The sequence below is a fragment of the Phaeodactylibacter sp. genome, assembly GCF_022763345.1.
GTDB lineage: Bacteria > Bacteroidota > Bacteroidia > Chitinophagales > Saprospiraceae > Phaeodactylibacter.
The window spans coordinates 1-57319 of sequence record NZ_JALEGS010000058.1 but is presented as its reverse complement, the minus strand read 5'-3'; the positions used below and the strand labels follow the sequence as shown (position 1 = coordinate 57319).

Here is a 57319-nt window from a genome sequence, read left to right as displayed (position 1 = left end):
TACCGGTATTTTTCTGGTGTATGCGCTGTCCGGGCTTTATTCTGAAAACACGGCTTACTTGTTCCGCAGGCTACGCACTTCCCTGCCCTTGCTGTTGCTGCCCTTTGCTATTTTGTCCATCCCACGGCTGGGGCGCAGGTCTTACTATGGTTTGTTGTATCTGTTTTTCCTGCTCACCCTGGTGACCTGTTTGGCAGTCGTGTATAATTACCTGGCCGACTATGCCGCGATTACAGCTTTATACAAGAAAGGGCAGGTGATGCCAACGCCTATGCGGCATATCCGGTTTAGCCTCACTGTGGCACTGGCTGTAGCGGGGGGCTTTTACCTATCTGCCCGTCGTTTCTGGTGGTGGCACCCGGCCGAGCGCTACCTGTTGCTTGGCGGCAGTCTGTTCATGATTGCCTTTTTGCATCTGCTTGCTGTACGAAGCGGCCTGCTGGCGCTCTACCTGCTGGCCGGGTTGGCCCTCTTCCGGCTTATCGTAATACGGAGGCAGTTTTGGCTCGGAGCGGGTGTAATAGTAGCAGCAGCAGGATTAGCCTACGCCGCTTTTCAATCTGTCCCGACGCTGCAAAACAAAGTGAATTATACCCGTTACACCATTCATCTGCTAATTCACGGCGGAGAAGTCAAAGAATTGTCTGACTCTCAGCGCCTGGGCTCGATAAATGCCGGGCTGTCCATGGCCAGGGCGCATCCGTGGATTGGAGTGGGTATCGGCGATATACGGGAAACGGCAGAAGCGTACTATGAAAAGAACGCCCCAGGGCTGGCTGGCCGGCAGTTGTTGCCTCATAATCAATATATTTTTGTACTTGGCGCAACCGGAGTTTTAGGCCTGGTTTATTTCTTGCTGGCCACCTTTTATCCGTTGCTGTACCGGCGTGGTTACCGGGACGCTTTCTGGGCGGCCTTTCATCTTGTTGTACTGTCCTCCTTTATGGTGGAGCATACACTGGAGACGCAGTTTGGACTGACGCTTTACCTGCTGTTTGCCCTTATGGGCATCCGGCACATTGATACCCAAAGCCCGTGCTGATTATTTGTATTCTTAGCCCGGCAAAGTATATTGCATCCTGCAAACAAAAAACAAAAGATATGATCCGCCTCGAGCACCTCGGAATTGCGGTTAAAAACCTGGAAGAGAGCAATGAGCTCTTTGAGAAAATCCTGGGCCGCCCACTCTATAAAGTAGAAGAAGTTGAATCAGAGCACGTCAAAACGGCCTTCTTCAAAATTGGAGAATCCAAGATAGAGCTACTGGAAGCTACGGCTCCGGAGAGTGCCATTGCCAAATACGTAGAGAAGCGGGGCGAAGGCATCCACCACGTCGCCTTTGAAGTGGAAGACATCTATGCCGAAATGGAGCGCCTGAAAGCAGAAGGGTTTCGCCTGCTCAATGAAGAGCCCAAGCGGGGCGCAGACAATAAGCTCGTCTGCTTTGTCCACCCCAAAAGTGCGAATGGTGTCCTGCTGGAACTTTGCCAGGAAATTAAGGAGTAGCACCGTTAATCTGGTGCAATAATTTCCATAGCGACATGGGCGGGAGTGGTCCCTATGTTCCCACCTATATCGTGAGTGCGGTTGAGCCGGTGCACCCCTTTGATGTAGCGTATGGAGCCGGTCAGAGAGCGCAGGACAATACTCTCAGTAGTGACGCCGCCGCGACGGTCGAAGTGCACGCCGTCCAGAAAAGAAGACGCGGTGATGCCGGTGGCTGCAAAGAAGGTATTATTGGACCGGATGAGGGTGTCGAGGGTGAGGACTTCCTTTAACTGCACCCCATCCTGCTTAAGCTGCCGCTTCTCCTCCACCCGTTGTGGTGCCCGCATGCACTGCATTCCACCACCCAGCGCTTTTACCGCTGCAGCGGCGATCACGCCTTCGGGAGTGCCTCCCACGCCCATGAGTACGTCAACACCGGTGCCAGGTACTGCTGCCATCAACGCACCGATAACATCGCCTTCTGCGTGAAGCGTAATGCGCGCGCCGGTCTGCCGGATTTCCTCGATGAGGGACATGTGCCGGGGTTTGTCGAGCACGAAAACGGTAAGGTCTTCCACGTTACGGCCCAGAGCTTCAGCTATATTATAGAGGTTTGAAGAGGGCGACTTGGTAATGTCGATGGCGCTTTTGGCTTCTGCCTCCACCACAATTTTGTTCATGTAAAAACTATTGCCCGGGTCCCACATGCTGCCTTTATCCGCTACGGCTATGGAGGTAATGGAATTTGGCCGCCCTTCTGCCAGCAAAGTCGTGCCTTCCACCGGATCAACGGCGACATCGACTTCCGGCCCTTCGCCATTCCCCACTTGCTCTCCATTAAACAACATGGGGGCTTGATCTTTTTCGCCTTCACCTATGATGACCGTCCCCCTCATCTCTACGGTTTTCAGGAAAGTGCGCATAGCATCTACGGCCGCCTGATCGCCTGCCTCTTTCTTGCCCATGCCCATGTATCTGGCGGCAGCAATGGCGGCGGCTTCAGTGGCACGGACCAGCTCCATAGCCAGGTTGCGGTCGGCACGTGGTATCATTTGTTCAGACATAGGTTATGCTTTTATTGAGGATAAAGATAGGGAAGTCAGGCGAACACCACTGTGCGGAATATCACTACAGCGCCAGTAATTCCGGAAATCGGTCTACAAAATAATCCGGGGCCTCCGCTTCCAGCTCTTTTCGGGAACGGTAGCCGTAAGTGACAGCGCAGGTAGGCATATCGGCGGCCTTTGCGGCTTCTATGTCATGGGTGGAGTCGCCCACCATAAGTGCCCGGCCGGCAGGCACCCCAAGCTTTTCCAGGATGCGTTGCAGCCCGGCCGGATGGGGTTTGAGTGGATAGGCATCCGGATTAGCGCCCTGCACGATGTCCATGAGCGGAGCCATATCCAGGGCTTCCGCAATTCGCCCGGTGAAGTGTTGTAGTTTGTTGCTGTAAATGGCGGTCTTTTTGGGCTTCAGTGCCCGCAGGGTATCCATGACGCCGGGATAAGGCTGGGTCTTGGTGACGAAGTGCTCAGCGTAGTACGCATCGAAGTGCGCTTTTGCGGTGCGCAGGGTGTCGGGATCGTCTGTGCCTGCCGCTTCTTTCAGCAAATAGGACAAGCCGCTGCCCAATAAAGGCGGCAAGTCTTCATAGGACAGAGTTGGGCACCCCAATTGCTGCATAGCGTGGTTCACGGCATCCGCCAAATCGAAGCGGGAGTCCACGAGCGTGCCATCCAGGTCAAAAACGATGAGGTCGATGGTGTCTAAAAAAGCCATACGATGGTTGTTTTGAGGCGCTAAAATACAGGAATTATTGGTGTGCCCCGTTGGCTGCTTTTCAATATTCCGGCCCGTCTGTCATCTTTTCGCGCTAATCAACGTTACAACACCGTAATTGCTTTCATTTTAAATCTAAATTATGCTTAAATCTAACTTTTTACTTGCATTGCTGCTTAGCCTGAGTACTTTCGTATCGGCTCAGACCTTCACCCTAATGAGCGGGGATGTAGGCGGGCAGGCGACCAAGGTACAGGAAGCCAATACTTTTGGCTGTGATGGCGAGAATGTATCGCCACAGTTGTCCTGGGAAAATGCGCCCGCAGGCACCAAGAGCTACGCCATTACGATGTATGATCCGGATGCGCCCACGGGCAGTGGTTTCTGGCACTGGGTCGCTTTCGACCTTCCGGCTGATGTCACTGAGCTGGCTGCAGGTGCCGGCAGTAAAGGTGGTAAGATGCCCAAAGGCAGTATTCAGAGTGTGACAAGCTACGGTGCGCCTGGCTATGGCGGCCCCTGCCCACCCGAGGGACACGGTATCCATCAGTATGTCATCACCGTGCACGCCCTGAAAACCGACAAGCTGGGGCTGGATGCCAATACCAACCCGGCTATTGTTGGATTTTACCTCTGGCAGAATACGATTGAGAAAGCTTCGGTTGTGATGTACTATAGCCGGTAACTTATACGCAATACGAAGTGGTTTGCGACATCAGAGCGAGCCATTTCCCAGCGTAAATGCTGAATTGAGTAGGTTTGCTGTGGCAAACCACTTAATCGTCAGTATACAATCTGATCGGGTGATCACATGACGAGGAGCAAACCGCATCCAAAAGCGAACTCCTCGTCATACAGCCCAATTCTATTTTAAGTTTAGGATGCTCATTCAAAGCCGTGGCGACAATATCTAATTTATGGCATCAGTAAAACAGGAAAAAATGACCTTTGATGTATTCAATTTTGATCAGTTTGTCACTCAACACATGAGTGGTCAGGAGCCCCCTTTTTTTTATCAGTCTAATGCCCTGCAGATTTATCCCCTTTCTATTGCATCCACCTTTATTAAGCCTCCTATCCCGCTTTTTCGGGCATCCTACAATTTCTTACTGCTGTTTTCTAATGGAGGTGGTCAGCAACAAGTTGACAACAAAATTTTGACCTTAAATGCAAATGATGCCTTATTCATTCGGGAGGGGCATCTCAATGGGATCAAATCTATTGACCCCACAACTGATGGTTACTTTATTTATATTGATAATTCCAGCATTCCTCATATTTTTTCGGACCGTTCCCTTCTTAACCGGTTTACATTTAATCCAAAGCACTCGATATCAAAGAATGATATGAATTGGATATGCGAATGCTGCAAACTCTTGAGTCCCCATGGTAACAATACCATACTAGCACAAGAAACTTACACTGCTCTAATCAGAGTAATTGTACTAAAGCTGGCAGAGAACTGGCCTGCCAATTGGAATAAGCCGGACAGGCCATCTGAAATAACGATGCAGTTCAAGGAACTACTTTATGCAAATTTCATGTCCAATAAGGATGTCAGGTTCTATGCTGAGACCCTCACTGTTAGCGAAAATTACCTAAACCGATGCGTCAAGCGCGTCACAAGTAAGCCCCCCAAACAGCATATCCATGAGCAAATCATCAACCATAGCAAGATTCTACTGAAAGACCAGAGCAAAGACATTGCGCAGATCGCTTTTGATCTCAATTTTTCTGACCCCTCTTATTTCAGTCGGCTGTTCAAGCAAATGACCCGGTGTACGCCTTCCCAGTATCGGAGCCGCATTTTGCAAGATTTGTCCGGATAACCGCATGTTTTCTCTTAACACATGCATGTTCATTCGCTGCAGTTTTGTACCAACAAAACTTAAAAAAGAATGAATACTCTTAACTCCACACTACAATCTATTTTCCTCCTTTTCTGCCTTTTTGCCACCTCACTGTCAGCCAGTGCTCAGGGTAATGGCAACCTTTCCGGTTATGTCAAAGACGCTAAATCCGGAGATCCCCTTATTGGCGCTACTGTACAATTAGAGGGTACAGCAACAGGCACAACCACAGACATAGAGGGCTACTTTGAGTTAGAAGGCATCGAACCCAAGGCCTACAACGTTACGGCAAGTTACTTAGGCTATCAGTCTGCCACTTTGTACAATATAATCGTCCGGTCTGCAGGGACCCCTCCTGTCAACTTTGAACTTACTGAGGCTACCGAGACCCTGGATGAAGTGGTTGTACAGGCCAGTTCACTGGATGATATTGTAAGTCCTCTATCATCGCAAACCCTATCAGCAGTTGAAATTTCAACCTATCCGGGCGGAAATAACGATATTGCCAAAGTCGTCCAATCACTGCCAGGCGTTTCCGGTTCTATCGGGGGGTTCAGGAATGACGTGATCATTCGAGGGGGCGCACCTAACGAAAACGTGTACTACCTAGATGGCGTAGAAATCCCCAACATCAATCACTTTGCCACACAAGGCAGCGCCGGTGGCCCCATTGGTCTTTTGAATGTTTCTTTTATTGAAGACGTAGATCTTTCTACTTCTGCCTTTAATGCCCGCTATGACAACCCTCTTTCCGGCGTATTGCAATTCAACCAACGAACAGGCAGTGCCCGGGAATTCAAAGGCAACGTCCGGGTCAGTTCCTCTGAAACAGCTCTGACGCTGGAAGGCCCGCTTTTCAAAGGTGACAATGAAGCTTCTAATACCACCTACCTCATCTCCGGCCGGCGCTCCTACCTGCAATTGTTATTTGATTTGATTGGCTTGCCCATACTTCCGGATTACTGGGATTACCAGTATAAAATTAACCATGAGTTTGATGAGTACAATGAAATCAGCTTGATTGGGGTAGGATCTATTGATGACCTTGCCGTTAATGCCATTGAGGAATTTGACCCCGAGCAACAGGCCGCTCAGGAACAGGTGCCGGTCATCCGGCAATGGACAACTACAGTAGGTTTGTCCTACAAACGACGCTTCAAGTCTGGCAATGGCAACTTCCGTTCAACCCTCAGCACTAATGTTTTGAATAATGAGTTCACTCGATTTCAGGACAACGTAGCGGAAACCGGAGTGCTCTTTCAAAACGACAGCCGAGAGTCCGAAATCAAATGGCGGAATCAAGTGACCAACTACCTGGAAGAGTGGATACTCAGTAGTGGATTCAGCATCCAACGAGCTAACTACACCAATGCGACTTTAAATTTTATTAACCCGGTAAATTTCGATACAGAGATTGATTTTTATCGCTATGGCCTTTTTGTACAGGCGGCTCGTACACTCTTGAACAACCGCCTGGACCTTTCCTTTGGTATTCGAGCAGATGCCAATACCTTCACCAACCAAAAGAATCAGTTATTAGAAACGCTCTCTCCACGTATTGGAATGTCCTATGCCCTGGATCAGGCAAAGCAATGGAGGTTAAATGGATCAGTAGGTATTTATTACAAGATCCCTCCCTTTACTATTCTTGGCTTTCAAAGCAACGAGGGTGTCTTTGTCAATCAGGACGCCCAGTACATCCGCAGCACTCATTTCGTAGCCGGTATCAAGTATAAACCCCGACCATCAACCACGATTTCCATGGAAGGCTTCTGGAAAATATATGATGACTATCCGGTCTCTATCGTTGACAGCACCTCATTGGCAAATAAAGGGGCGGGATTTGAAGTACTGGGCAATGAAGCTATTGAATCAATTGGTGAAGGGCGGACTTACGGGCTGGAGCTGCTTCTACAGCAACAGTTCACCGGTAACTTCTACGGTATCCTGGCTTATACCCTTTTCAAAAGCGAATTCACAGGTTTTCAAGATAACTACCGCCCCTCAGCCTGGGATAGCCGTCATCTGCTGACGTTCACCGGAGGGTATCAACTGGGCAAGAACTGGGAAATAAGCCTGAGATACCGATTCGTAGGGGCTACTCCCTATGCCCCAGTCGATCAGGAGCAGACACTTGCTTCCTATCCTGCTCTTATTCTGGATTACAACCGACTGGGCACCGTGGAGCTGAATACCTTTAATCAAGCCGATATCCGCATCGACAAAAAATGGAATTTCAAGAAAGCTTCCCTTAATATCTTTCTGGAAATCCAAAATGCTTTTGCCCAGGAGATACCCGAGCCCCCTACTTTTGGCCTGGACCGCAATGATAATGGGGACATCATTATGCCCAGGACACTTGTTGCTGTTCCGATTAACAATGGGGAAGCCCTTCCAACAGTTGGGGTTGTCTTCGATTTTTAGCCTTTCGTATTGCATTGAGAGTCGTTAGCCCGTTTGTAAAATTATTTGTTTCTTAAAACAAAATGATTTACTTTTGAGGCACCCTCCAGCATACTATGAAACGCTATGCTGACTACGCTTGTCAGCTACCCGGCTGGCAAGCGTGCCCCAGCGTAGCCTGAAAACCAAACAGCATGTTTGAACGAGCCATCCTGCACCTGGACCTCGATGCCTTTTTTGTGTCCGTAGAGCAGCTGCACAACAGCGAACTGCAGGGCAAACCCCTAATCATTGGCGGCAGCAGCGGCCGGGGCGTGGTCGCAAGCTGTAGTTATGAAGCGCGGCGCTTTGGTATCCGCTCCGGCATGCCTATACGCCATGCACTGCTGCGCTGTCCGGACGCGACGGTGCTGCGGGGCGATATGGAAAACTACCTGAAGCATTCCAGGCTGGTTACAGAGATACTGGCAGAGGATGCTCCTGTGCTGGAGAAGGCTTCCATTGATGAGTTCTACCTGGATATTAGCGGTATGGACCGCTACTTTGGCTGTTGGAAATGGTCGCAGGAGCTGCGGCAGAAGGTCATTCGCGAAAGCGGCCTGCCTTTGTCCATTGGCTTGTCGATTAACAAGCTGGTTTCGAAGGTCGGTGCAGGGGAAAGCAAGCCTAACGGCGCACAGCTGGTGGAATCAGGCCGGGAGCAACAGTTTTTGGCCCCACTGCCTGTGCGCCGCTTGCCGGCGGTGGGGCAGGTGACCTGCCACCGGCTGAGCCAAATGGGCATACGCACAGTGCAGGCGCTTAGTCAGGTGCCGCCGTTGTTACTGCAGCGCGAATTTGGCAAGCCCGGCAGGCAATTGTGGGAAAAAGCGCACGGCATTGACCACCGGCCCGTCGTGCCTTATACTGAACGGCAGTCTATCTCCACAGAGCGTACCTTTCAGACCGATACGACGAATGTTGAATTCCTCCGCACCACCCTCAATCAGATGGTAGCTCAGCTGGCTTTCGAGCTCCGGCAGTCCGGGCGGCTGACCGCCTGCATCACCGTGAAGCTGCGGTATACCGATTTCAATACCTTCACCCGGCAGCACCGCCTGCCTTATACAGCTTCCGACAGCACGCTGCTGCATCATGCGCAGGAGTTGCTGGAACAATTGTATGAGCGTCGTCAACTGGTACGCCTGTTGGGCGTGCGCTTCAGCAAGCTCGTGCCCGGACACCCACAACTAAGCCTTTTTGACGCCTCAGCGGAGGAGCAGCGCCTGCAGGCGGCGATGGATGGAATACGGCAGCGGTTTGGGAAGAGGGCGGTGGGAAGAGGGGCCGGATAGATACGATTTCCTTGTTGCCGCGCTTGATTGAATTTGCCTATCTTTACGAGTATGAAAAAACTGCCCATCGGCATACAGAGCTTTAGCGAAATACGCAACGGCGGATACGTCTATGTGGACAAGACGGAGCTGGTGCACCGTATGGTGACGATGGGGAAGCCTTACTTTCTCTCCCGGCCCCGCCGCTTTGGCAAATCGCTGCTGGTATCTACGCTTAAGGAGCTGTTTGAGGGCAACAAGGCCCTGTTCGAAGGATTATGGATTGAAGCGCATTGGGACTGGGAGCAGCGCCATCCGGTGCTTCACTTTTCCTTTGACGCCATGGATTACGAACAGTCAGGGCTGGAGAGCGCTTTGTCAAGAGCTCTGGATGGACAAGCGAAAAGATTGGGGCTGGAGCTTAGCCTCTCGAACTACAAAGCCCGGTTCAATGAGCTGATCACCGCCGCTCATGAAAAGTACGGGCAGGTCGTACTACTGATAGACGAATACGACAAACCCATCATCGACTACCTGAGCGCCGAAAGCATAGCGCAGGCGAAAGCCAACCGCGATATTTTGCGGGAGTTTTACGGCATCATCAAGAGTGCGGATACGCAGCTGCGGCTGGTGTTTATTACGGGCATCACCAAGTTTTCAAAAGTGTCTATCTTCTCTCACCTCAACAACCTGAATGACCTGACGCTCGACCGGAATTACGCCACCCTGACCGGCTACACCCAGCAAGAGCTTGAACACTACTTTGAAGATCACCTGGAGGCTACCCGGGAAACGCTGGGCATTACCATGAAGGCCCTCCTTGAGAATATGAGGATTTGGTACAATGGCTATTCCTGGGATGGCAAAGCCCGGCTTTACAACCCGTTTGGCATACTCAATTTTCTGTCTAAGCAGCAGTTTACCAACTTTTGGTTTGCTACAGGCAGCCCTAATTTCCTGATTGAGCAGATGCGGGAACGGCAGCTTTTTGACGTGGAAAACATGGAGGTCAGCAGTATCGTGTTTGAGCAGTTTGACCTGGATTATGTAGCGCCGGTTTCCCTGCTCTTTCACGCTGGCTACCTTACGGTCAAATCAGTTGATGTCATGACGGGCGAGTACGTGCTTGACTACCCCAACAAAGAAGTGCGGGAAAGTATGTACCAATTTCTGATCGATGAACTGGCACCGGAGCAAGGCCACCGGCATACCGGCCGTACGATACGGGATATGCGGCAGGCTTTTAATACCGGCGATCTTGAGCAAGTCCGTCAAATCCTTGATAGCATGCTCGCGGGCTTGCCTTACGAGACGTTTGACAAAAAATCAGAAGGGCTCTACCACGGCTTAGTACATATCATTTTCAACTACCTGGGCATCTATGCGGATAGCGAAACGCACTCCTCCCGCGGCCGTGCCGATGCCATTGTGCAGACTCCGGATACCGTCTATATTTTCGAGTTCAAGTTTGGGGAGTCTGCTGAGGCGGCTGTAGCTCAAATCCGGGAGCGTGCGTACGCGGATCGTTTTCGCAGCAGCGGGAAGCACATGCTTGGCATTGGCGTTAGCTTCGATGCAGCGCAGCGGGCAATCGGAGGCTGGGTGGTGGAGGAACTATAAAGGCCCTCTCCGCGCCTGCACCTCTTCTCAGGCATGGATTAATTTACTACTTTTAAAGCCTAATCAACCGCTTCGGGCGGGGACACATTAGCTGCCATAAATCCGTGCCATGAAAAAAGTACTCATCCTATTTGCTCACCCCAGGTTTGAGCAGTCAAGGACGAATAAAGCCCTCATCCAAAACATAAAAGGTATGGAGGGCGTAACTTTCCATGACCTGTATGAGCGCTACCCCGACTTCCATATTGATATTCCATATGAAAAGGATTTGCTTGCCCAACACGATGTTGTGGTTTGGCACCATCCGTTCTATTGGTACAGCTGCCCGCCCCTCATGAAACAATGGATTGACCTGGTGCTTGAATATGGCTGGGCGTACGGGCCACAGGGCAATGCCCTTGCTGGCAAGCAATGCCTGCAAATCATCACGACAGGAGGCTCAGCCAAAGTGTACTGTTCAGAGGGGCGCAACCTCTATTCTATCAATGAATTTCTGCGGCCCTTTGAGCAGACAGCAAGGCTCTGTCAGATGAAATACCTTTCACCATTTGCAGTGATGGGCACGCACCGGTTATCCCAAGAAGACCTGGAAAAGTTTGCCTGGCAGTACCGGCAGGTCATCGACTATCTGCAGGAAGGCAAATCCCTGCAAAGCCTGGAAAACTGCGTCTTCCAAACCGATATTCCTGAACTCAGCAACCTCAGCCAGTCATGACCGGAAGTATTCTTCTTCAAGCAATCGTTTTTCTCGCCGGGGCAGTCGTTTGTGTTCCCATTGCCAAACGGTTTGGCCTGAGCGCCGTGCTGGGCTATTTGCTCGCCGGTATTCTAATCGGCCCTTTCCTGCTGGGTTTTGTAGGAGAAGAAGGGGAAGATATTCTCCACTTTGCCGAGTTTGGCGTCGTGATGATGCTCTTCCTGATCGGGCTGGAGATTGAGCCCCGGAACTTCTGGAATATGCGGAAGACCATTGTGGGCATGGGCGGACTACAGGTAGTGGTTACCATGGGACTTTCCTTCCTGATGTTTATCCTGATGGGTTATGAATGGAAAGTCGCTTTAGCCATCTCCATGGCAGTGGCACTGTCTTCCACGGCTATTGTCCTGCAAACCCTAAAGGAGAAAGGGCTGATGAATACCACTGCCGGGGCTGCTTCTTTTTCTATACTGCTGTTTCAGGATATTATCGTGATCTTCATGTTGGGTGCCCTGCCCTTGCTCTCGGTGGCCAGTCATGGTGCAGAGTCAGATGATCACCACGGGAGCATCAACTTGCTGGAGAATCTACCCCTGGGGCTACAGACGCTTGTCATTATTTCCTCGGTAGCGCTGGTGGTGCTTGCGGGGCGTTATCTGTTCGTACCTATGTTGAGACTAGTGGCTAAAACCGGGGTAAGGGAGCTGCTGATCGCTTCTGCTCTGCTCATCGTCCTGGCGATTTCCTTTTTAATGGAGCTGGCAGGGCTCAGCCCGGCACTGGGCGCTTTTTTGGGCGGCGTGGTGTTGGCAACTAGCGAGTTCAAGCATGAGTTGGAAAGCACGCTGGAGCCTTTCAAAGACCTACTGCTAGGCTTGTTCTTCATGGCGGTTGGGGCGTCAATTAACTTCGTGGTGGTGAGTGAAAACCCGTTGATGATCAGCGGGCTGGTCATTGGAATCATCCTTTTGAAAGCCCTGGTCCTGTTCATCGTGGGCGCGGCCTTCAAAATGAAACTGGACCAGCGGCTGCTCATGACCGTCAGCCTGGCACAAATTGGAGAATTTGCCTTTGTGCTCTTCTCTTTCGCCTTCCAACTGGAAATTCTGGGCAGAGCGGTAACCGATATGATGCTAGTGGTTACGGCCATATCCATGACCCTTACGCCCATACTCGCTATGCTGAATGAACGCCTTGTTCTGCCGCGTTTTGGCACCAAAGAGTCGGTGGAACGCCCCATGGACGAGGTGGAAAAGCACAGCAAAGTCATTATCGTGGGCTTTGGGCACTTCGGAAATACGGTTGGCCGGTTTCTCCGGGCGTTTGGCGTAGAGCCTACCGTACTGGACTTTGACTCCAACCGGGTCGACTTTTTGCGAAAAATGGGCTTCAAGGTGTTCTACGGAGATGCCAGCCGGATGGATTTGCTGGAATCGGCCGGGATCGCAGAGGCGGATATCCTGATCACCACTATCGGCAACCCGGGTGTCACGGCGGACCTCGTGAAGCAGGTCAGGAAAAAATATCCGCACGTCAAACTGATGGTCCGCGCCCAAAATCGGTACGATGCCTATGAATTGCTGAACATAGGCGTGGAAAATGTATACCGGGAATCTTTGGATACCTCCGTTAAGCTAGCCAGTGATGTGCTGAGCGAAATGGGCTTCCGAAAGTACACCCTGCACCGGCAGGCTCAGCAGTTCATCCGCTCAGATGAGGAAAGCCTCAGAAGGCTGGCTTCACAGCCCCGCAATGAAGCAGCCTATATCTTCAAGGCCCGGCAGGAAATCGCCGCGCAGGAGAAGCTGTTGGAAGAAGACCGGCGAAGGGGCCTCCTTGAGGACGACCACCTGTGGGATAGCGAACAGATGCGTATGGCTAAGCAGTAGGGGGGGACAACGGGCGTCCAATACCCTACCGCACTGTCACCGGTAACGTCTGCACCTGTCCCTCACCTTGTATGCGGAGATAATACGTACCAGCCGCCCACTCCGTCACATCCACTTCAAAAGAAGCCGGAGTTTGTTTCAGGTTACGGCTGAAAATTTGCTGGCCGTTTACCCCAAAGGCAGTCAGGGTAACAGGCCGGCCCTGCCATGCTCCGAAGTCAATCCGCAGCCAGTCTGCTGCCGGGGACGGGAAGGCATTGGCGAAAGCTACGGTTGCCAGGTCGTTGGCACTGACCACCACAACGGATATCTCGGTACAGCTTATATCGCTGCCTGCACTGTTTATGGCGGTCAGGCAGACGTTGTAGGTGTTATTTGCCATGTAGGTGTGGGTTGGGTTTTGTACCGCGCTGCTATTGCCATCACTAAAGTCCCAGAACCACTCGGTGGGGTTATTGGCGGAAGCATCGGTGAACACAAGCGTACCTTCTCCCTGGTCTTCAAAAGTGAAACTGGCGGTGGGTGGCAGTATGACCACAACTTCCTGGCAACTGACATCGCTGCCTCCCAGATTAGTGGTAGTCAGGCAAACGGTATAAGTACCGGGTGCGCTATAGGTATGCAGCGGATTTTGCTCCGTACCCGTGTTGCCATCGCCAAAGTCCCAGGACCAGCTGAGGGGCATATTGGTGGAAGCATCAGTAAACTGTACCTGTCCCTCACTGAGCAGCTCTGCGGAAAAATCGGCGACCGGGGGTTCGTCACTTGGATTAATAGCGGCAAGATAAGTGGCGGAGATGGGGTTGCCATCCACGTCAAAGTCAACACTGCACACGGTGCCTACCCCGTCTGCGCCCCACCATTCATAAGAGACGGTCGTGTTTTCGAGCACATCGATCAGGATGAAACTGCCGAAGATTTTCACGTAAATAGAGTCGGCTGTGGTAATGACACTACGTTGTCTCAGTACTTCAAAGGTACCCGCCGGAACGGTAATTTCACCAAAGGCATCTACCTCGGCATCCACGGTACCGCCGCCAATCAGGCGGACCGAGTCAGCGCCAAAAGTTCCTCCATCAATTTCCAGCTGGTAACTAAATTCATCTTCAAATACCGCTCCGTAAGTAGTGGGCAGGGGAAGCAATTGCTGTTGATTTTCGAAGGCTACCGTGTAAATTGTACCGTCCGGGCCGGGTGCCGACCCGCCTGCAGCAAACAAGGCATCAGGGGTAACTTCAGCAAAGCTGTACAGGCCATTGCTGCCTTCAAAGGCGAAAGTGGCTGCAGGGAAAAGATCAGCAGCCGGTGTTTCGGAAGGCATGACGACTGTATTGGTGAATACTTCATCGGCATCAAAATTGAGAAATGACCAGGTTTGAGCATCAGCGCTGGCCGGGCCTACATCAACACTTGTCAAGAAGGTATCCACGGCATTGGCGTAAACTTCACCAAAGGCGGGTATATCATCGGCAGTGAGGGTAATCTGTGCTGTGGTGCCGATAGAAAAGAGGCAAATGAGGGGGAGAAGGATGGAGCTCTTGAGTTGCATAGTTCAGTTTTTGGTAATTTTCTCCAATATTTGAAGCGTTGGTACTTCGTTGCGATGTTGGAGCACTTCTTCGTTGCCCCAACGGCTGAAAGCCCCAAAATTACATTTAATTACCTTCAAATTCAATTTGCCGATGATGCCACGCTACCTGATCCCCCTTTATTGGACCCTTGCACTGATAGAAATCTACGGGGAGCATACGCTTACCGAACCGGTTATTCTGGCTGTGAAACCACTTTTGCTGACGGTCTTGTCGCTTTGGTTTTACCTGGAATGCCGGCCAATGGGCAGCCGATTCAGTGGGTTGGTACTGGCCGGGCTGATCTTTTCCATAGGTGGGGATACCCTGCTGATGTTTGTGGAGTACGGGCCCCGGGCTGAGCAGTTTTTCCTGTTTGGGCTGGGCAGCTTTCTCGTCGCACAGGTGTGTTATGCGGTCGCTTTCTGGACTTATCCGGGTGCAAAATCCGGGGACATACGGCAGAAGCCCTGGCTTGCCCTGCCATTTCTGCTCTACCTCGTGGGAATATTAGGTATGCTCTGGGCAGGTATACCTGCGGGCATGAAAGTGCCGGTTGCCGTCTATGCTGCTGCGATCGTCACCATGGCAATGGGCGCCTTCAACCTGCGGGGTCGGCTGAGCCGGGAGCACTTTCTGGGACTGATGGCTGGGGTGCTGCTTTTTGTGCTATCCGACAGCCTGATTGCAGCAAATAAATTCGGGCAGCCGGTGCCCAATGCGCGGGTGCTGATTATGAGTACGTACCTCCTGGGGCAGTATTTCATTGCGCGGAATGCGGCGGCGATACGTCCGGAAATGAGATAGGGCGCCCTGATGTACACCAGGACGCCCTATTCTGAGGTTAATGAATTGACAGCCTAATTTTTTAACGCATAATTACAAATTTCTTGCTCTTACGCTCCCCTTCCCACACTAAATGGAAGGTGTATACTCCGGCTGGCAACTGTGCTACATTGATCTGTGCCTGTTGCTGCCCGCGGTCTAATTGCTGCTGCTGACGCAGAACAACCTTACCGTTCAGGTCTACGACTATGGCACTGACCTGTGCTGCTTTCGGCAGTTCGAAGGTGTATTGCAACAGATCCTGAGCGGGGTTCGGGAACAGCTTCAGTGCTTTACCCGTATCAAGGTCGCCTACTGCCAGGCCACTGGAAGGCGGCGCCATCGCACTCGCCACACAAGAGGTCACGGTGCTGAGGTCAACGCTCATCGTGTTGGACGCATTGCCATCATAACCATCCTCCAGTGATACGGTTACAGAGGATACATCACCTGGGATAGAAACGTCCACGCTGCTTACACTTACACCGCTGAAGGTACCGTACGTTTGTGTGGTACCATTGCCATCCACGTAGGTTACAGTCACGATTTCGGTATAACGGGTCGTTGGGTTACCATTCGGCTTGTCGTTAATATTGGAAACGGTAAAGCTCACGTCGAAATGGCCTGCTCCAAAGTTCACTGAAGTAGACGAACTTCCAGGACCACTATGGGTCAGTGGATTGGTTGGGAAGTTGTCCGTAGCAGTTGTACATCCTCCTCCGGTATCACAACCGTCAGGGATACCATCGCCATCAGAATCGATCGTGTCATCAAAGCCAGGGCAAACATCATCAGCATTACAAACGCCATCACCATCATCGTCCGGGCAAGGGCCGCCGGCACCACATGAGGTCACCGTGCTCAAGTCTACACTCATGGTATTGGAGGCATTGCCGTCGTAACCATCTGAGAGGGAGACAGTGACAGAAGTAGCTGCGGCAATGCTTACATTCACACTGCTCACATTCACACCGCTAAAGGTGCCGAAGGTCTGAGTGCTGCCGTTACCATCTACGTAGGTCACGGTGACCACCTCAGTATACCGGGTATTTGGGTTGCCGTTTGGCTTATCGTTGATATTGGAAACGGTGAAGCTAATGTCTTCATGAACACTACCAAAATCCAGCGTAGTGGAGCCTGAACCCGGACCGCTATGCGTAAGAGGATTGGTCGGGAAGCTATTGGATACCGTCACACAGTTATTGCTGTCGCATCCATCCGGAATACCGTCTCCATCGGTATCCGCGCTATCGTCAAAACCGGGGCAGGCATCATCTGCGTCGCAAACGCCATCGCCATCGCTATCCTGGAATGTACCGGCGCAATTGCAATTGGCATCGAGTACATCGTTCACGGTACAGGCATTCCCATCATCGCAGGCATCGCCTGGCGCAGGTGCAGCAATCGTAACGGTATTGGTCGCAGTACAACCGTTCGCATCCGTTGCGGTTACGGTGTAAGTCCCGGCGCCCAGTCCGGAGATGGCAGATCCTGAGCCACCGTTACTCCAGCTGTAAGTGTAACTACCCGTTCCGCCAGAAGCAGACGCAGACGCAGAACCATCACTGGCACCGGTGCAACTGGCATCGGTACCACTCGCAGAAACACTAACTGCCGAAGGCTGGCTGATTGTTGCTGTTGCAGTTGCCGTGCTGCCTTCACTATCAGTTACCGTCACGGTGTAGCTTCCCGCGGAAAGGCCGGAAGCCGTAGCGCCGGTAGCTCCATTGCTCCATTGGTAGGAATAGGGGGATACACCATCAGTGGCCGTAGCAGTGGCACTTCCATCACTTCCTCCAGCGCAGGAAACATCGGTAGTGCCTGATATGCTGGCTGCAAGCGTAGGGGTGGAGCTTAGGCAAAATGGGGTAGTTTCGGATGACTGGAAAGAACCGCCGGAAGCCAGTACTGTGCCCGAAGCGTCCTCCAAAACGTAAGAGCCATTACCAAACCCGCAGCAGATGCCGTCGCCGTAGGAGTCAAAAATGTTAAACTCGTAGCAACCGTCATTAAGACAATTCACTTCAACCACGGTCGAACCCGCACCGCTGTATGGCCCACCGGAAGCGTAGGTCAGCCCATTGGAGGTTATGGTCCAGGTCGTTTCGCCGGGATAGTTATCCAAATTGATGGTTAGCGTGACATCCTGCCCATTACAAGGGCAGGGAGCGCAGTCAGGGCCACCGCAATCTACCCCCAGCTCATCGCCATTCTGAATACCGTCGTCGCAGGTTGGGCAGGCCGGGCAGTCCGGGCCACCACAGTCTACACCGGTTTCATTACCGTTCTGAATGCCGTCTTCACAGGAAGGGGGCCCACAAGCTACTGTGCAGGTGGCATTGGCGACGCTGTTACGAATGACATTACCGGGCTGCGGGCCAAAACCTTCATTGAAGTTGATACCCACGCTTTGCAGGTGGCAATAAGACATAATTGTACCTCCAACGGAAGGGTTTCCAGGCAGTGGGCAGGTGCCCTCAGTGCTGCCAGAGCAACCATCAATTGCAGTATTGTTCCCATTCCAGACACAGGCGTGGGTGTGGCGGGAGCCCCAAAGGTGCCCAAATTCATGGGTCACCACCATTACAGACCAGGAGTAGGTCGGCACTTGGGCATAGGTCGAGTTTACATTACTGAAGCTCATGCTGTTATCAGGATTGGGGTTGCAAAGGCCAGAGAATCCAGCTGCAATACCTCCGCTCGCCTGATAGGAGATCAGCTGGGCAAGGTCGCCATTGAAAGACCCCAGGTTGGCCTGGAAATCACTCAGCATACCACTGCTTGATGTGCTGGAATAAGGGCTGGGCACATCCCAGACTACGATCTGAGAGACCACAGCAGAGATGCTTTCGTTCGCATAAAGGGTAATGACCTCATTCATAAGGCCGGTCGTCCAGTTGGCCGCACCGGTAACGCCGCCTTTTCCGTTGTGGATGTCGTGGTCTACCTCCATATACAAACGGATGCAATCGCCTACAGCACGGGTATCTCCGGAGAAGACCAGGTCCTTGCGCTTGTAGCCGATGCCGTCATCGGGCGTGCCGCACTCGAACGGCAGATCGTGCAGTACATTAAGGTCGTTGTAAAGGATGTGCTCCCCATCAGTAAAGCCAGCGCCCTGCAGCTTACCTAAGACCAAGTTGCCAGCATCAGAAGCAATCAGCCCCATCACCTCGCCTTCAAGCACAGAAAGGGCGACTACTGATTCGGGATCGCCTTTGATGATCCCACGGTAGTGCATGCCCAGGGGGACATCGGTCACTTCGCGGCCAGAGCCCAGGGTCAGTTTAAAATCAGAGGTAAAGATAGGCGCCTGCGCGATTAACAATTCCAATGGTTCGCCTTGCCCGGCATCAGGTAGCAGAAGCGTCATCGTCTCCGGGCTGCTTGCCTTGATCTCCTCCAGAAAAGAGGCATTAAATGTGAGTACCTGGAAATCCGTAACGGAAGCATCGAGCTCCGTAACACGGGCTTTCAGTTCAGGTGCAGCATTAAAGGGAGCGTAATCCCGGAAAGCAGCTTTTTCAGCTTGATAGGACTCAATCAAATCCAATGGGATAACTGGCCGTTGCTGAGATTGAGCAAATAGCAACAGGGTGCTTGCAGTCAATAGTAATGTCAATAGTTTTTTCATACTAATTTTGAATTAATGTTAAGTTTTGGGAAAAGAATGACCAACCCTGCCCGGTGAGGCAGTGGTAAATCCTTTGGTTGTTCTTAGTGGTGATCTTTTGGTGTCAGGTAACCTCCGGTACACACCCGCAAACCTGCGAATGAACAGATGGCAAAACCAGGGAAACGCGAAAGGAACAAAAAGCGTGCTGGGGACTTAAAAATTCATTCTATTGAAAATCAAATATATCAAAAAATAAACATTTGCAAAGTATCTGACAGATTTTCTGCTTTTCAGTCTTGTCTGATTTAAGAAGGCATTTGACCTCTTGCCCTTGCAGAGCAGGAGATTTATACCGATATTGAGCGGATTGATTGATTTGAACACCAAGCTATGAAATTCAAAATCTTAATCTGCCTGCTGCTCACAGCGGGTGCGCTCTCTGCCCAAAATGGACTGGAAGGGCTCTGGACGGGTTCCATTATTGAGAAAAGCACCGGAGAAACGCTGCCGGTCGAACTCTACCTTACCCTTGAAAAAGGCTACATCAAAGGGATGTCTTATATCCACGTCACTAAGGATAGCGTGATCACACAGGAGCTGGTTGGCAAGATGTACCAGGATCGCTCCATCTACATGCGGGAAGTGACCGACAGGGAATACAGCATCGACAACCTCAACCCTGAGGTACTGGAAGGTGGCAAGTATGTCCGTAAATACCAGTTTGAATTCAAGCGGAGCATCTGGGAGTCTTCGCTCAATGGTTTCTGGCAGGAGATTACGCCTACCCCGTTTGCCGTAGAACGGAAGCTGGGGCAAATCAAACTGGAACGGAAGAAACCGGGCGATTCTTCCCGGGTATAGGAAGCCCCCGCTCTACAGCAAGTAAAACGAGGGCTTTGCTATTCCAATTGAGTTGTGATCCTCTTAATTCAATAATTCGTAGATGCCGGCGATACCTTGCCCGCCACCTACACAGGCGGTCACCATACCGTATTTATTGCCACGGCGGCGCATCTCATTGAAGAGCTGGGTGGAAAGTTTCGCACCGGTACAGCCCAGCGGGTGGCCGAGTGCAATAGCCCCTCCGTTTACGTTTACGATATCGGGGTTGAGCCCGGCTTCCTGAATAACGGCCAGGGCCTGGGCGGCAAAGGCTTCATTGAGCTCGATCAGGTCGATATCGTTGAGTTTCAGCCCGGCGTACTTCAGCGCTTTAGGGATAGCGACGCAGGGGCCAATGCCCATGTACAAGGGATCCACACCGGCTACGGAGCAGGAGACCAGGCGGGCAATCGGCTCGAGGTTGAGCTTTTTGACCATTTCTTCGCTCATCACCAGGGTGAAAGCCGCACCATCGGAAGTTTGGGAAGCGTTGCCCGCAGTCACTACGCCGCCCTGCGCAAAGACCGGGCGTAACTTGCCAAGCGCTTCGACCGTGGTGGAACGGCGTACGCCTTCATCCATGCCTACGGTGTGCTCACTGCTCACCCGTTTGCCGTCTTTTACGAATACATCTTCCACTTTTACCGGCACAATTTCATCATTGAATTTCCCGCCGTCGATGGCCTCAGCCGCCTTTACGTGCGAGCGGTAGGCAAATTCATCGGATTGATCCCGGCTGATGTTGTACTTGTTGGCTACGGCCTCGGCCGTCAGGCCCATGCTCGCCAGGTAATTAGGCGTGGAGGAAGCGACCTTGTAGCTGGGTGCGAGCTTGTAGCCCGTCATCGGGATAGAGCTCATGCTTTCGGTACCGCCGGCAACGTAGATTTCGCCCATGCCTGCGCGGATTTTGGCAACCGCAATGGAGATGGTCTCCAGGCCGGAAGCACAGTAGCGGTTAACAGTCACGCCGGGGACTTCCTTGCCCAGGGCGCGCATGGAAATCTGCCGTCCGATCTGCAGTCCCTGCTCACCCTCGGGGTTTGCACAGCCAACGATGACGTCATCAACCAGCTTAGGGTCAAGTTCCGGGGTTTGTTCCAAAAGATGGGTAATGATATCCACCGCCAGATCATCCGAGCGGTAGTTTTTGAAGCCGCCCTTCTTGGCTTTGCCTACGGCGGAGCGGTAGGCTTTTACGATATATGCATCCATGATAATTTCTATTTTGAGCTATCGCTTTTAACTATAGCAATAGGCTTAAATTCAAAAATCTAATTTTCAGCTTAATTCCTCAGCGGCTTATTCGTCTGCAGCATGTGCTGAATACGCTCCAGGGTCTTCTGCTCACCGCAGAGGCTCAGGAAGGCTTCCCGCTCAATATCGAGGAGGTACTGCTCTGACACCTGTTGCTGCCCGGTGAGGTCGCCACCGCAAAGCACCCAGGCTACCTTGTGGGCAATCTTGATGTCATGCTCGGAGGCATAGTGCCCCAGGCGCAACTCGTTGGCGGCAGCGTAGAGGGCGGCAAGGCCTGTACGGCCCAGTACTGTGATGTCTTCGCGCTGTATAGGCTTGGTGTAGCCTTCCGCAAGTTCCAGTACTTTCGCTTTCGCCTGAGCGATGTTGCGGTCGGTATTGAGTACGATGTGGTCTTTCTCCGGCAGCAGGTAGCCATAGTCGTAGGCCTGATGGGCAGAAGTCGCCACATTGGCCAGCGCGATGGTCTTGAACTGCTCGATGAGGGTCGGGATTTGCACATCGCCTTCAAAGAACCGGTCGGAAGCGCGCAGGGCAAATTCCTTTGTGCCACCACCACCGGGTATGAGGCCTACGCCCACTTCCACCAGGCCGACGTAGGATTCTGCGGCAGCCAGGGTGGCATCGCAGTGCATGATGGTTTCGCAACCTCCGCCAAAGACATAGCCCTGTGTGGCCGCTACTACAGGCACGGAGGAGTACCGGCAGCGCATCGTGGTCTGCTGGAAGAGGTTGACGGCCATGTTTAGTTCGTCGAACTCCTGCTGATAGGCCAGCATGGCGATCATCATCAGGTTGGCGCCTACGGAGAAATGCTGGGCGTTGTTGCCAATGACCAGGCCTTTCCAATCACCTTCTTCGGCAATTTGGATGGCTTCGTTCATACCGCGGAGTACGCCCTCCCCTATGGAGTTGTGGGGGCTGACGAATTCCAGGCAAAGAACGCCGTCGCCGATATCGTGCAGGACGACTTCGTTGTTTTTCATCACCGGTGCACGGTCGCGGTAGTTGTCGAGGATGATAAATTCCTCAGCGCCTGGCACGACTTTGTACCCCTTGGATTCGAGGTCATAGAATTTCTTGACCCCGCCTTCGCGCTTGTAGAACTGCGTATGTCCGGCAGCGACCATGTCTTTCACCCAAGGCGCAATTTTTTCGCCCTGTTCTTCTGCCAGTTGGATACCTTTCTCGATACCAATAATGTCCCAGTATTCGAATGGGCCAACGTTCCAGGCGTACCCGGCTTTCATGGCATCATCGATGCTGTAGAGGTTATCTGAAATCTCCGGAATGCGGTTGGAAACGTAGGCAAAAAGGCCCAGGAGAGATTTGCGCACCAGTTCTCCGCCCTTATCGTCCGCGTCAAACATAGCAGCGATGCGCTTGTCCTGATCGTCAATCTGCTTGGCCATTTTCAGGCTGGGCAGGTCCGGCTTCTGGCTGGGCTCGTATTCGAGGGTTTCCAGGTTGAGGGCGAGGATGACGCGGCGGCCATTCTCATCCTTTTCCTTGGTTCTTTTATAGAAGCCCTGTCCGGTTTTGTTGCCCAGGAATTTGTTGTCCAGCAGGAACTGCAGGTATTTTGGGATTTCGAAAGTAGCGGCTTGTTCATCATCGGGGCAGTTTTGCTTCAGGCCGTTGATGACGTTGGCCGCTGTATCGTGACCTACGAGGTCGCCCAGGCGGAAGGTGCCGGTTTTGGGGCGGCCAATGGTCGGGCCAGTGAGTTTATCGACTTCTTCAATACGCAGGCCCAGCTCAGTGGTAAGTTGGTAAATCTTTGCCATAGCGTACACGCCCACACGGTTGGCGATGAAGGCAGGCGTATCTTTGCAGAGGACGGTTTGCTTGCCCAGATAGACATCACCGTAGTGCATGAAGAAATCCACCACTTCGGGGTCCGTTTCCGGGGTGGGGATGATTTCCAGCAAGCGCATGTAGCGGGGCGGGTTGAAGAAGTGGGTGCCGCAGAAGTGCTTTTTGAAGTCATCGCTGCGCCCTTCCAGCATCATGTGTATGGGAATGCCCGAGGTATTAGACGTGATGAGGGAGCCCGGCTTGCGGTGCTGCTCCACCTGGTCGAACACCTTTTTCTTAATATCCAGGCGCTCTACGACCACCTCAATGACCCAGTCGCAATCTTTGATCTTAGCGAAATCGTCCTCAAAATTGCCGGTCGTGATCCGGCTGGCAAAATCTTTGTGGTACAGCGCGGCAGGTTTGCTCTTGATGGCGCTCTTCAGGGCGGCGTTGACGATACTGTTTCGGGCAGCCGGGTCCTTCTGCTGATCCTCCGGCAAGTCGCGGGGCACGATATCCAGCATCAATACCTCCAGGCCGATATTGGCAAAATGGCAGGCAATGCCAGAGCCCATAACACCGGAACCCAGTACGGCTACTTTAGTGATTCTTCTGCTCATTGAGTGATGATTGGTTTGATTTGATATTTTTAAAGGGATTGTTTTGAGACAACAACCCGGATACGTTTTAGTGCTCCAATATTAGCGAATTTTCGCTAGAAAGGCAAAATAATCACATCTGAGGCGCCTACATTCTAATAATTTCCATTTGTTTTGATAATTTGGCGTACTTGGAAAGCGTTGAGCTTTACATTACAAAAAGTGTCCGCTGTACTCCTTGCCGGGGACAGACGCACCCATCAAAACTAAAAACCATATCAGACATCATGCTGCAACACACGCTATTGTTGTTTCAAACTGCTGAGGGCCTCGACCGGGAAGGCGAAGGCGTTGGTACTCAGAGTTTCTTTGACATTATCACTCAGGGCGGCCCGCTCGGAATTATCATCGTACTTGTGCTGTTGGTACTTTCAGTTATGGCCATCTACATCTTTGTCGAGCGCTACCTCACCATTAAGCGGGCCGGTAAGATCGATGAGAACTTCATGAATAACATCCGGGCTAACGTACAATCGGGCAATATCAATGGTGCGAAGGCACTGTGCCAGACGACTGATTCTCCCGTGGCTCGCATGGTGGAAAAGGGGCTGCAGCGCATCGGCAAGCCGCTTCGCGATATCGACGCCGCTATTGAGAATGTAGGCAACCTTGAGATTTTCAAGCTGGAGAAGAACCTTTCCACCCTGGCCAGTATTGCTGGTGCCGCGCCTATGATCGGCTTCTTTGGTACGGTGACGGGTATGATCCTGGCCTTCTACAAAATGGCAACCGAGCAGAACGTAACGCCGGATGTACTGGCGGGCGGTATCTATCAGGCCCTGATTACCACGGCTTTCGGGCTGTTCATCGGTATCCTGGCTTTCGTTGGTTACAACCTTCTGGTGGCCAGTGTAGAGAAAGTCGTCTTTAAAATGGAGCGCACCACAGTAGAGTTTATGGACCTGCTGCAGGAGCCTTCCGCCTAAATTAACGTACCATGGGACTAAAAAAGCGGAGCAAGGTGAGCGCGGAATTCAGTATGTCGTCTCTGACGGACATCATCTTTCTGTTGCTGATCTTTTTCATGCTCACTTCCACGCTCGTACGCATTCAGCCCTTTGAGCTGCCGAAGTCGGATTCTAAGACGGTAGCTTCCACTTCTATTGTGGTGACGCTGGAAAAGAACGGGCGCACCACTGTAAACAATAATGAGACGGTTGCCCGCAATCTGGAACGTGCCCTGCGCATGGAAGTCCGAACCTCTGACAACCGTGACAATGCGGCCATCACCATCGTCGCGGAAATGGGTACCCCTTTTGACCGGGTTGTAGAGGTGATGGAAATCGCCAACCGGTTGAAGGTTAACGCGATTATTGCGACCGAGCCTCGATCATAAGCTAAAAAACTAAAGCATGGGCATTAAAAAACGAAGTAAAGTTTCTGCGGAGTTTAGTATGTCTTCTCTGACGGATATTATTTTTCTGTTGTTGATTTTCTTTATGCTGACTTCTTCTCTTGTGGCACCCAATGCCCTGAATTTGAAGTTGCCGAGCAGCTCCCGGAGCAGTAGCCCCAGCAGCAGTCAGGTTGAGGATGTGCGCATCAGCCGTTCGGGCAATTACTTTCTGGACAACCGGCGCCGGTCGCTGGGAGACATGGAAAAAGAAATCCGCCGCATTTCCAGGAGCAGCAAGCCCAGCATCACCATTTCTCCAGAGGAGGGCACCCCAACTGAGCACGTCGTCGCTATCATGGATTTGGCGATGCGCTACAAGGTCAATGGCGTGCTGGCTACGGAAAAGGACTGATGGCGGACGTTAAGTTTATGTGAATCCCGGCCTTCGGAAGAGGATTTGTGCAGAAAAGGCGTTAAGTTGAGTATACGCCAATGCTTAAAAGAAAAATACTATGGCAGTAGATACCCGAGTAACCCAGGAAGACGAGCAGAATAAGAAACGCGGCATGATTGTCAGCGTTGCCGTGCACGTCGTACTTTTGATGCTGGCTGTTTTGCCCCTGTTGACCTTCCCGGACCCGCCTCCGGGGCAGGAAGGCATTTTGGTCAACCTTGGCTTACCGGATGTGGGCGAGGGCAGTGAAAACGCCGGCCCGGCACCTGCGGTAGAGGAAGACCCGGTGGACATCCCTCAGGAGGAAACCGCTCCTCCCCCACCCGCTGAATCCGAGCCTGAGCCGGAGCCCGAGCGGGAGGTTATCACTGCTGACGATAGCGAGGTAGCCATCCAAAAGGAAAAAGACCGCAAGCGTAAGGAGCAGGAAGCCAAGGAACGCAGGGAGCGCGAGCAGGAAGAAGCCCGCAAACGTGCCGAGGCAGAGGCCCGCCGCAAAGCGGAAGAGGCTCAGCGCCAGAAGGAAGCCGAGGCAGCTAACCTGAAAGAATCCCTGGGCGGGCTGTTTGGTGATGGAGACGGCAAAGGCAATACCGGTACAGCAGGTAATCAGGGTGACCCGAATGGAGATCCGAATTCTGATATCCTGACGGGGATCAGCACCGGTTCTGGCACCGTTGGTGGCGGACTCGGCAGCCGCGGTGTAGCCCGCACCCACAAGCCACAGGATAATTCACAGGAACAGGGAATGGTAGTGGTGAAGGTCTGTGTAGACCGGTCTGGAAAGGTAATCTCAGCGGATTTTACGCAAAAAGGGTCTACAGCGACCAGTTCCCGCCTCAAAAACCTAGCGATCAGCTCAGCCAAGCGCTGGCAATTCGCGCCTGGCCAGGTGGATAAGCAGTGTGGTACGATTACTTATAATTTTAGGGCGCAGTAAGAGCTGCTTACTTAACAAATACAATGCCCGGAATTCGTTGAATTCCGGGCATTGTATTTGTTAAGCTACACGTTAATTTTATGTCAAGGTGCTCCAAACTTTGTGACGCACTAAGCCCCCCTGCGTTATAAAGAGGTATCATCAAACGACACTTGTTTATGACCAATCGTGAAATCCGTGGTATTGCCGGGCAGTTATGCTTAGTCTTGCTTTCTTTGCTGCCGATGTATGTTTGCGCTATGCAAGACCGTAATGATGCTCCTGAGGAGCAGTATGAACAACAGCTTGAATCTTCCCGCGATGAGCGCGCTTAATGCTGCTTTTACTTCGTAGCTTTGCCCCCCTAATCCAACTCTTATGGCAAAGCGGACTTACCCTGAAACTTTAGCTTTTCTTTTTGAGCAACTGCCCATGTTCCAGCGGGTGGGGCCTATGGCTTTCAAAAAAGACCTGACCAATATCAGGGCGCTTTGTGAAGCCCTGGGGCAACCACATGAGCGACTGCGGGCCATTCACATCGCCGGCACGAACGGAAAGGGGTCCACTGCGCATATGCTGGCATCGGTATTGCAGGCAGCAGGGCTCAAGGTTGGTCTTTATACTTCCCCTCACTACCGCGATTTTCGTGAGCGGATAAAAATTAACGGGGAACTGATGCCCGAAGAGGCAGTGGTGGATTTTGTGGAACAGTATGAAACGCTTTTTCAGACCATCAAGCCTTCCTTTTTTGAAATTACGGTAGCTATGGCATTCGACTATTTTGCGAAGAAAGAGGTCGACTGGGCTGTGGTGGAAGTTGGCATGGGTGGGCGTTTGGACTCTACTAATATCCTGATGCCGGAGCTGTGCGTTATTACGAATATCAGCTACGACCACATGCAATTTCTTGGAGAGACCCTGCCGGAAATTGCCGGAGAAAAGGCAGGCATTATCAAGCCGGGGATACAGGTAGTGATTAGCGAGACGCAGGAGGAGACACAGGAGGTTTTTCTCAAAAAGGCCGCAGAGGAGAGTGCGCCAATCATTTTTGCGGACCAGCAGTACGAAGCACGTTTAGTTCAATCCGGATTTGAAGTAAGTCACTACGATATTTATAGGAAGGGTGCCCTACACCTGGAACAACTGGAGTTAAACGCCTACGGCGAGTACCAGCGAAAAAACTTACAAGCCGTGCTGCAGGCTATAGAGTGGCTTCACCCCAAACAGCTGGTTTCAGAAATCCAACTTCGGGCCGGGCTCCGGGAGCTTCTGGCAAGCACCCGCTTCATAGGCAGGTGGCAGGTTTTGGGCAAAACGCCCCTAATACTTTGCGATAGCGCACATAACGAAGCCGGAATTTCCATGGCTATGCAGGAACTTGATCGCTTGTCCTATGAGAAATTGCATATAGTCTATGGCATGGTCAGCGATAAAGACCCCGAAAAAGTCTTGCGGCTATTGCCCAGAGAAGCGACCTATTATTTTGCGCGCCCTGACATACCACGTGGACTGGAAGCAGCGAAACTGGCGGAAGTCGCTCGACGCCTTAGTCTTAAAGGCTTAGTGTACCCGAGCGTGAATGAAGCCCTGGAAGCAGCCCGCAATGAGGCAGGTGCCGAAGATTTGATTTATGTAGGCGGCAGTATCTTTGTGGTGGCAGAAGTGGTCTAATCTTCTTCGATTTTCTCATAACGTACACGTATGGCGTAATCGGTTGTCCTGAGTTTCCCACGTTTCTTTTCGGCATAAACCGCAGTGAATATCCCACCAAAGAGTAAGATTAAGGACGCGTAAAAAACCCATAACATAATCACCATCACGGAACTGGCAGCGTCGTAGAGATCGGTGGTTTGAGATTGATCTATGTAAAAACTGATGCCATAGCGGCCGATGCCGAAAAGAACGGTGGTCAAGAGGGCACCGACGATTGTATCCTGCCACTTCAATCGCGCATCGGGCAAGTAGCGGAACAGCAATGTAAATAAAACGCTGACGACTACGATAGGCAGAGCGACAGAAGCGACCTTGGTAATGAGCAGGGAAATTTCCGGGATAAAGCGCCCAAGGTAACCGCTCAGCGCGTCCAGCAGGGTTTCGATGACCAATGACACCAATAGTATAAAGCCAATGCTCAACAGTAAAGCAAAAGAGGTTAACCGGTCAAACAGCATCTTTAGGAGACCTGCCTTTTCCGGCTTGGGCTGCACCCCATACATGCGGTTGAGCGCGCGCTGAATCGTGGCAAAAACCGTAGTGGAGGTAAAAAGCAACGCTCCTATACTCACTGCGGAGGTGCCCCAGCTTCCCTGAAACAGCCCAATCTGATCTAAGGTAGTCGCCAGCTGCGCGGCACTGTCCTGCCCCACAATCTCAGCAATTTCTCCAAAAATGGTTTTCCGGATCGCGTTGCGGTCGTAGAATACCGTTGTGGAATAAATGATGACCATCAGCATAGGCGGCAGAGAGAAAATAGTGTAGTAAGACAGGCTTGCTGCATAGGTGAAAGCCTCCCGCTCTGAGAAACGCTGTACGGTGGTTTTGAGAATTTGGAAGTAAAACTGACCCTTTGATTTGAGTTGGTCTATGCTCATGATGGTGGTTGTTGTTCTTCTGCCGGGGCAGCTTCATCAGTTGGCGGGGTGTAATGCTCATTTACCTTTTCCAGCATTTGCTCCAGAAACAGCAGCCAGGAGGGCTTCCCCGCGCTCGCTGCACTTTCCTTGTATAGCATTGAGGCTAAGCCCCCTGCCCCCAGCGGAATGAGAATCTTGCGGATGATATTGCTTTTGACCGTTGCCTCTGTGTTTTTGAAGCCCGCTCCAATGGCCTGACGGGTCACTTTCATCTCCAGTTTAAGAAGTTCTTTCCGGCGGCGAAGGTCCGAAAGGCTATGAATTTGGCGGTTAGGTTTGTCGTGTTCCATAGGGCTAATCATTTTGGAAGAATACTTTAATAATCCGGCTCAGAATGGGGTTGGTAATGATGATCCTGCGGAAAATCAGTAAGAACAAAGTGAGCACCGCATATCCTCCGCTCACTGCGAGGAATGCCTTTGGGTAAGATCCCCACTGCTCGCCCCAGTAGATGCCCAGTGCCAGAGAGGCAAACATCAAAATCATGAGGAAAAGCAGTGCAAGCACGAAAATGGTAATGGCCAAAGACAGGCTTCGGGAAACCCGTTCCGCCATGTCCAGCTTGAAGTACTCCAGCTGTTGTTGAAAATAAGCTTTGGAATAACCGTAGACTTCTCCCACGGCCTCAGAAATGGAATCCGTTGGTTTCATATTGTTTTTGTGCTAATGAGGTGCAATGGTGTAGGTATCCAATTTACAAAAAATGGGCAACTGGAGCGATTCCATTTGCCCATTCTGTTCACTAATGCTTTTTGCACGCTTGTAGCGTAACCTGAAGTCTTGAGGGTTTGAAGCGGACAATCAGGTAGTTAGGTTATGCAGGAGCACGAATCTGGACAGATTGTGATTCCTGTTCAACATATTCGTTATCGGCTTCCGTTTTGCTTGCTGAGCTCCCGTGCTTTGCGCTGTATGTTATCAATAGCGTAATTGATGCCAGCCTGGAAATCTTCGCTTGCGCCTTCGACGTTGGATGCGGTGCGCTGGAACTGGGTCTTTAGCGTATCGCCGGTTTTGCTAATGTAATCGCGGCTTTGCTCGTAAGCTTGGTTGAGGTTGGTAGATAAGCGGTTAGCCTGATCATTCAACTTAGTAGACAACTCACCTGCCTGACGGTTCAGATTTTCTGAAATATGATCAGCCTGTTCTTTAGCTTTTTTGCCATATTCATTGGCTTTGTCGGCTGCTTCAGAGCGTACTTCGCGCCCTTTGTCGCTATTCAGCCAATACCCGAGTGCGCCGCCGGCGATCAATCCTAATCCTAATGCTATCTTTTCTTTAGTTGACTTTTCCATCTTACAGATTTTTTTGGTTTGTAATTAGTCTTACTCTTTTTACATTATTAAAACAACGAAATTCGAGCGCACGTTCACTTTTTACCAACTAAATGAGAAAAAAAAACACATTTTGCGGATTATTTTTTCATTTTTGATTTAATTCGTCTTCAGAATAAGAAATTTTGCTCAATGGAGATAGAAAACCACCTATCTAGGAACATACGCTTCCTTCGTAAATCGCGCCACTGGAGCCAGGAAGAGCTCGCCAATCAGCTGCAAATAAAGCGGAGCAATATTGCCGCGTATGAAAGTAAGAACGTGGAGCCCCGCCTAAGCCTTATATTAAGGATGGCTAAACTTTTCGACGTCAACATGGCTGAGCTGATACATACCGATATTGCCCTCAATGGTGGTGTCCGCCAAGCCTTCCAGCAGCCGGAACCCGATAATACGCCGCCACTTTTCTCTGCGGCCCTTAGCGGGCAGATTTCTGCCGAAGCGCTGGACAGCTTTGTGGAGCAGTCCCTGAGCGTGCGCAAGATGCTGGAAGGGTTCAAGATATTTTATGAATACAAAAAGGAAGCCAGTGCTGCTGACCAAAGCTCGGGCAGTGCAGTGGATATTGACAACTTCCTTGATTTGATTGGGCATATGATCAACCTCAATGAGTCGCTCATTGATCTTTTGAGGCAAAATGATGCTGAAGAGTAGTACCTGTTTTCACAAAAAATGATTAAATAAAATCACTTTAATCCTATTTAGTCACTCCTTGTGCTTTTTTTTAACCAAAATCCTTGAAAACGCTGGATCGTAGACTTTGGCACGGCTTTTGAACTATTGTTTGTGTATTTAATCAACAATTGATCATTAACCAAACTAAATATATGTCTACCTTAGAATTCAGTCAAGCATTTAATGGATTGGAAAGTATCCTGTTCTCTTTTGCAATGAAGCTGACCCGCAACCGGGAAGATGCAAAAGACCTAATGCAAGAGACCGCCATGCGTGCCTACAGGCACCGCGAGAAGTTTACGGTCGGCACAAATTTTAAAAGCTGGTGCTCTACCATCATGCGCAATACCTTTATCAACCAGTACCGCAAGAAGAAATTGCGCCGCAATGTGAATGAGCCGATTGAAAGCTTTCTGTTTGCGGTCGAGAATAAGAATGTCATTCCCAATCGTGGTGAAATGAACATCCGCATGAAAGAATACAAAACAATCTTTGGTGAAATTGGCGATATCTATAGCGTACCATTCCTGATGTTTTACAAAGGCTATGAGTACAAAGAGATTGCCAGCCACCTCGAAATTCCGATCGGCACGGTGAAAAGCCGCATCTTCCTGGCGCGGAAGAAGCTGAGAGACTTGATTAAAGAGCGCTACGGTGTCCGTCCGGACCACAATGGTTAATGCTTGATGATGCCCATTTACCGATGAAGACAAAAAACAACCCCAATTAACCCTTGAAAGATCACAATGATGACAAATGGGCATTGCTTCGGCAGTGCCCATTCTTTTTTTTATGCAAAATCTATATATGAAAACCATAAATTTTCTCCTAACCTGCCTGTTTGCAACCCTATTCCTAGCCACCCTCAGCAACTGTGGATACGAAGCCAACGAAGGCACAACCAACCAAACGGTAGCGGAAGCCGCCGATACGATTTCCCCACCAGCTGACGAAACTGATGGTGCGGATAATGTCCAAGGCTACCACACAGTACAGATGTCTACGGTTTATAAAGATCTGATCCCAGTGCCGGAAGCCGTCATGGAAGGTGAAAACACCTATGCTGCTTATTACCCGGGGGAAGCAGTGTTCGATTTTTCGCCGGACCGCTATGTCTTCCGCTATCTCATTCCAGATAAAGATGTGGATGTAGAGATCCTTAATCAGCAAACCCGGCAGCCCCCGCTTTTTAAGACCTCCTGTGCCCGGGCGGAAGTGCCATTGGAGTGCTCTAATTCCGCTTACCTCGCTTATAATGAGGCTCAGGCGACGCCACTAAACCGGACCGTTTATGCCTATGTCACGGTGAATGAAAACGGGGAGCTGGAAAGAATAGATCACATCCAACCTGCCAATAATGCTGCCTGCAGCCAATGCAGGGCGAGAGCGCAGGCTTTCCTGGATAATCTGCCCAAGTGGGAACCAGCGTCCTTTAATGGTTCAGCGGTAAAGGCACAACTCATCCTGCCCGTTAAAATTTGAACCTTGTAAACCAAAGCTCAAGATTTAAGCTGCCCTTCGGAATATCTCCGAAGGGCTTTTTTTAGGACTTGTATTTACGGTTGAAGTAGTTGGAAATACGGTATCGGGCATGGTCGTATTCATTGAGGAATTTTTCTGCATCGCTGTAGACATCGCTGCTCAGCAACTCGCTGACAGGCTGTAGTGGGGCAATATGTTCCATGACGACCTTGAGCACAGCTACAAAAGGCAGTGCCAGAATTAATCCTGATACGCCCCAAATCATACCACCAACAAACAGGAATACGATAGCGGCAAAGGGGTTGATGCTTACGCTGCTACCTACTACTTTGGGTGTGATGAAATTGCCCTCCAGCGTTTGAATGCTCATATACAGCAGGACCACTGCCGCAGGTTGCCAAAGCGTACCCGTTGTAGCTAGCGCATAGACAAAGGGAAAGGTGCCACCCAGCGTTGTCCCTATGTAGGGTATGATCGCCAGGCAAGCCGCCAGAAAGCCCCAGAAAGCTGCATAGTTGATGCCAATCAGCCATAAACCAATACTATTTAGAACTCCCAGAATCAAGATCACCGCTAACAGCCCGGTCAAATATTCCTTCAAAACGCGCTCTACCTGTTCCATAATCACCATCGCTTCATCCCGCTTGGACCGGCTGAACTGCATCAGGAAAAAGTTTTTGAAGGAGGTACGGTATAGCATAATGAAAAAAGTGAAGAGCACGGTCAGCAAAATACTAATCAGCATATTAGAGCCGGAGCTCAGGCTTTGCCCTAAAATCTGAAGCGGCGCCTCAATGAGCTGGCTAAAATTAGACTTGAGCGATTCCTCTATGCTGAAGGTATCCAGATTGACGTATTGTTCCACAAAGGCGATGACCTGCTCCAAACCACTGCGCAGCTTCCGCCCAATTGCTGGAATATCGTTGATCACTGTAGCAAACTGCACAGAAAACAACACAAGCAGCCCTATGAGCGGCAAAAGAGCGATAATCATGGATAAAAAAATAGCTAGTGGTATGTAGGAGATGTACCGCTCCAGCCACCTTGAGATAGGCAGCAAAAGAAAGGAAAACAAAGCTGCAAAAGCAATGGGGGACAAAATACTCTGACCAATGATGGTGATATACCCGCCCAGAAATAAGATAATCAGCAGGGAGGATAATCGGTGCAGGTTTAACGTGTCGTTTTGCATACAGGTCTTTAGTTAATAATAGGTGAGTAGGGACAATTTATACCCAAGGTATTCGGAATACCGCAAAATTGCAAAGGGCTCCAAGGGAAGCAACAGCGTGATTGGACCGGATTATTCGACAGCCTACAAGGCTATCAAACACTTTCGGCTCAATCCACCAGAAATGAATCCCTTGGAGCCCTTATTTCTTCAATTAAAGTATGACCGTTTCTTAAGCGCTCGCACGCTCTTTCACTCTTACCTTATCCATAAATTCGACAAGGTCCATGTCTGCGTACATGCCATAAGAAGATACGATTATTCCCTTATCTCCGCTGTGTGTTTCAACAGCAAATAAAATCGATAAGTCGCTTGGGTTGGACATGCCCTCAAACCGGTGATACTCAACAATCGACATATCACCTGATTTGTACTTTTTCTTATTGTTCAGATTGCGCATCCACTTCTTCTCTTCTAACTTAAAGTCGTCTTTGAAGCCTCGCTTGCGTAGTGCCTGCGTAGCATGTGCTACAGAGGTGTATTGGTTGAGTTTCATCACATATGCATTTCTATTTAATCAGGGTATCCAATGGGGGATGAATGGAAACGACTATTGTCTCACCATATAAAAGCAGAACCTGATTCAAAATGTATTTTGTTTGTGTTTATAGTTAAGCATTGCCGGAAGAGAGAACCTCCGGCAATGCATACATTATTTGTTGATTCTTAGGCAGTGACGTTTGCTTCTTTCTTAGCTTTCCAGGCATCGAGCATCCAACTGGACTTCTCGAGATCTGCGAGGAAACCACCAATCATGTCTATTGTACCTTCATCTTCCACCTTATCAGCACTGCGGATAATTTCACGCATGTTGTCGATGATAATCCGGTGGTTCTCCAGAATGGTTTCCACCATTTCAAACTCATCTTCCAGGATATCTGATTCCTTCACGGCGGCGCGGTCAAGATAAGAGGACAACTTACTGACGGGGCGCAAGCGCAGGGTTAATACGCGCTCCGCAATCTCATCAATCTTTTCCCGGGCATCGTCATATAACTCTTCGAACTTTTCGTGTAAATCAAAAAAGTTTTCGCCATCCACATTCCAGTGGAAATTCCGCAGGTTTTGATAGTAGATGTGGTAATTGGACAGCAGGTCATTTAAGCGGTCTACTGTTTTTGCTACTTCTTTACGATCTAATCCTAAATAATTCATATTCAGTTGTTTCGAGTTTTATTTTCAATTATAGAACGACTTCACCCCGTCCATGTTCGAAACAACCTGTATCTGATTATTTATCGATAAAGTCCTTGCGGTTGATCCCAAGCTTACGCATTTTAGAGGCCAAGGTCCGGGAGTTCAACTCCAGAAGTGTAGCGGCGCCTTTGGGCCCGCTGATACGCCAGTTGGAACGGCGCAAGGCTTCAATAATGTAGTCCCTTTGCATTTCTTCGAATGGCTTAAAGACCTGGGAATAACTCTTTCTGCCTATAGTCTGATTCGAAGACTTGTGATAGGCATCCGAAAGCGAAAGCGATTTGCCTTTGGAAATAATCACAGCCCGTTCAATCATATTCTCCAGCTCCCTAATGTTCCCAGGAAATTCGTAGCGCATCAACTCGTCCAGGTCGGCTTGGCTGATGTGCTCTATTTCTTTTCCTTGCTTGGCTGCAAACTTTTTGACAAAATGCCGGACCAGCAACGGAATATCCGCTCTCCTTTCCCGTAAGGGCAGGTTCTGAATCGGAAACACATTGAGCCGGTAGTAAAGGTCTTCCCGGAAGGCGCCTTCATTAACGAGGTCCACCAGGTTTCGATTGGTAGCGGCTACTACGCGGACATCCGCGCTCAGGGTGGCGGTGCCCCCTACCCGCTCGAACTCGCCCTCCTGTAGTACGCGGAGGAACTTCGACTGAAGCTCTAATGGAAGCTCACCGACCTCATCCAGGAAAATGGTCCCGCCATCTGCCAGTTCAAAACGCCCTTTTTTGCGCTGATAAGCATTGGTAAATGCACCTTTCTCGTGGCCAAACAGCTCACTTTCAATTAAATTCGCCGGCAGGGCTGCACAATTGACCTTGATCATCGGCTCATCCTTACGCTTGCTTAGAGCGTGAATAGACCGGGCGAGCAATTCTTTGCCGGTCCCTGTCTCCCCAATGATCAAAACGGTAGCCTCCGTAGCAGCTACCTGCTCTACCTGATGCAAAACCGTTTTGTAAGCTTTGCTCTCGCTTATGATGTTTTCGAAGTTGTAATTGACCTTAATTTCTTCCTTGAGCAGGGTATTTTCTGTCTGCAGCCGGTCGGAAAGCTCCTGTACTTTATCCAGGGCAGCAGCCAGTTCTTCGTTTTTTGCCTTTCTGGCAGAAATGTCCCTTAAAAAAGCACAGGCATAATCCTTGCCTTCAAAGCTGATGAAATTGATATATACCTCAACGGGCAACCATTGCCCATTTGCCTTGCGCACCTCTGTTTCCTTGTAAATCACCCGTTGGGCATCTAATGCCTTCCATAAATCCTGGAAAGCCAGTGCTGCATCCTTATGGAAAAGCTCATCCCATAGCTCGAAGGCTTCGTAGCCGAGGTTTTTGTAGGCGGTTTGGTTAACGAATTTGAAAGCGCCGGTGTCGTCCACCCAGAAGATCATATCCACCGCTTCATCCAGCGTAAACTGGGAAAGGCGAAGGCGTTCATCCCGGGCTTTTTTGCGGCGCCAGTCCTTGGCAAAGACGCAGTTGATCTCTTTGTCTTTGTACCGGATGAGGTTCATGGAACAGTACACCGGAATGACCGTCCCGTCTTTTGCTTTCAGCTCCCCTTCCCAATCCAGCACCCGGTGTTCCCGCAGTGCAGCCCATGATTCGGCCCTGTTTTCAGCGGAGAAGTTGTGCACCAGTTTGTCCACCTTCATCGCTTTGAGCTCAGCGTTGGTGTAGCCCAGCTTTTCTCGCGTCGCAAGGTTACCATAGAGAAATGAGCCATCGGCGGTTTCCCAGAATATCATTTCCCGGGCGTGGTCCAGCGTGTACTGGGTGAGCTCCAGGCCTTCCTGTCCGGATTTCAACTCGGTAATGTCCTGTAGGGCCCCGTATAGTTTGATGGTTTGGAATTCAGACTTCTCCGGAACAATGGTCACCGACATTTTGCTGTAGTGGCCTTCAGGCTGTTGTACCTGCAGGTCAAAACGGCAAGGCTCGCCTGACTCAATAGCGCTCCGGATATTCAGGTCGAAGGCTTTGTGGTCTTCTGGCGGCAGCCGGTCTTCCAGAAGCGCGGTCCACTGCTCCTTGTCCAAATGTTGGTTGGGAATGCGCAACAGGGCATAGACGCCTTCGGTCAGCATGATGCGGTTGGTCACAAGGTCCCATTCCCAGCCCCCTACCTGACTAACCTCCGTGGTGAGGCGCAGCAGTTTTTTGTAACGGTTGGCATGGAGGAGGTTTTTGACACTTACCAGGCAATAGGGCTCCCCATCGTGCTCAATGAGGGACAGCCGTAATTGGACTGGGAACAGCATCTCGGATGCATTCATGAACTCTGTCTCCATTTCCAGGTGACGAGCTTCCACTAATTGTTTCCATTTCTTCCGCCACTGAATGAGGCTCAAGTGAGGGTTGATCTCAAAAATCCGTTTATTGGACAGCAGTTGGGCTTCATAACCCAGCTCCTGCGCCACACGGTTAGAGGCTAGATGGATGCTGCCGTCTTTGCACACGATTAGCGTCCCAAAGCCAAAGGATTCTAAGACTTTCTGGTAATTGACCAAATTGTTCGAGGCTCTAATTTCGGAACCCCCCGGCATGGAGAGCGAACGGCTCATCATTGTCAGGTTTGTCTGTTTCCAGTATGAGTGTTTATGACGAACAGGCCATCCTTGATCCACTCAGGCAATATAGGAAGTAAACCCTTGCCTCAAGCGATGCAGGAACGGCACTGTTGGTACTTTTCAGTAAATCAGGTTTTTTGGCAATCTTGGCTTCTGCGGTAGGGGAAATAGATGTTCCCGATCCGTAGTTGATCGTACAAACCCTGACTCAAACAATAAGAATAAAGGGTTTTCTTGAGAAAATCACGTTTCGTACGGCTTCAAAAGGTATGACTTCTCGAATGCATACCCGACAGATTTTCGCATTATAGTCGTACGGAGACCTTACACACGACTGAGTTTGAGGTAAATGCTAATAAATTGAAGCATCCTTTCGGCGGCGGTCGAGTTCTTCTACGATGATTTTTTCCACCAGGCTGGCATCCCGGACTGCCCGGTATTTTTTGTTCAGGAATATGTTGCCCGCCGTAAAGCCAATAATCGAAAGAGGCACCATAGCAAGTGTTGCATACACGCCAATAGAATAGTCGAGGCTCTGAAATAAGAAACAGAAGGCAATCCAAAGCGTGGTGGAAGCTCCGATGATGAATACGATACGCCTGTAGTAGGCATGCAACTGTACTTTCATGTCTAACTGCCTAAGCAAGTCCTGCAATTCGGGCGTAGAATAACACTGTGCCCCAAAAGACAATATTTGCAGGAACTCATCATTGGCTTCCCGCTCTATTCTTTTTAACTGACGGTCGAGAAAGTACTGTTTCATCAAGCCGGTAACTTTTTAACGCTTTTACTATGGTTTTGACAGGATGACGATGGTTGGATGCATGGATGAAACACCTGCAATGCAGGATTTAATCTACAGCAACGGTATTTACGACCAAAAATAAGATAAATTAGCCGGAGAAGTCATCTCTTGACAGCTTCTTAACATCGGTTTAAGAAAGGTTGTTTAAACTTTGCTTCTGTTATACGCAACACGAAGTGGTCACCTACTGGCGCTGACGGCCAGCACGGGGAACGATAAATGTCGGGCTTACAGTCCAGACATTCATCGTCTGGGTCACTGATCCAGACATTCATCGTCTGGGATCTTGGATTTGCGACATCGGCCACTGACGAAGCGTAGCTTGTCAGGGCAAGCGCAAGCCACTTCCCAGCGTAAATGCTGACCCTCCTGCCTTTAAGGTAGTCAAAGCCCAAAGGCGACGGGACACGGGCAAGCATTGAGTAGGTTTGCTGTGGCAAACCACTTAATCGTCAGTATATCGCTCCAAGGGACGGACAGGAGCGAACACCTGCTATACGGAAGCCGTTTCCCGAGTGAACCAAACCAAACGTAAATGGCCATCCTAGGCAGCATTGTCAAATCTGCAATTACTTTAAAGCACAATTTTAGCACCGATAAGGAAAACCCCGTGACACAGCAGGAGGAGCAACTTCTCAAGCTGCTACAAACCGCCAACGCCACTGCTTTTGGCATCTACTACGGCTTCTCAGCCCTTAGTAAAGCTGACGATCTGATAGCTGCTTATCAACAGGAAGTTCCAATTTTCGACTATGACCGGATGCACAACGCCTGGTGGGCAAAGCAACAGCAACGACCAGATATCACTTGGCCAGGCAAGCCTGAATATTTTGCGCTCAGTTCCGGAACCACTGGCAAGGAAAGCAAACGCATTCCTGTTACAGAAGCCATGCTGGACTCCATCAGGTCGGTGGGCATTGCACAAGCGGAACATCTGGCACAATTTGACCTGCCTCCCGAGCTATTTGAAAAAGAAATCCTAATGCTCAGTAGTTCTGCACAGCTGCAGCAGCACCCCAACGGGCATCTGGAAGGAGAGATTAGCGGCATCAACACCAACAACATACCTGGGTGGTTTAGTGGCTTCTACCGTCCGGGGATTGAAATTGCTCAAATCGACAGCTGGGATGACCGGGTGAGGGCCATCGCGGAAGCAGCTCCGGACTGGGACATTGGAGCACTCGCTGGCATCCCCTCATGGATACAACTGATGCTGCAGGAGATTGTCAATTACCACAAACTGGATAATATCCATGAAATTTGGCCAAGCCTTTCTCTTTACGCTACGGGCGGGGTGGCATTCGAGCCTTACCGTAAAAGTCTGGAAAAACTGCTGGCACGGCCGTTGGTCTACCTTGATACCTATCTGGCATCAGAGGGTTTCTTCGCCTACAATGCCCGCCCCGGCACTATGAATATGCGGCTTGCTGTAAGCCATGGCATCTTTTACGAATTTATCCCCTTTGATGAACGCGGCTTTGATGAAATGGGCCACCTGCTCGACAACCCTGAAGTTTTCACCCTGCAGGATGTTGAGGAAGGCGTAGACTATGCACTTTTGGTTTCCACCCCTGCCGGCGCATACCGCTACATGATTGGTGACACCATTAAGTTTACAGACCTGGATCAGTTGGAAATCAAAATTTCCGGGCGGACCAAATACTTTCTCAATGTGGTAGGTTCGCAACTGTCAGAAGAAAAGATGAATGCCGCTATTCAGGAGCTGAGCGAAGGTCTGGGCATGCCGGTTAATGAGTTTGCTGTGGCGGCCATGAAGAATGAAGAGGGCGATTTTATTCATCAGTGGGTTATTGCTGCTTCTGAGGACGTTGATGAGGTGGAGGCTGCGGTGTGCCTCGACGAAGCATTGAAGTCCAGGAATAAAAATTACGCAGTAGCCCGCAGTAAAGGGCTCAAGTCAGTAAAGCTTACCGCTTTAGCTGAGTCTGCCATATACGATTGGCTGGAACAACGAAAGAAAAAAGGAGGACAGATGAAAATGCCCCGCGTGCTAAAAACTGAACAAATGCAGGACCTGCTGGACTTTAGCCGTAAGGCCGTGACCATCTAAAGCAACTGATCAATAGTCAATGCATTGGCAGGTGACCCCTGAGCGATCATCGCGACCTCGTCAGGCGACAGGTAGTACAACTCGATGCGGCGTTTGTAGGAAGGAGATAAGCCTGAGTGGTCTAAAATGTACTTTTTGGTCGCGATGATCGATTCTGCAAAACCGTGCTCCACGGCAAAAATGTCAGCAATACGCTCTGCGCCAGCCCTGTAATTGGTCAGCAGGAGGTACCCCAGGCCAAATTGCACCATTCTCAACAGGCCTCTGTGGAGGTAATCACAGATATGCCCTAGCTCATGGGCAAACCAACCGACCAGCACTTTTTCGGGTAGTTCGTGGATAGCAATTCGGTCTTCCACATGCATGTTGTCGGTAACGTTGATGAGATAGGACCGTCTGGAAGGGGAGAAAAATGCCCAGTTGAGTATGGGCTGGGCATTCATAGTTGTTTTAGCCATTTTGCGTTGCCTGACGACGATTTTTTGGCGGTGCAGTTCAGGGAATGCCTGAAACGCTTTCAGAAAGCAGGCTTTGATGTGATCAGACTGTAATCCTTCGAACTGAACTGGCATATTCTGCTGTATTTTCTTTTTTTCAGAACGCCAGGAACTACCAAGTGTTCAGCTTCGAACATGCTACCACCCGCCTCGTTCTATCTATAAACAACTCATTACAAATAACTTATGACAAACCTTTTGAATAAGCTGCTTTATGCATTCTTCTCGGCTTTGGTCTTTACGAACAGCCTGGTAGCGCAGGCACCTGCTTCCAGTGATAGCCCTTACAGCGATCAAAGATTCGCGACACCGGATGATCCGGCCTGGTATGAAACGCCTTCAGTATGGATAGCTCTCGTGCTGCTGCTGATCGTGCTGATCGTGCTCCGAATGCGCAAAAAGCAAGAGAAGTATACCTGATTAAAGTCAAAAGAGACTAGCCCTCAGTTTGAAAAATTAAACCAAACCAAATCTATAATATGATTGACGAAAAGCAATTTAATACGCTGGCGAAGATGAAAGGCTCAAATTTGCTTTCCATATACATTCCCACCTATCGTGCCAACCATAGCCAGGAAGATCAAATACGGTACAAAAATGCCTTGAAAGCTGCACAGGGTCAGTTAACGCAAAGAGGCATTAGCGAAAAGGATGCCGATCATTTACTCCGGCCAGCCCGGGAATTGCTGGAACAAGAACGTTTCTGGTCCTATCTTTCTGATGGCTTAGCTGTTTTTATTGGGCCAGATAATTTCTTCCACTACGAAATCCTGCCTGTTACGTTCGATACTTATGTATTTGTCGGAGAAACCTTTCACCTAAGCCCTATGCTGCCGGTACTGGGTGGAAGCAGCCGGTTTTTTCTGCTCGCGCTTAGTCAGAATGAAGTACGTTTCTTCGAAGGCGACCAGTATAGCATTACCCCGGTAAAGATTGATGATTTGGTACCTACCGGTGGTATGAAAGATGCTTTTGTACTGTCCGATTCACACGATGCGCTGCAGCATCACAGCAGTGGACGTGACGGTGGTGAAAATGCCATCTACCATGGACAAGGTATCGGGCAGGATGACAAGAAAAAGGATATTGAAGCCTACTTTCGCGAGGTCAATAAAGGGCTTATGGAAATGCTCTATGACGAAAAGCCACCTATGGTTGTTGCCTGTGTAGACTTCCTGCTGCCAATTTATCAGTCAGTTAACGAGTATGGCAACTTATTTACAGAAAACATTAGCGGCAATCCGGAACAGCTGAATCCGGCCATGCTGCACGAAAAAGCCTGGAACATCATCAGCCGGCACTTTGAATCGCAGCAGGCGGAAGACCTGAACCGATTTCAGGCGGCGATGGCAAAAGACCGGGCATCAGCAGCGCCTCAGCAAATCGTGCCTGCCGCAGCCTATGAAAAGGTGGATACGCTGTTCATTAAGAAAGGGGAGCACTTGATGGGGCAATTTGATTATGACAAAAACGAGCTTACGCTAGGTAAGCGTGATGAATATCGTGATTTGCTTGATTTGGCAGCTGTTCAGACACATCTCAATGGCGGGCGAGTCTACTGGCTCGATGCCGAAGAGATGCCTGTCCCTACAGCAAGCGCCAACGCGATATACAGATTTGAATAGTTTTGGTTTGTACAGCCCATCCGTACGGATGGGCTTGCCATTAGTTTCGGGACATTAATTTGTCCTAATCTCGAATCCAGAGCTGGCTTTTATGCCAGTGGAGCCCGCCAAGATTGGCGGGCTTTTTTTATTCCTATCCATCCTGCCGCGCGAAGACCCGCTTTAGCAAATCGGTGGTACGGGCACTCACATTATTGCGTATTTCCCGCTCCTTTTTCTCCACCATATCAAACAATCCCGACAGGGCCTGACGCGTCACGTAGTCATCCAAATCAGGGTCTGCTTTGTCTACAAATGGGATTTTATTGTAGGCATTCACAGCGTCTCCCCAATATTGACGGGCATTAAACTTGTCCAGGGAGTTCACGATCACAGGGTTGAACTCGTCATACAGCTTGGTGTAAGTCACCCGGTTGAGGTAAGCAGTGGCCGCGTCATCATTACCGGTAAGAATGTCAAGCGCATCGCGGAAAGTCATGCTGCGGATGGCATCCACAAAGATAGGCTTGGCTTTGGCAGCGGCATCTTCAGCGCCGCGGTTGATTTTTTCAAGAATGATTTCTTCCACCTGATTAAAGCCGGGCACATTCTGAAGGCGGTCCGCTACTTTTCGGGCTTCTTCCGGCAACAGTATTTTGTAGGGACTCTTGTAGTAGCCGTTTTCCTGAGACAGGCGCTGCGCACCTTCGGAAATACCGAATTCAAGGGCTTGCTTTAGGCCTTTGCCGATTTCTTCATTGGTCAGGCCAGCTTCACCGGCATTTGCAATGGTTTCCAGCGTAGATTGAATTTGCTGGCTGGTACAACCGATGAAAAGAGAGGCCCCGAGGAGCATTACAGTTAATTGTCGCACAATAGTATTCCGGTTCATTGTTATTTTTTGACTTGTGACGAAAGGGTTGTCCAAAAAGTAACGGCATCACCCTGCTGTTAAGTTTGGTCATTTTAGTTTTTTTACCAGTTGCAGGTACGAAAGGTCCATATTGCCACCATTAACCATCACCCAGGCTCCATCCACCCGTCCACCGAGCGGAGGGTTTAATTTCCGGAGCCGGACAAGATACCCGGTTACATTATCAAAAGCTACAATGCGATCGACAATGCGATCAACTACCGTCTCCAGGAGTTTGGCGGGCGTTTTCATCTCCAGCTGGCAAATGAAGTAAAGCAATTCGTAATTAACAGTAGTAGCAGCCGGTTCATCCTCCTCTATTTCGTCTTCCTCCATTTCCTCATATAGCTCGTCGGTCGCGGCAGCCAGTTCGATATCAGCATTGACAATCACGTCGAGCACAAAGGTATTGCCTAGCACCTGTTCCTCTTCGTAGTATCCGTGCCGGGCAAAAAATCGTACGCCTTCGAGTGCAATAGTAGCCATGGTGATGCATTTTTGTCAAAAATAGGCACCTGCGCCCTCAAATTACAATTGGGCGAACCTCAGTTGTCAAAAAAACGTAGCAACTAGGTACGATGGTGGTGCAGAAACCCCTAAATGATTACCTTTGAGGCTACTTAGCCAAATAAAAGAACTTTTTATGCATAGCAATGGACATGCCCCTAACGGCACTATAGAAAAAAAAGCCCGGGAAGACCGCTTCCAGGGCCATGATTACTACATGCTGGATGATTTGCTAAAGGATGACCACCTCCTGGCGCGCGATGCGGTGCGCACCTGGGTAAAACAGGAAGTCAGCCCCATCATCGAGGAGTACGCAGAACGGGCAGAATGCCCCCAATACCTCTACAAAGGCCTGGCAGAAATCGGTGCTTTCGGGCCCAATATCCCGGCAGAGTACGGCGGTGGCGGAATGGATGAAATCGCCTACGGCCTGATCATGCAGGAGCTGGAGCGGGGCGACTCTGGTATTCGTTCTATGGCATCTGTACAGGGTTCGCTCGTGATGTACCCGATTTGGAAGTATGCCTCTGAGGAGCAAAAGCGCAAGTACCTCCCTAAATTGGGCAATGGTGAATTTATCGGCTGCTTCGGCCTGACAGAGCCCGACCATGGCTCTAACCCGGGCGGGATGGTGACCAATATCAAGGATGATGGCGATGCCTACATCCTGAATGGAGCCAAAATGTGGATTACCAACTCTCCGGTGGCTGATATCGCAGTGGTGTGGGCAAAAGATGAAGAAGGCAAAATCCGCGGCATGGTCGTTGAGAAAGACATGCCGGGTTTCTCTGCGCCTGAAATCCATGGCAAATGGTCCCTGCGGGCTTCCATCACCGGTGAGCTGGTGTTTGAAGACGTACGGGTGCCCAAGGCTAATGTTTTCCCGGATATTAAAGGCCTGCGCGGCCCGCTGTCCTGCCTGTCTAAGGCTCGCTTTGGTATTGCCTGGGGCGCTATCGGAGCGGCGATGGACTGTTATGATTCTGCGTTGCGCTACTCCCTGGAGCGGGAACAATTTGGCCGGCCAATTGGCGGCTTCCAGCTGACGCAAAAGAAACTGGCGGAAATGATTACCGAAATCACCAAAGCGCAGTTGCTGGCCTGGCGTTTAGGCACCCTTGCCAATGAGGGCAAAGTGACCCCGGCGCAGATTTCGATGGCCAAGCGCAACAACGTACATATGGCGCTGGAAGTGGCACGGGAGGCCCGACAAATCCACGGTGGCATGGGTATCACCAACGAGTACCCGGTCATGCGCCACATGATGAACCTGGAGACAGTGCTGACCTACGAAGGCACCCATGACATTCACCTGCTCATCACCGGCCATGATGTTACCGGCCTGAATGCCTTTAGCTAAAATGAACGGCCGGCAGCAGCGCCATTGGCATTGCTGCCGGCTTCCTCCCTTCGCAGTGACCGCCTCAGCAAGCGATTTTCGGGCACATTTATGCTAAAAATCTGTTTTCATTCGTTATTCGCGGAGCATATGTTGCCATATTTCGGATTTAAGTGCAACAATTGACAGATTCCCTTATTTTTACTCCATTACCAGATCAACACGCAACGTTTAGGAATCTGCCCGACAGCTTAAGACAAAATTCATCACATGAGGAAACAACATTTTCTGTCCTTCGCCCTGCTGCTCAGTTCGGTCGTTTTAGGAACGAGCCAGGGAGCTATTTATCTCAACAACCCTTCCTTTGAAGACTTTCCCCGGCACAGTCATCCACCAACCGGATGGCAGGATTGTGGTTTCCCAGGGGAGTCCGCTCCTGATACTCAGCCCAGCGGTGATTTTGCCGTGACGTACCCGGCAACGGACGGGTCGACCTATCTGGGCATGGTGGTACGCGATAATGAAACTTACGAAGCGGTAACCCAGAAGCTGAGCAGCCCCATGAAGCCGGGCATCTGTTACGAATTCAGCCTCCACCTGGCCCGCTCGCCTTACTACGTTAGTATCAGCCGCACGACCGAGCAACGCACCAACTTTAATCAGCCGGTTAAGCTCCGGATTTACGGTGGGTTCAGCAGCAATTGCGACCGGTCTGTCCTGCTGGATGAAACCGGTCTGGTCAAAGCCTCTCAGTGGATGCAGTACAACTTCAAGTTCGAGCCTAAACAGGCTTACTCGCACATTCTGATAGAGGCCTTCTATGAAACCCCTACCCTTTTCCCCTACAACGGGAATGTCTTGGTAGACAACGCCTCTGCGATTACTCCTATACCTTGTTCGGAAGATATCCCGGAGGCCCCTCAGGCCTTACCGGAAGTGGAGCAGCCCTCTGAGGAAGTCTTAACCACGGAGCCAATAGCCAGTAATATACCGGCGAATACTCCCGAAGCAGACCCGGAGCCTGCTAATAAGCCAGATCCCAAACCACAACCACAGGAAGTGAAGCCCCCCAAACCAGAGCCCACTATTGCGGGGGTGAAGCGCTCCGAAATGGAGAAAGGGAAAATCATTACGCTAGACAAGCTGTACTTCCCCGCTGACAGCTCCAGCATTACCCGTGACTCCAGAGAAGTACTGAATGAAGTATTTGAATTCCTCAAAACTAATAAGGATGTAGCCATCGAAATTGGTGGGCATACGAATGATCTTCCACCAGATGATTACTGTTTTAAATTGTCCACTGCCCGGGCTAAATCAGTTGCCGAATACCTCATCAACAGAGGCATCAACCGCGACCGTCTCGAGTACAAAGGCTATGGGAAGACCAAGCCGATCGCCTCTAATAAGACCGCCTACGGGCGAAAACAGAACCAAAGGGTGGAGATTAAAATCCTGGATATTGCCTCTGATGGCTAACAAAAAGGCCGGTTGAGTAACTCAACCGGCCTTTTTTCATTTGGCTACTTCAAAACCTATCTTCTGCAGATCTTTCCAAAAGTCCGGGTAAGACTTGACGACTACCTCCGGTTCTTCAATTTCAATGGGATGCTGCATGGCCAAAGGCGCAAAAGCCATCGCCATCCGATGGTCTTCATAGGTAGCAAAGGTCGGAGTGGAGGCGAAAAGCGTTTTGCCCTGTGTCTGAAAGTAGGTGCGCTCTCCGGTAGGTGGCAGCTCGATTAGGTTGGCGTTGACCTTTTGCAGTTCCTGCTGAAGGGCCAGAATGCGGTCGGTTTCTTTAATGCGAAGGGTCTCTAAGCCACAGAACGTACCACTTGTACCCACTGCAGCACAGCATACGGCAAGCGTTTGTGCCAGGTCGGGGCATTTCAGGAAATCCCAGGTGAATTCGTCCGGCACCTCCGCATCTACCGACTTTTTCAGCTGGACACCGGTCTCATCAAAGTGGGTTTCTACCCCAAATTCGGTCATCATTTCGGAAAGGACGGCATCGCCCTGCACACTTTCCCGGAACAGACCATTGAGACGGAGATCAGCTTCCGGCGCAATAGCAGCCATAGCGTAGTAATAAGAGGCAGCCGACCAGTCTGCTTCCACGGTGAATGGCTTGCCCACATAGGACTGAGGCGGCACGATGATGGTTTGCTCCTCCCACTGATGGCTTACGCCAAAGTAGCTCATTAAGGAAAGGGTCATTTCGATATAGGGGCGGGAGACGATCTCACCCTCGAGTTGCAGCCGGAGCCCTTCCGGAAGGGTTGGTGCCAGCATGAGCAAAGCAGAAATGTACTGACTGCTGGTATTCGCGGCGATTGACAGGGTGTTCGTTTTGCCGAACCCGTCGGGAGCGCCTATCCTCAGGGGTGGGTAACCTTGTTGCTCAAGGTAGTCAATTTTGGCGCCGAGCTTCCGCAGCGCATCCACCAAAACTCCGATAGGCCGTTGTTTCATCCGTTCAGTACCGGTAAGCACCTGCTCACCGGGCTGCATAGACAAATAAGCTGTAAGGAACCGGAAAGTCGTTCCGGCGGCACCGGCATCACGGGTATCATCGGTGGTTTGCAATAAAGCCTCCAACAGTACGGTATCCTTGGCATTCGCCAATTTGTGAATTGGAAAATCGGCGCCACTCAGCGCTCTGATAATCAGTGCACGGTTGCTAATGCTTTTAGAACCGGCCAGGGTGATTTCCCCGGATAATGTGCCCTCAGGCCTGCTTAAAATAAGTGTCATAGTCAGGATAAACTCTAAAGGGCGACAAAATGAGAAAAAACCTGAAAACCTCAGAATTTAGAAGCGCTAATCTACCAAATCGCGGTACTGATCTGCGACTTCCTCAGCTTTATCTTTCCTGTCTTCATCGGCATCTTTATCCAGGCGCTCGTACTCCAGGATTACCCCCAGGGCTTCCAGTGCACTGAGCATTTTATGGAATGCAGCCTCTTTCTTTTTATTGATGCGAACTCGGTAATTCATTGTTGTATGCAGTTATTCTTCTTGAGCAGCCGCCTTTGATTGGGCCGATTCTTTTTCCGCTTCTTTCTTTTTGTCGCTCTCACGCTGTTCGCGGCGTTTGCGCATTTCTTCGTCGGACCGTTCGTAGGCCAGGATGATTTCCTTGACCAGGCGGTGGCGGACCACATCGTCCGCATCCAATTTGATCGCGGCAATTCCGGTTAGCCCTGCCAGCAGATCAATGGAGCGGCGCAGGCCCGATTTCTGATGAAAGGGCAAATCTACCTGAGAAAGGTCTCCAGTGATAATACACTTCGCCGAAGGGCCCAGACGGGTCAGGAACATTTTGAGCTGAGCAGTCGAACAGTTCTGCGCTTCATCCAGGATAATGAAGGCATTGTCCAGCGTACGCCCACGCATAAATGCCAGGGGCGCGATTTCAATAATCCGGTTGGCCATGAACTGCTGCAGCTTTTCGGCGGGCAGCATATCGTCCAGGGCATCGTAAAGGGGCCGGAGATAAGGGTCCACCTTCTCCTTGAGATCGCCGGGAAGGAAGCCCAGGCTTTCCCCAGCTTCGACGGCCGGTCTGGTCAGGATGATCTTCTTGACCATTCGGTTTTTAAGTGCCTTTACAGCCAGAGCTACTGCGGTGTAGGTTTTGCCCGTACCGGCAGGACCGACAGCAAAAACCACATCATTCGTTTCGCTCGCCTCAATGAGCCGCTTTTGGTTGTGCGTCTTGGCTTTGATCTGCCGCCCGTTACGGCCATGAAGGATCGTTTTATTCGATGTGCTCTCCTTGCTGATCCGTGCTTCAAATGGGTTGTTGCCGTTGATCAGGTCCTGCACCATTTGCATAGGCAGCTCTTTGTGCTCTCGCAACAGGCGGACCATCATTTCAAATTTCGACTTGGCTTTCTGCGTATCTTTCTTGTCGCCTGCCATCTTGACGCTACTGCCGCGGGAGGTAATGGTGACAGAAGGGAAGGCTTCCCGAAGCAGATTCAGCTTTTTGTTGTTTTCACCGTACAGCTCGACGAGGTCGACACTTTCCACAGTTAAAATGATCTCACTCAATATAATGGTATCCCTTTTGGTGAAGAACTTGCCCGTTACGCTCTATAAGGAGGCAACCTAGCCAAGTTCGAATTAATGCTTTCAGAACTCTAATATATTCATAAAAGTTCAACCCTGGGCCGCCTCTTGCTTCAAGATTACGTTAATTTTGCCCCAGCCTGAATAATTTAGGAGTGTGACCGGAAAATTCGGATAAGTAGCGCATTACCTTTAATTTTAGCGATTCACTTCCATCTATAGCCTATGGCAATTGTAACGCTTACCACTGATTTCGGCGACAAAGGCTTTGACCTCCCCAAGTTGAAAGGCGCGCTGTTGACTGCTGCTCCCTCCGCACAGCTGATTGACCTCACGCATCAGGTGAGCAATTACGATATTGTGCAGGCCGCTTTTCTGTTCCGGAATGCCTGGCGCAGCTTCCCTAAAGGCACGCTTCACCTGATCAGTGTGAACGATTATCCCTCAGACAAGCCCCGGTTTTTGGCTGCTGCTCATCGCGGGCACTACTTTGTTGCACCAGACAACGGCCTGTTCTCGCTCATTTTTCCGGAGGATGCACCCAACCAATACCATCTGTTGGAGTACGCGCCGGAAGAGCTCATGTCACTGGAACGCATCTATGCCCGGGCCGTCGGGCACTTAGCGCAGGGGCGGCCGCTTATTGAGCTTGGAACAGCCACGACCGAAGTTATGCAGCGCATCACCCTGCAGCCGGTCATAGGGCCTTCCCAAATCAGGGGGTCCGTAATATTCGTGGACAGCTTTGATAATGCGATCACCAATATCAATCGCTCCTTGTTTGAACAGGTGGGTGCTGACCGGTCCTTTGCTCTCTATTTCAAACGTAACGACCCTATCCGAACCCTATGCCGGCAATACCACGAAGTGGAGATTGGTGAGCCGCTTTGCCTGTTCAACTCCTCCGATTTACTGGAAATTGCCATCAATATGGGTAAAGCCAGCAGCCTGTTAGGGATTAATGTAGAAGATACCGTTCAAATCGAATTCCGCTCATGATCAAACGAATCGTCAAACTGACTTTCCAGCCTGAAAAAACGGCAGATTTTCAAGGTATTTTTGAATCCAGCAAAGTGCTGATCCGGGGCTTCCCCGGCTGCCATCACCTGGAGCTTTGGCGCGACAGGAATCAGCCGGAAGTTTTCTTCACCTACAGTTACTGGGAGAATGAGGCAGCGTTGGACCAATACCGGCATTCAGAATTATTCAAGCGGACCTGGGCAAAAACCAAAGTCCTATTTGGCGGCAAGCCTGAAGCATGGAGTGTGGAAGTGGCTTCACAGGTGGAGCAATAAAGCCCCCACAGCGGGTTGAGCGCTACCGGCAATTCACCTGTTAAGGAATAAATGCGATAGTTGCTGCAGGGGCGGCGTCTTCTGGGTAGTAAAAAGGGGAACCGGAAAGGCTCCCCTTCTTGTCAATTGGGGCTTCAATTAATTTCACAGCTTTACAAAACAGGGTTCAGGGTTTTTAGGTGTGTGGATTGTTTTCAATCGGTACATCACAAAGAAGCATAGAATAAACGGGCAGGTCAATAGCCAGAAACTGCTGTCACTGCTTCTTAGGAGAGTTTAACGGAAATGCCGGGCTCTTACTGTAAGCGTTAAATAAAGGACACGCCTCAACGTACTGATATCCAGAACGATATAAGAATTGTTAATTTCTTAATATCAAGTCATTAAGAACTTTAACAGGTGTAAGGGAAATGTTGGGGAGGCTGTTTGGCGCTCTTTCCGGTTATTTCTGTAGCTGTTTGTATGTTTTGCCTTGTTTTCAAAAATATTCCAAAGGGTGACTATTCACATTGACAGGCAGAGTTGGAGGTATCTATTTTGTTTTTGATTTAACCAGATAGATTCCAACATGGCTGAACTTATAAATCTCACACCTGAAAATCTGGCAGAGGAGCATATTTGCTGTGCGATATCCGACAAAAAGTGCATCGAAGGATACAATGAAAAAAAAGCCTGGCTGCGAAGGGAGCTGGAAGGTGGCTATGTCTTTCGCAGGCTTGATGCCCGGGCGAAGGTATTCATAGAGTATGGGCCTGCTGAGACCGCATGGCTACCTATTTCTGCACCAGGATATTTAAACATCAACTGCTTTTGGGTCTCAGGAAAATACAAGAAACAAGGCTATGGCAAGCTTCTGCTGCAATCTGCATGGGAGGATGCTCAGGCACAGGGCAAAAAGGGGCTGGTCACTGTAGTGGGCACCCGGAAGTTTCATTTCATGTCGGATACCAAATGGCTGCTGCGGCAGGGCTTTGAAGAAGCAGACCGCATCAGCAGCGGGTTTAGCCTGCTGGTTAAAAAGTTAACCCCCGATGAGCAAAACCCGGGTTTTAAAGATTCCGTACGGTCGGGTACGTGCCCGAATCCTATAGGCTTGACCGCCTATTATTCCAACCGTTGCCCATTTGCGCCTTTTCATGCAGAACAATCCCTTTCGGAAACGGCAGAAAAGCGGGGGCTGCCACTAAAACTTATTAAGCTGGAAACCCTGGAGCAAGCTCAATCCGCTCCCAGCCCTGCAAGCATTTTCAGCCTTTTTCTGGATGGGCAGTTTGTAACGACTGACCTTAGCGCTTGTATGGACAGCCGCTTTGATAAGGTGATGGACAAGTGGAAAGAGCGGCAATAGGCCAGGCTATTAATTACCGAATGGATTCCTTAAGTTAGCTGCTGTACCAAATATCCGAACCCAATATGCCTGATGATCAAAGTCCCACTGGCCGGCATACCCAAAAAGGCGTTGTCTCCCCCGGCAGCCTCAACCCTAATCTCAGGCGTATCCGGAAAAAGCCGTGGAGGCTGGAGGATTATACCTCCGGCATCCAAAAGGGAGACCGGGTAACACTGGCTAAAGCCATCACACTTGTAGAGAGCACCCGGCGGGAGCATCAGGCATTGTCACAGCAGATCATTGAAGCCTGCCTGCCGATGAGCGGACAGTCTGTCCGGATTGGCATTACGGGGACGCCGGGCGTGGGCAAAAGTACCTTTATTGAAGCTTTTGGGCTGCATGTGCTGAAAGAGGGTCGAAAACTCGCTGTGCTCGCTGTAGACCCTACAAGCCAGGTGACACAGGGCAGTATCCTGGGAGACAAAACCCGTATGGAGCAGCTGGCACATCAGGAGAATGCCTTTATTCGCCCCTCACCTGCAGGAGAATCGCTGGGCGGGGTGGCCCGGAAGACACGGGAGGCAATCATATTGTGTGAAGCGGCAGGCTACGATACGATCCTGATTGAAACCGTGGGCGTGGGGCAGTCAGAAACAGCGGTGCATTCCATGACGGATTTCTTTCTGTTGCTCCTATTGCCCGGTGCGGGTGATGAACTACAGGGCATCAAGCGGGGCATTGTGGAAATGGCGGATCTCGCCGTGGTCAACAAGGCAGATGGGGAACGCCTGCCGCTTGCCAAACAAGCCAAACAGGAGTATCGCAATGCCATGCACTTATTCCCACCCAAGGAAAGTGAATGGGTGACCCGGGTGGAAATCTGTTCCGCCACCACCGGAATGGGCATCCCGGAGGTCTGGAAAGACATTCAGGCTTATCAGGAACAAACCCGCACCAATGGCTACTTTGAGCACAATCGTCGCGCCCAGTCCCGCTACTGGCTGCACGAAACCATAAACCGGGAGCTGAGACAGTTGTTTTTCAATCATGAAACCGTACGCAGTCAGCTTGAAGAGGTGGAACGGCAGGTGATGAACGGGCAGCAGTCCTCCTTTCATGCCGCCGAGGCCCTGCTTCAGGCTTTCCGGGAACAAAAATGACTTCCCGGCCTGCGTTCGTCTAACAATTTGGCAGTCCTGGCGAACCGAATGGAATCCCAACTGCTTTTCAATCAACTTTAGACTCTAAAATTCAAAACACCAATGAGATCATTACTTCTTCCAATTATCCTGATCGGCCTGGGGCTGGTACTTTTTGTAAGTGGTTGTAACAGCTACAACGGTTTCGTCGAAATGGATGAGGATGTGGAAAATGCCTGGTCAAAAGTACAGAGTGCCTATCAGCGCCGCGCCGACCTGATCCCAAACCTTGTCAACACCGTAAAAGGAGTGGCGGAGTTTGAGAAAAGTACCCTGACCGAAGTGACGCAGGCACGCTCCCGGGCAACGAGTGTCAATATCGACCCTTCCAACCTCAGCGCGGAGAAACTGCAAGAGTTCCAGCAGGCGCAGGGCGCACTGTCACAGTCACTGGGGCGTCTGCTTGTCGTGTCCGAGCGTTATCCCCAACTACAGGCCAACCAAAACTTCCGCGAGCTGCAGGCGCAGCTGGAGGGCACCGAAAACCGCATTAAGGTGGAGCGCGACCGCTTCAATGATGTGGTGACGGAATACAATAAGAAGGTACGCCGCTTCCCGGGCAGCCTCTTTGCTGGCCTGTTTGGCTTCGATCAGAGAGCTCAGTTTGAGGCTGAGGCCAGCGCGCAAAATGCGCCAAAAGTAGAATTCTAGCATTTCTTTAAACCGGGCGGTTCAAAGAGACGGTAACAAAATAAGCTAATCCGTTTAAGGTTTTGCGGTATTTCGTAAGCAGCTGAAAACTTGGAAGTTGCTGTAGGAATACCGCAAAAGCCTAAAAAGAAAACGGCCTAGCTTATTTCCGTCAAACGACTCAATCGAGCTGCCCGGCAAAGCCTAATTGTATGATCCGCTTTTTCCAACCCGAAGAAGAAGACCGTATTATTGATGCCATTCAGGAAGCCGAGCTTAACACCTCAGGCGAGATCAGGGTGCACCTGGAGGATAACCTGAAAGGCGATGTACTTCAGGCGGCCCAAAAGACTTTCCTGAAACTGGAAATGCATAAAACAGAGGCCCGCAATGGCGTACTCATCTTCATCGCACCAGAACAGCGCAAGCTTGCGATCCTCGGCGATAAGGGCATTAATGAGAAAGTGCCAAAGGATTTCTGGTCGGAAGAACGGGACATTATGCTCGCCCACTTTAAATGCGGCAATTACGCTGATGGGGTTTGTGCGGCTGTACAGCAGGTCGGCGCTAAATTGAAGGACTTCTTCCCCTATCAGTCCGATGATGAAAACGAGCTGCCCGATGATATTTCCTATAGTTAAAACTAAGACATTGAGATTACAGACCTGGATTTTTGCCCTTTTCACACTAATTGCCCTACCGCTTGGCGCTCAGCAGCCGGTACCTGCGCCCACCAATGAGGTAGTCAATGATTATGCGGGGTTGTTGTCCCGGCAGGAGAATGAACAGCTGACCCGAAAGCTGGCAGCGTATGCCCGGCAGACTTCCACGCAGATCGTTATCGTAACGGAACCTTCGCTTGAGGGCGGTGACCCGTTCAACCGGGCACTCGAATACTACGAGGCCTGGGGCATTGGCGGCAGCCGGGAGCAGAGCAATGGCGCACTGATTTACGTAGCCCGTGATGACCGCAAGGTTCGCATCATGACGGGCTACGGCGCTGAAGGCTTTCTGCCGGATGCTCTTGCCAAACGGATTATTGACGAAATCATCACGCCCAATTTCCGGGAGGGCCGCTACTACCGCGGGCTCGACCGGGCGACAAGTGCCATTATGGAACTGGCGCAGGGCGAATACACCAATGATACCCCACAGCAGGCTGATGGCAAACAAGAGGCCAAAGGTGGTATTCCGGCCATTCTGGTCATCCTCTTTGTAATTATTCTCATCGTAGTGCTCAGCCGTATGGGCGGTGGTGGAGACGATGATGACGATGGCGGCTATTACCGCGGCGGGCGCTACGATATGGACCGCAGGCGACGAGGCCGGCGCGGTGGTGGCTGGATGATCTTCCCCTTCCCTTGGATTGGCGGCGGCGGTGGCTGGTCTGGAGGTGGTGGAGGTGGCTGGTCCGGCGGCGGCGGTGGAGACTGGGGCGACTTCGGTGGCTTTGGAGGCGGCCTCACCGGTGGCGGTGGTGCAGGTGGGGAATGGTAAAGCAAGGCAGACCATTTGGAATTCTTCGCTATCTTGCTATAAATACCGCCTTCCCTATGTTTGTGCCCCTTTTGAATGTACCATTATCCTGACGTCCAGGGTATCCGGAGCTGGACTTTAACCCAGAACTGAAAGATGGGTCTTCGTACCATTACTCGTTGATAATAAGTGAGAAAGCGTCCGGATTGATGCAGATGGACTGGCAGATTTCAAATCCCTGCGAGGCAACACCGTCCGGATACGGCTGAATGCAAATTACTAGAAGCTTCAGGAAAATTCATTGACCCTCAACGGGAAGAGCACTCCCCTTAAAGTGCTACCGGATGGAAGCCTGGAAAAGGTATCCGGGCAAATCCTGAATGAGGATGGGACAGAGCCATTACCCGGCGTCAGCCTGCTTATTCTGAACCAAAGGGACACTACCGACGAATTTGGGAAATTTGAAGTAACGATCCCATTGGACATGCAGCGACTAAACTATTCCATTAGTGGCCAAAAAGAAGGCTACCTGACCCTGAGCCAAAACTTCACGCTGGATGGGGGGCCGGTTGAGTTCCGCATGCAGAAGAAATAATTTACACCACCACCATTTCTTCTCCCACGATCTGCCCGATGGTGTTGCCCCAGGCCCGGGCACGCTGCAGCTCGCCTTCCATCAATGGTCCTTCCTTATCTGTCACGCAAAAGCCATCCGGCGCGATAACCGCTTGTCCCTCATGGCGCAGCAGGCTTTTATGAATGGTGCTTGCGGCATAGCCCCCGGTTTTGACAATCCACCGGAAGAAGCCATTTTCGATGGTATGCAGGGCAATCCGGGTGTCAAAGGCGGCTACCCACACCCCTCTTAGCGCATGGCGCGGCAGTTGACGCAGGAGGGCTTTAGTGTCCTCAGAAGGCTGGAATCCCCGGGTAGGCGACCCGACAATCAGTATATCAGCCTGCTCCAAATCCTCAGGCGAAGCATTTTGAATACGCTGCAGCTCTACCACTCGCACATAGGGGCGGATGGCTTCTGCTACCGCTTCTGCAATTTGCTGGGTATTACCAAAGAAAGAATCGTACCAGACTAAGGCTTTCATTGTGATTCGGTTTCGTGAAGGTTTAAGGTAATCCAGTGGAGGAAAATGCGCAATGATTTATGTCAGAGTGATGGCACTAAGAAAATCGCCGCCCTCTGAAGAATTCAAGAAAAGTTGTCAATCTATATGCTATGCTGGCAAGGCAACTTATTTCCAGGCAGATTAAAAGTCAAACCTTCCATCGGTGATAAACAGAGTATCCCCGCACTTTTCATGCACCAGCGTGCACTGAAAAGTCCCGGACACAATGGTCTTAACAGTGTCCAAATTGAGTATTTCTATCCGATTGTCAGCCCCATCCAGCAAGATGTAGGGGTCTGCAACATCCTGGCATTCTATATCAAAGTTACCGTAAGTCGCACGTTCTAGTGGATAAACTCCTACTGAATCAATGGTAGCATGGATACTCATGGAGTCATCAAAGTCTCCACAGGACCTCATAGCAATCAAATAAAAAATCTTAAGGACTGAGTGCCATTCACCTTTAAGGCTGCTGGGCTCAAAAAAACCGCCCCCACAGCGCTGCCAGTTTACGCCATTGATTTTGCAGGCGAAAACACCCTCGCCAGTGGTAGTAATTGGTGGAAGTTCATCTGGTTGCGCAATAGAAGCTGCATCAGGTGTGGTAAAAAGCTTGTCGCACCCGCCCCACAGCACGGGCAGAGCAAGCAGCAAGGTGAGGAGCAGGAATTTGTTTTTCATAGGTGAAAGGTTTTTATGTGTTAAAAAATAGGAATTGACTTGGATCCACCCCCGCCCTTCGGGCACCCCGTGTCCCGGCGCTGTAGCCAGTTGCGCTGCCGGAAGCGCCCAGCGGAGTATAGCACAGACATGGGATTCAGCTACCGGCTGTCCCAGGCATATCTGTTTAATGCCAATGCCAACGGTACTGCTATAGCTCAAGGCTTTAGCAGGGCGGTTATATTTTTTGTTCAAGTATACGCATTACGAAGTGGTATGCTATTCCAGGGCATACCGCTTCAAGGCGTATATGCCG

56 protein-coding genes (1 of these 56 cut by a window edge) are annotated in these 57319 nt (G+C 50.6%); 33 read left to right on the top strand and 23 right to left on the bottom strand.

The window, feature by feature from the left end:
• Positions 1–1042, top strand: the 3' portion of a protein-coding gene (locus MRY86_RS16150; RefSeq protein WP_293569938.1) for an O-antigen ligase family protein. It extends 224 nt beyond the left edge of the window; 1042 of the gene's 1266 nt are visible here — the last part of the coding sequence; its start codon lies off the left edge, out of view; it ends in the stop codon at positions 1040–1042.
• 59 nt (positions 1043–1101) lie between these two features.
• Positions 1102–1506, top strand: a complete 405-nt coding sequence (mce, locus tag MRY86_RS16145) for a methylmalonyl-CoA epimerase (protein WP_282778118.1) — start codon at positions 1102–1104, stop codon at positions 1504–1506.
• A gap of 5 nt (positions 1507–1511) precedes the next feature.
• On the opposite strand, the gene glpX is transcribed toward mce, so the two are convergent.
• Entirely contained in the window at positions 1512–2552 is a 1041-nt protein-coding gene (gene glpX / locus MRY86_RS16140; RefSeq protein ID WP_293569930.1) for a class II fructose-bisphosphatase, read from the bottom strand.
• A gap of 64 nt (positions 2553–2616) precedes the next feature.
• Positions 2617–3267 (bottom strand): HAD-IA family hydrolase, encoded by a 651-nt coding sequence (locus MRY86_RS16135; protein ID WP_293569928.1) that lies wholly within the window; start codon positions 3265–3267, stop codon positions 2617–2619.
• A 142-nt stretch (positions 3268–3409) separates the two neighbouring features.
• Here MRY86_RS16135 and MRY86_RS16130 point away from each other — a divergent pair, with 142 nt between their 5' ends.
• The 7 genes from MRY86_RS16130 to MRY86_RS16100 all read left to right on the top strand — a co-directional run bounded on the left by MRY86_RS16130 (position 3410) and on the right by MRY86_RS16100 (position 13039).
• Complete coding sequence (locus MRY86_RS16130; RefSeq protein ID WP_293569926.1) at positions 3410–3952, top strand: YbhB/YbcL family Raf kinase inhibitor-like protein; 543 nt, start codon at positions 3410–3412, stop codon at positions 3950–3952.
• A 256-nt stretch (positions 3953–4208) separates the two neighbouring features.
• Positions 4209–5096 carry a helix-turn-helix domain-containing protein gene (locus MRY86_RS16125; RefSeq protein ID WP_293569924.1) on the top strand — a complete coding sequence of 296 codons (888 nt, stop codon included), beginning with the start codon at positions 4209–4211 and terminating at the stop codon, positions 5094–5096.
• Between the two features lie 69 nt (positions 5097–5165).
• Positions 5166–7541 (top strand): TonB-dependent receptor, encoded by a 2376-nt coding sequence (locus MRY86_RS16120; RefSeq protein WP_293569922.1) that lies wholly within the window; start codon positions 5166–5168, stop codon positions 7539–7541.
• A 173-nt stretch (positions 7542–7714) separates the two neighbouring features.
• Complete coding sequence (gene dinB / locus MRY86_RS16115; RefSeq protein ID WP_293569920.1) at positions 7715–8854, top strand: DNA polymerase IV; 1140 nt, start codon at positions 7715–7717, stop codon at positions 8852–8854.
• 51 nt (positions 8855–8905) lie between these two features.
• Positions 8906–10453, top strand: a complete 1548-nt coding sequence (locus tag MRY86_RS16110; protein ID WP_293569918.1) for an ATP-binding protein — start codon at positions 8906–8908, stop codon at positions 10451–10453.
• Positions 10454–10562: 109 nt separating this feature from the next.
• Complete coding sequence (locus MRY86_RS16105; protein ID WP_293569916.1) at positions 10563–11168, top strand: NAD(P)H-dependent oxidoreductase; 606 nt, start codon at positions 10563–10565, stop codon at positions 11166–11168.
• Positions 11165–13039, top strand: a complete 1875-nt coding sequence (locus MRY86_RS16100) for a monovalent cation:proton antiporter-2 (CPA2) family protein (RefSeq protein ID WP_293569914.1) — start codon at positions 11165–11167, stop codon at positions 13037–13039. Before MRY86_RS16105 ends, MRY86_RS16100 begins: the two co-directional genes overlap by 4 nt.
• 25 nt (positions 13040–13064) lie before the next feature.
• On the opposite strand, the gene MRY86_RS16095 is transcribed toward MRY86_RS16100, so the two are convergent.
• Positions 13065–14588 (bottom strand): PKD domain-containing protein, encoded by a 1524-nt coding sequence (locus MRY86_RS16095; protein ID WP_293569912.1) that lies wholly within the window; start codon positions 14586–14588, stop codon positions 13065–13067.
• Positions 14589–14721: 133 nt separating this feature from the next.
• Between MRY86_RS16095 and MRY86_RS16090 the strand changes: the two genes are divergently transcribed.
• Complete coding sequence (locus tag MRY86_RS16090) at positions 14722–15414, top strand: lysoplasmalogenase (RefSeq protein ID WP_293569910.1); 693 nt, start codon at positions 14722–14724, stop codon at positions 15412–15414.
• 61 nt (positions 15415–15475) lie between these two features.
• Here MRY86_RS16090 and MRY86_RS16085 read toward each other — a convergent pair whose 3' ends face one another.
• Complete coding sequence (locus tag MRY86_RS16085) at positions 15476–19066, bottom strand: M12 family metallo-peptidase (RefSeq protein WP_293569908.1); 3591 nt, start codon at positions 19064–19066, stop codon at positions 15476–15478.
• 372 nt (positions 19067–19438) lie between these two features.
• Between MRY86_RS16085 and MRY86_RS16080 the strand changes: the two genes are divergently transcribed.
• Positions 19439–19909 carry a hypothetical protein gene (locus MRY86_RS16080; RefSeq protein ID WP_293569906.1) on the top strand — a complete coding sequence of 157 codons (471 nt, stop codon included), beginning with the start codon at positions 19439–19441 and terminating at the stop codon, positions 19907–19909.
• A gap of 63 nt (positions 19910–19972) precedes the next feature.
• Here the strand turns inward: MRY86_RS16080 and MRY86_RS16075 are convergent, their stop codons facing one another.
• Positions 19973–21145, bottom strand: a complete 1173-nt coding sequence (locus tag MRY86_RS16075; RefSeq protein ID WP_293569904.1) for a thiolase family protein — start codon at positions 21143–21145, stop codon at positions 19973–19975.
• Positions 21146–21216: 71 nt separating this feature from the next.
• Positions 21217–23610: a 3-hydroxyacyl-CoA dehydrogenase/enoyl-CoA hydratase family protein gene (locus MRY86_RS16070; protein ID WP_293569902.1), complete on the bottom strand. Its 2394-nt coding sequence runs from the start codon at positions 23608–23610 to the stop codon at positions 21217–21219.
• Positions 23611–23876: 266 nt separating this feature from the next.
• On the opposite strand from MRY86_RS16070, the gene MRY86_RS16065 reads away from it, so the two are divergent.
• From MRY86_RS16065 to MRY86_RS16040, 6 genes are all read left to right on the top strand, one after another.
• Positions 23877–24575, top strand: coding sequence for a MotA/TolQ/ExbB proton channel family protein (locus MRY86_RS16065; protein WP_044145311.1), 699 nt, complete (start codon positions 23877–23879; stop codon positions 24573–24575).
• An 11-nt stretch (positions 24576–24586) separates the two neighbouring features.
• Positions 24587–24985 carry a biopolymer transporter ExbD gene (locus MRY86_RS16060; protein ID WP_293569898.1) on the top strand — a complete coding sequence of 133 codons (399 nt, stop codon included), beginning with the start codon at positions 24587–24589 and terminating at the stop codon, positions 24983–24985.
• Positions 24986–25001: 16 nt separating this feature from the next.
• Positions 25002–25397: a biopolymer transporter ExbD gene (locus MRY86_RS16055; protein ID WP_293569896.1), complete on the top strand. Its 396-nt coding sequence runs from the start codon at positions 25002–25004 to the stop codon at positions 25395–25397.
• A gap of 100 nt (positions 25398–25497) precedes the next feature.
• A complete protein-coding gene (locus tag MRY86_RS16050) occupies positions 25498–26379 on the top strand; it encodes an energy transducer TonB (protein ID WP_293569894.1) in 882 nt (293 codons plus the stop codon).
• Positions 26380–26537: 158 nt separating this feature from the next.
• Positions 26538–26693 (top strand): hypothetical protein, encoded by a 156-nt coding sequence (locus tag MRY86_RS16045; RefSeq protein ID WP_160213597.1) that lies wholly within the window; start codon positions 26538–26540, stop codon positions 26691–26693.
• 43 nt (positions 26694–26736) lie between these two features.
• Entirely contained in the window at positions 26737–28029 is a 1293-nt protein-coding gene (locus MRY86_RS16040) for a folylpolyglutamate synthase/dihydrofolate synthase family protein (protein ID WP_293569889.1), read from the top strand.
• Here the strand turns inward: MRY86_RS16040 and MRY86_RS16035 are convergent.
• From MRY86_RS16035 to MRY86_RS16020, 4 genes are all read right to left on the bottom strand, one after another.
• On the bottom strand, positions 28026–28949 hold the full coding sequence (locus MRY86_RS16035) for a YihY/virulence factor BrkB family protein (protein ID WP_293569887.1): 924 nt from the start codon (positions 28947–28949) through the stop codon (positions 28026–28028). The genes MRY86_RS16040 and MRY86_RS16035 overlap by 4 nt on opposite strands.
• Entirely contained in the window at positions 28946–29281 is a 336-nt protein-coding gene (locus MRY86_RS16030) for a hypothetical protein (protein WP_293569885.1), read from the bottom strand. The genes MRY86_RS16035 and MRY86_RS16030 overlap by 4 nt, the downstream gene beginning before the upstream one ends.
• A 4-nt stretch (positions 29282–29285) precedes the next feature.
• A complete protein-coding gene (locus tag MRY86_RS16025) occupies positions 29286–29642 on the bottom strand; it encodes a phage holin family protein (RefSeq protein WP_293569883.1) in 357 nt (118 codons plus the stop codon).
• Between the two features lie 215 nt (positions 29643–29857).
• A complete protein-coding gene (locus MRY86_RS16020; RefSeq protein ID WP_293569881.1) occupies positions 29858–30286 on the bottom strand; it encodes a YtxH domain-containing protein in 429 nt (142 codons plus the stop codon).
• Positions 30287–30457: 171 nt separating this feature from the next.
• Here MRY86_RS16020 and MRY86_RS16015 point away from each other — a divergent pair, with 171 nt between their 5' ends.
• From MRY86_RS16015 to MRY86_RS16005, 3 genes are all read left to right on the top strand, one after another.
• The gene (locus MRY86_RS16015) at positions 30458–30979 is read left to right on the top strand and encodes a helix-turn-helix transcriptional regulator (RefSeq protein ID WP_293569879.1); all 522 of its coding nucleotides are present in this window, start codon (positions 30458–30460) and stop codon (positions 30977–30979) included.
• A 173-nt stretch (positions 30980–31152) separates the two neighbouring features.
• On the top strand, positions 31153–31680 hold the full coding sequence (locus tag MRY86_RS16010) for an RNA polymerase sigma factor (RefSeq protein ID WP_293569877.1): 528 nt from the start codon (positions 31153–31155) through the stop codon (positions 31678–31680).
• Between the two features lie 127 nt (positions 31681–31807).
• Complete coding sequence (locus tag MRY86_RS16005; RefSeq protein WP_293569875.1) at positions 31808–32482, top strand: hypothetical protein; 675 nt, start codon at positions 31808–31810, stop codon at positions 32480–32482.
• A 61-nt stretch (positions 32483–32543) separates the two neighbouring features.
• On the opposite strand, the gene MRY86_RS16000 is transcribed toward MRY86_RS16005, so the two are convergent.
• From MRY86_RS16000 to MRY86_RS15980, 5 genes are all read right to left on the bottom strand, one after another.
• The gene (locus tag MRY86_RS16000) at positions 32544–33674 is read right to left on the bottom strand and encodes an AI-2E family transporter (RefSeq protein WP_293569873.1); all 1131 of its coding nucleotides are present in this window, start codon (positions 33672–33674) and stop codon (positions 32544–32546) included.
• A 211-nt stretch (positions 33675–33885) separates the two neighbouring features.
• Positions 33886–34209 (bottom strand): hypothetical protein, encoded by a 324-nt coding sequence (locus MRY86_RS15995; protein ID WP_293569871.1) that lies wholly within the window; start codon positions 34207–34209, stop codon positions 33886–33888.
• A gap of 170 nt (positions 34210–34379) precedes the next feature.
• On the bottom strand, positions 34380–34868 hold the full coding sequence (locus tag MRY86_RS15990) for a DNA starvation/stationary phase protection protein (protein ID WP_293569869.1): 489 nt from the start codon (positions 34866–34868) through the stop codon (positions 34380–34382).
• 76 nt (positions 34869–34944) lie between these two features.
• Positions 34945–37476, bottom strand: coding sequence for a sigma 54-interacting transcriptional regulator (locus tag MRY86_RS15985; protein WP_293569867.1), 2532 nt, complete (start codon positions 37474–37476; stop codon positions 34945–34947).
• Between the two features lie 358 nt (positions 37477–37834).
• A complete protein-coding gene (locus tag MRY86_RS15980) occupies positions 37835–38245 on the bottom strand; it encodes a hypothetical protein (RefSeq protein ID WP_293569865.1) in 411 nt (136 codons plus the stop codon).
• Between the two features lie 577 nt (positions 38246–38822).
• Here MRY86_RS15980 and MRY86_RS15975 point away from each other — a divergent pair.
• Positions 38823–40358: a GH3 auxin-responsive promoter family protein gene (locus MRY86_RS15975; protein WP_293569863.1), complete on the top strand. Its 1536-nt coding sequence runs from the start codon at positions 38823–38825 to the stop codon at positions 40356–40358.
• Here the strand turns inward: MRY86_RS15975 and MRY86_RS15970 are convergent.
• Positions 40355–40930 carry a hypothetical protein gene (locus MRY86_RS15970; RefSeq protein ID WP_293569861.1) on the bottom strand — a complete coding sequence of 192 codons (576 nt, stop codon included), beginning with the start codon at positions 40928–40930 and terminating at the stop codon, positions 40355–40357. The two genes, MRY86_RS15975 and MRY86_RS15970, sit on opposite strands and share 4 nt — an antisense overlap.
• A 111-nt stretch (positions 40931–41041) precedes the next feature.
• Here MRY86_RS15970 and MRY86_RS15965 point away from each other — a divergent pair, with 111 nt between their 5' ends.
• A complete protein-coding gene (locus tag MRY86_RS15965; protein ID WP_293571645.1) occupies positions 41042–41275 on the top strand; it encodes a hypothetical protein in 234 nt (77 codons plus the stop codon).
• Between the two features lie 59 nt (positions 41276–41334).
• The gene (locus MRY86_RS15960; protein ID WP_293566061.1) at positions 41335–42480 is read left to right on the top strand and encodes a hypothetical protein; all 1146 of its coding nucleotides are present in this window, start codon (positions 41335–41337) and stop codon (positions 42478–42480) included.
• Positions 42481–42613: 133 nt separating this feature from the next.
• Here the strand turns inward: MRY86_RS15960 and MRY86_RS15955 are convergent, their stop codons facing one another.
• Complete coding sequence (locus tag MRY86_RS15955; RefSeq protein ID WP_293566059.1) at positions 42614–43351, bottom strand: DUF4197 domain-containing protein; 738 nt, start codon at positions 43349–43351, stop codon at positions 42614–42616.
• 69 nt (positions 43352–43420) lie between these two features.
• Positions 43421–43858, bottom strand: coding sequence for a dihydroneopterin aldolase (locus tag MRY86_RS15950; RefSeq protein ID WP_293566057.1), 438 nt, complete (start codon positions 43856–43858; stop codon positions 43421–43423).
• A gap of 157 nt (positions 43859–44015) precedes the next feature.
• Here MRY86_RS15950 and MRY86_RS15945 point away from each other — a divergent pair, with 157 nt between their 5' ends.
• Positions 44016–45239, top strand: coding sequence for an acyl-CoA dehydrogenase family protein (locus MRY86_RS15945; RefSeq protein WP_293566055.1), 1224 nt, complete (start codon positions 44016–44018; stop codon positions 45237–45239).
• Positions 45240–45488: 249 nt separating this feature from the next.
• Positions 45489–46694 (top strand): OmpA family protein, encoded by a 1206-nt coding sequence (locus MRY86_RS15940; RefSeq protein WP_293566053.1) that lies wholly within the window; start codon positions 45489–45491, stop codon positions 46692–46694.
• A 36-nt stretch (positions 46695–46730) separates the two neighbouring features.
• On the opposite strand, the gene MRY86_RS15935 is transcribed toward MRY86_RS15940, so the two are convergent.
• The 3 genes from MRY86_RS15935 to MRY86_RS15925 form a co-directional block, all read right to left on the bottom strand.
• On the bottom strand, positions 46731–47972 hold the full coding sequence (locus MRY86_RS15935; RefSeq protein WP_293571643.1) for a 3-phosphoshikimate 1-carboxyvinyltransferase: 1242 nt from the start codon (positions 47970–47972) through the stop codon (positions 46731–46733).
• A gap of 66 nt (positions 47973–48038) precedes the next feature.
• Complete coding sequence (locus tag MRY86_RS15930) at positions 48039–48215, bottom strand: hypothetical protein (protein WP_282778067.1); 177 nt, start codon at positions 48213–48215, stop codon at positions 48039–48041.
• A gap of 12 nt (positions 48216–48227) precedes the next feature.
• The gene (locus tag MRY86_RS15925; RefSeq protein ID WP_293566392.1) at positions 48228–49274 is read right to left on the bottom strand and encodes a PhoH family protein; all 1047 of its coding nucleotides are present in this window, start codon (positions 49272–49274) and stop codon (positions 48228–48230) included.
• A gap of 243 nt (positions 49275–49517) precedes the next feature.
• On the opposite strand from MRY86_RS15925, the gene MRY86_RS15920 reads away from it, so the two are divergent.
• The 8 genes from MRY86_RS15920 (at position 49518) to MRY86_RS15885 (ending at position 55817) form a co-directional block, all read left to right on the top strand.
• Complete coding sequence (locus MRY86_RS15920; RefSeq protein WP_293566393.1) at positions 49518–50291, top strand: SAM-dependent chlorinase/fluorinase; 774 nt, start codon at positions 49518–49520, stop codon at positions 50289–50291.
• Complete coding sequence (locus MRY86_RS15915; RefSeq protein WP_293566394.1) at positions 50288–50587, top strand: antibiotic biosynthesis monooxygenase family protein; 300 nt, start codon at positions 50288–50290, stop codon at positions 50585–50587. Before MRY86_RS15920 ends, MRY86_RS15915 begins: the two co-directional genes overlap by 4 nt.
• A gap of 568 nt (positions 50588–51155) precedes the next feature.
• Positions 51156–51935, top strand: a complete 780-nt coding sequence (locus tag MRY86_RS15910; protein WP_293566395.1) for an N-acetyltransferase — start codon at positions 51156–51158, stop codon at positions 51933–51935.
• A 65-nt stretch (positions 51936–52000) separates the two neighbouring features.
• Positions 52001–53077, top strand: a complete 1077-nt coding sequence (meaB, locus tag MRY86_RS15905) for a methylmalonyl Co-A mutase-associated GTPase MeaB (protein ID WP_293566396.1) — start codon at positions 52001–52003, stop codon at positions 53075–53077.
• Between the two features lie 102 nt (positions 53078–53179).
• A complete protein-coding gene (locus tag MRY86_RS15900; protein ID WP_039723333.1) occupies positions 53180–53767 on the top strand; it encodes a LemA family protein in 588 nt (195 codons plus the stop codon).
• 191 nt (positions 53768–53958) lie between these two features.
• Positions 53959–54387, top strand: coding sequence for a TPM domain-containing protein (locus MRY86_RS15895; protein ID WP_293566397.1), 429 nt, complete (start codon positions 53959–53961; stop codon positions 54385–54387).
• 10 nt (positions 54388–54397) lie between these two features.
• The gene (locus MRY86_RS15890) at positions 54398–55243 is read left to right on the top strand and encodes a YgcG family protein (protein ID WP_293566398.1); all 846 of its coding nucleotides are present in this window, start codon (positions 54398–54400) and stop codon (positions 55241–55243) included.
• 280 nt (positions 55244–55523) lie between these two features.
• Entirely contained in the window at positions 55524–55817 is a 294-nt protein-coding gene (locus MRY86_RS15885; RefSeq protein WP_293566399.1) for a hypothetical protein, read from the top strand.
• Between the two features lies 1 nt (position 55818).
• Here MRY86_RS15885 and MRY86_RS15880 read toward each other — a convergent pair whose 3' ends face one another.
• Together MRY86_RS15880 and MRY86_RS15875 are read right to left on the bottom strand one after the other, a co-directional pair.
• Positions 55819–56322: a flavodoxin domain-containing protein gene (locus MRY86_RS15880; protein WP_293566400.1), complete on the bottom strand. Its 504-nt coding sequence runs from the start codon at positions 56320–56322 to the stop codon at positions 55819–55821.
• Positions 56323–56484: 162 nt separating this feature from the next.
• Entirely contained in the window at positions 56485–57024 is a 540-nt protein-coding gene (locus MRY86_RS15875; RefSeq protein WP_293566401.1) for a hypothetical protein, read from the bottom strand.
• Between the last annotated feature and the right edge of the window lie 295 nt (positions 57025–57319).

Bases quoted from the DNA above. Each gene is read 5' to 3' on its own strand.
- MRY86_RS16015 (WP_293569879.1), top strand. From the start codon at position 30,458: ATGGAGATAGAAAACCACCTATCTAGGAACATACGCTTCCTTCGTAAA.
- MRY86_RS16120 (WP_293569922.1), top strand. From the start codon at position 5,166: ATGAATACTCTTAACTCCACACTACAATCTATTTTCCTCCTTTTCTGC.
- MRY86_RS16010 (WP_293569877.1), top strand. From the start codon at position 31,153: ATGTCTACCTTAGAATTCAGTCAAGCATTTAATGGATTGGAAAGTATC.
- MRY86_RS15935 (WP_293571643.1), bottom strand. From the start codon at position 47,972: ATGACACTTATTTTAAGCAGGCCTGAGGGCACATTATCCGGGGAAATC.
- MRY86_RS16040 (WP_293569889.1), top strand. From the start codon at position 26,737: ATGGCAAAGCGGACTTACCCTGAAACTTTAGCTTTTCTTTTTGAGCAA.
- MRY86_RS16025 (WP_293569883.1), bottom strand. From the start codon at position 29,642: ATGAAACCAACGGATTCCATTTCTGAGGCCGTGGGAGAAGTCTACGGT.
- MRY86_RS16070 (WP_293569902.1), bottom strand. From the start codon at position 23,610: ATGAGCAGAAGAATCACTAAAGTAGCCGTACTGGGTTCCGGTGTTATG.
- glpX (WP_293569930.1), bottom strand. From the start codon at position 2,552: ATGTCTGAACAAATGATACCACGTGCCGACCGCAACCTGGCTATGGAG.
- MRY86_RS15965 (WP_293571645.1), top strand. From the start codon at position 41,042: ATGACAAACCTTTTGAATAAGCTGCTTTATGCATTCTTCTCGGCTTTG.
- MRY86_RS16045 (WP_160213597.1), top strand. From the start codon at position 26,538: ATGACCAATCGTGAAATCCGTGGTATTGCCGGGCAGTTATGCTTAGTC.
- mce (WP_282778118.1), top strand. From the start codon at position 1,102: ATGATCCGCCTCGAGCACCTCGGAATTGCGGTTAAAAACCTGGAAGAG.
- MRY86_RS15920 (WP_293566393.1), top strand. From the start codon at position 49,518: ATGGCAATTGTAACGCTTACCACTGATTTCGGCGACAAAGGCTTTGAC.
- MRY86_RS16075 (WP_293569904.1), bottom strand. From the start codon at position 21,145: ATGGATGCATATATCGTAAAAGCCTACCGCTCCGCCGTAGGCAAAGCC.
- MRY86_RS16100 (WP_293569914.1), top strand. From the start codon at position 11,165: ATGACCGGAAGTATTCTTCTTCAAGCAATCGTTTTTCTCGCCGGGGCA.
- MRY86_RS15995 (WP_293569871.1), bottom strand. From the start codon at position 34,209: ATGAAACTCAACCAATACACCTCTGTAGCACATGCTACGCAGGCACTA.
- MRY86_RS16105 (WP_293569916.1), top strand. From the start codon at position 10,563: ATGAAAAAAGTACTCATCCTATTTGCTCACCCCAGGTTTGAGCAGTCA.
- MRY86_RS15955 (WP_293566059.1), bottom strand. From the start codon at position 43,351: ATGAACCGGAATACTATTGTGCGACAATTAACTGTAATGCTCCTCGGG.
- MRY86_RS15895 (WP_293566397.1), top strand. From the start codon at position 53,959: ATGATCCGCTTTTTCCAACCCGAAGAAGAAGACCGTATTATTGATGCC.
- MRY86_RS16130 (WP_293569926.1), top strand. From the start codon at position 3,410: ATGCTTAAATCTAACTTTTTACTTGCATTGCTGCTTAGCCTGAGTACT.
- MRY86_RS15915 (WP_293566394.1), top strand. From the start codon at position 50,288: ATGATCAAACGAATCGTCAAACTGACTTTCCAGCCTGAAAAAACGGCA.
- MRY86_RS15940 (WP_293566053.1), top strand. From the start codon at position 45,489: ATGAGGAAACAACATTTTCTGTCCTTCGCCCTGCTGCTCAGTTCGGTC.
- MRY86_RS15975 (WP_293569863.1), top strand. From the start codon at position 38,823: ATGGCCATCCTAGGCAGCATTGTCAAATCTGCAATTACTTTAAAGCAC.
- dinB (WP_293569920.1), top strand. From the start codon at position 7,715: ATGTTTGAACGAGCCATCCTGCACCTGGACCTCGATGCCTTTTTTGTG.
- MRY86_RS15875 (WP_293566401.1), bottom strand. From the start codon at position 57,024: ATGAAAAACAAATTCCTGCTCCTCACCTTGCTGCTTGCTCTGCCCGTG.
- MRY86_RS16135 (WP_293569928.1), bottom strand. From the start codon at position 3,267: ATGGCTTTTTTAGACACCATCGACCTCATCGTTTTTGACCTGGATGGC.
- MRY86_RS16035 (WP_293569887.1), bottom strand. From the start codon at position 28,949: ATGAGCATAGACCAACTCAAATCAAAGGGTCAGTTTTACTTCCAAATT.
- MRY86_RS16110 (WP_293569918.1), top strand. From the start codon at position 8,906: ATGAAAAAACTGCCCATCGGCATACAGAGCTTTAGCGAAATACGCAAC.
- MRY86_RS15985 (WP_293569867.1), bottom strand. From the start codon at position 37,476: ATGAGCCGTTCGCTCTCCATGCCGGGGGGTTCCGAAATTAGAGCCTCG.
- MRY86_RS16085 (WP_293569908.1), bottom strand. From the start codon at position 19,066: ATGAAAAAACTATTGACATTACTATTGACTGCAAGCACCCTGTTGCTA.
- MRY86_RS16060 (WP_293569898.1), top strand. From the start codon at position 24,587: ATGGGACTAAAAAAGCGGAGCAAGGTGAGCGCGGAATTCAGTATGTCG.
- MRY86_RS15950 (WP_293566057.1), bottom strand. From the start codon at position 43,858: ATGGCTACTATTGCACTCGAAGGCGTACGATTTTTTGCCCGGCACGGA.
- meaB (WP_293566396.1), top strand. From the start codon at position 52,001: ATGCCTGATGATCAAAGTCCCACTGGCCGGCATACCCAAAAAGGCGTT.
- MRY86_RS16030 (WP_293569885.1), bottom strand. From the start codon at position 29,281: ATGGAACACGACAAACCTAACCGCCAAATTCATAGCCTTTCGGACCTT.
- MRY86_RS15960 (WP_293566061.1), top strand. From the start codon at position 41,335: ATGATTGACGAAAAGCAATTTAATACGCTGGCGAAGATGAAAGGCTCA.
- MRY86_RS16065 (WP_044145311.1), top strand. From the start codon at position 23,877: ATGCTGCAACACACGCTATTGTTGTTTCAAACTGCTGAGGGCCTCGAC.
- MRY86_RS16000 (WP_293569873.1), bottom strand. From the start codon at position 33,674: ATGCAAAACGACACGTTAAACCTGCACCGATTATCCTCCCTGCTGATT.
- MRY86_RS16080 (WP_293569906.1), top strand. From the start codon at position 19,439: ATGAAATTCAAAATCTTAATCTGCCTGCTGCTCACAGCGGGTGCGCTC.
- MRY86_RS15900 (WP_039723333.1), top strand. From the start codon at position 53,180: ATGAGATCATTACTTCTTCCAATTATCCTGATCGGCCTGGGGCTGGTA.
- MRY86_RS15945 (WP_293566055.1), top strand. From the start codon at position 44,016: ATGCATAGCAATGGACATGCCCCTAACGGCACTATAGAAAAAAAAGCC.
- MRY86_RS16095 (WP_293569912.1), bottom strand. From the start codon at position 14,588: ATGCAACTCAAGAGCTCCATCCTTCTCCCCCTCATTTGCCTCTTTTCT.
- MRY86_RS16125 (WP_293569924.1), top strand. From the start codon at position 4,209: ATGACCTTTGATGTATTCAATTTTGATCAGTTTGTCACTCAACACATG.
- MRY86_RS15990 (WP_293569869.1), bottom strand. From the start codon at position 34,868: ATGAATTATTTAGGATTAGATCGTAAAGAAGTAGCAAAAACAGTAGAC.
- MRY86_RS15880 (WP_293566400.1), bottom strand. From the start codon at position 56,322: ATGAAAGCCTTAGTCTGGTACGATTCTTTCTTTGGTAATACCCAGCAA.
- MRY86_RS15980 (WP_293569865.1), bottom strand. From the start codon at position 38,245: ATGAAACAGTACTTTCTCGACCGTCAGTTAAAAAGAATAGAGCGGGAA.
- MRY86_RS16090 (WP_293569910.1), top strand. From the start codon at position 14,722: ATGATGCCACGCTACCTGATCCCCCTTTATTGGACCCTTGCACTGATA.
- MRY86_RS16005 (WP_293569875.1), top strand. From the start codon at position 31,808: ATGAAAACCATAAATTTTCTCCTAACCTGCCTGTTTGCAACCCTATTC.
- MRY86_RS16050 (WP_293569894.1), top strand. From the start codon at position 25,498: ATGGCAGTAGATACCCGAGTAACCCAGGAAGACGAGCAGAATAAGAAA.
- MRY86_RS15970 (WP_293569861.1), bottom strand. From the start codon at position 40,930: ATGCCAGTTCAGTTCGAAGGATTACAGTCTGATCACATCAAAGCCTGC.
- MRY86_RS16055 (WP_293569896.1), top strand. From the start codon at position 25,002: ATGGGCATTAAAAAACGAAGTAAAGTTTCTGCGGAGTTTAGTATGTCT.
- MRY86_RS15910 (WP_293566395.1), top strand. From the start codon at position 51,156: ATGGCTGAACTTATAAATCTCACACCTGAAAATCTGGCAGAGGAGCAT.
- MRY86_RS16020 (WP_293569881.1), bottom strand. From the start codon at position 30,286: ATGGAAAAGTCAACTAAAGAAAAGATAGCATTAGGATTAGGATTGATC.
- MRY86_RS15930 (WP_282778067.1), bottom strand. From the start codon at position 48,215: ATGAATTACCGAGTTCGCATCAATAAAAAGAAAGAGGCTGCATTCCAT.